Annotated in this window: 55 protein-coding genes (2 of these 55 cut by a window edge); 38 read left to right on the top strand and 17 right to left on the bottom strand. The window is 41.2% G+C overall.

Annotated elements, in window-relative coordinates; genetic code table 11:
- The 3 genes in view from MED121_RS01370 to MED121_RS23505 are tightly spaced (at most 22 nt apart) and all read left to right on the top strand, a layout consistent with a single transcriptional unit that may run on beyond the window.
- Nucleotides 1-645 carry the 3' portion of a nitrate reductase gene (locus tag MED121_RS01370; protein ID WP_009831787.1) on the top strand. It extends 2061 nt beyond the left edge of the window, so only the last 645 of its 2706 coding nucleotides appear in the window; its start codon lies off the left edge, out of view; the stop codon is at nucleotides 643-645.
- Between the two features lie 22 nt (nucleotides 646-667).
- Nucleotides 668-1675, top strand: a complete 1008-nt coding sequence (locus MED121_RS01365) for a glycosyl transferase family protein (protein WP_036178476.1) — start codon at nucleotides 668-670, stop codon at nucleotides 1673-1675.
- Nucleotides 1676-1692: 17 nt separating this feature from the next.
- The gene (locus MED121_RS23505; protein WP_009831785.1) at nucleotides 1693-2268 is read left to right on the top strand and encodes a molybdenum cofactor guanylyltransferase; all 576 of its coding nucleotides are present in this window, start codon (nucleotides 1693-1695) and stop codon (nucleotides 2266-2268) included.
- Nucleotides 2269-2324: 56 nt separating this feature from the next.
- Here MED121_RS23505 and MED121_RS01355 read toward each other — a convergent pair whose 3' ends face one another.
- Genes MED121_RS01355 through purM form a run of 3 tightly spaced genes read right to left on the bottom strand, consistent with a single transcriptional unit; the run spans nucleotide 2325 to nucleotide 4773 of the window.
- The gene (locus MED121_RS01355) at nucleotides 2325-3044 is read right to left on the bottom strand and encodes a DUF3108 domain-containing protein (RefSeq protein ID WP_009831784.1); all 720 of its coding nucleotides are present in this window, start codon (nucleotides 3042-3044) and stop codon (nucleotides 2325-2327) included.
- A gap of 29 nt (nucleotides 3045-3073) precedes the next feature.
- Entirely contained in the window at nucleotides 3074-3721 is a 648-nt protein-coding gene (purN, locus tag MED121_RS01350; RefSeq protein ID WP_036178474.1) for a phosphoribosylglycinamide formyltransferase, read from the bottom strand.
- A complete protein-coding gene (gene purM, locus MED121_RS01345) occupies nucleotides 3721-4773 on the bottom strand; it encodes a phosphoribosylformylglycinamidine cyclo-ligase (RefSeq protein ID WP_009831782.1) in 1053 nt (350 codons plus the stop codon). Before purM ends, purN begins: the two co-directional genes overlap by 1 nt.
- A 122-nt stretch (nucleotides 4774-4895) precedes the next feature.
- On the opposite strand from purM, the gene MED121_RS01340 reads away from it, so the two are divergent.
- Nucleotides 4896-5981, top strand: coding sequence for a DUF2066 domain-containing protein (locus tag MED121_RS01340; protein ID WP_009831781.1), 1086 nt, complete (start codon nucleotides 4896-4898; stop codon nucleotides 5979-5981).
- On the top strand, nucleotides 5978-6202 hold the full coding sequence (locus MED121_RS01335; RefSeq protein ID WP_009831780.1) for a hypothetical protein: 225 nt from the start codon (nucleotides 5978-5980) through the stop codon (nucleotides 6200-6202). Before MED121_RS01340 ends, MED121_RS01335 begins: the two co-directional genes overlap by 4 nt.
- Nucleotides 6203-6281: 79 nt before the next feature.
- Here MED121_RS01335 and gltA read toward each other — a convergent pair whose 3' ends face one another.
- Entirely contained in the window at nucleotides 6282-7562 is a 1281-nt protein-coding gene (gene gltA, locus MED121_RS01330; RefSeq protein WP_009831779.1) for a citrate synthase, read from the bottom strand.
- 510 nt (nucleotides 7563-8072) lie between these two features.
- Between gltA and sdhC the strand changes: the two genes are divergently transcribed.
- The 11 genes from sdhC to MED121_RS01275 all read left to right on the top strand — a co-directional run bounded on the left by sdhC (nucleotide 8073) and on the right by MED121_RS01275 (nucleotide 22809).
- Complete coding sequence (gene sdhC, locus MED121_RS01325) at nucleotides 8073-8489, top strand: succinate dehydrogenase, cytochrome b556 subunit (RefSeq protein ID WP_009831778.1); 417 nt, start codon at nucleotides 8073-8075, stop codon at nucleotides 8487-8489.
- Complete coding sequence (gene sdhD, locus MED121_RS01320) at nucleotides 8483-8830, top strand: succinate dehydrogenase, hydrophobic membrane anchor protein (RefSeq protein ID WP_009831777.1); 348 nt, start codon at nucleotides 8483-8485, stop codon at nucleotides 8828-8830. Before sdhC ends, sdhD begins: the two co-directional genes overlap by 7 nt.
- A 4-nt stretch (nucleotides 8831-8834) precedes the next feature.
- On the top strand, nucleotides 8835-10607 hold the full coding sequence (sdhA, locus tag MED121_RS01315) for a succinate dehydrogenase flavoprotein subunit (protein WP_009831776.1): 1773 nt from the start codon (nucleotides 8835-8837) through the stop codon (nucleotides 10605-10607).
- A gap of 13 nt (nucleotides 10608-10620) precedes the next feature.
- Complete coding sequence (locus MED121_RS01310; RefSeq protein WP_009831775.1) at nucleotides 10621-11325, top strand: succinate dehydrogenase iron-sulfur subunit; 705 nt, start codon at nucleotides 10621-10623, stop codon at nucleotides 11323-11325.
- Between the two features lie 372 nt (nucleotides 11326-11697).
- Entirely contained in the window at nucleotides 11698-14535 is a 2838-nt protein-coding gene (locus MED121_RS01305) for a 2-oxoglutarate dehydrogenase E1 component (protein ID WP_009831773.1), read from the top strand.
- Between the two features lie 33 nt (nucleotides 14536-14568).
- On the top strand, nucleotides 14569-16083 hold the full coding sequence (odhB, locus tag MED121_RS01300) for a 2-oxoglutarate dehydrogenase complex dihydrolipoyllysine-residue succinyltransferase (protein ID WP_009831772.1): 1515 nt from the start codon (nucleotides 14569-14571) through the stop codon (nucleotides 16081-16083).
- A 117-nt stretch (nucleotides 16084-16200) separates the two neighbouring features.
- A complete protein-coding gene (gene lpdA / locus MED121_RS01295) occupies nucleotides 16201-17643 on the top strand; it encodes a dihydrolipoyl dehydrogenase (protein ID WP_036178470.1) in 1443 nt (480 codons plus the stop codon).
- Nucleotides 17644-17756: 113 nt separating this feature from the next.
- Nucleotides 17757-18923 carry an ADP-forming succinate--CoA ligase subunit beta gene (gene sucC, locus MED121_RS01290; protein ID WP_009831770.1) on the top strand — a complete coding sequence of 389 codons (1167 nt, stop codon included), beginning with the start codon at nucleotides 17757-17759 and terminating at the stop codon, nucleotides 18921-18923.
- Nucleotides 18923-19795 carry a succinate--CoA ligase subunit alpha gene (gene sucD, locus MED121_RS01285; protein WP_009831769.1) on the top strand — a complete coding sequence of 291 codons (873 nt, stop codon included), beginning with the start codon at nucleotides 18923-18925 and terminating at the stop codon, nucleotides 19793-19795. The genes sucC and sucD overlap by 1 nt, the downstream gene beginning before the upstream one ends.
- A 1168-nt stretch (nucleotides 19796-20963) precedes the next feature.
- Complete coding sequence (locus MED121_RS01280; RefSeq protein WP_036178467.1) at nucleotides 20964-21491, top strand: type VI secretion system tube protein Hcp; 528 nt, start codon at nucleotides 20964-20966, stop codon at nucleotides 21489-21491.
- A 571-nt stretch (nucleotides 21492-22062) separates the two neighbouring features.
- A complete protein-coding gene (locus MED121_RS01275; protein WP_207382781.1) occupies nucleotides 22063-22809 on the top strand; it encodes an SDR family oxidoreductase in 747 nt (248 codons plus the stop codon).
- Nucleotides 22810-22822: 13 nt separating this feature from the next.
- Here MED121_RS01275 and MED121_RS01270 read toward each other — a convergent pair whose 3' ends face one another.
- Together MED121_RS01270 and MED121_RS01265 are read right to left on the bottom strand one after the other, a co-directional pair.
- Nucleotides 22823-23956 carry a glycerate kinase gene (locus tag MED121_RS01270; protein ID WP_009831766.1) on the bottom strand — a complete coding sequence of 378 codons (1134 nt, stop codon included), beginning with the start codon at nucleotides 23954-23956 and terminating at the stop codon, nucleotides 22823-22825.
- A 77-nt stretch (nucleotides 23957-24033) separates the two neighbouring features.
- Nucleotides 24034-24936 (bottom strand): LysR substrate-binding domain-containing protein, encoded by a 903-nt coding sequence (locus MED121_RS01265; RefSeq protein WP_009831765.1) that lies wholly within the window; start codon nucleotides 24934-24936, stop codon nucleotides 24034-24036.
- Nucleotides 24937-25044: 108 nt separating this feature from the next.
- Here MED121_RS01265 and MED121_RS01260 point away from each other — a divergent pair, with 108 nt between their 5' ends.
- From MED121_RS01260 to MED121_RS01245, 4 genes are all read left to right on the top strand, one after another.
- Nucleotides 25045-25488, top strand: a complete 444-nt coding sequence (locus MED121_RS01260; RefSeq protein WP_009831764.1) for a DoxX family protein — start codon at nucleotides 25045-25047, stop codon at nucleotides 25486-25488.
- A gap of 29 nt (nucleotides 25489-25517) precedes the next feature.
- Nucleotides 25518-26264, top strand: coding sequence for a pirin-like bicupin family protein (locus MED121_RS01255; protein ID WP_009831763.1), 747 nt, complete (start codon nucleotides 25518-25520; stop codon nucleotides 26262-26264).
- A gap of 64 nt (nucleotides 26265-26328) precedes the next feature.
- Nucleotides 26329-26919 carry a malonic semialdehyde reductase gene (locus MED121_RS01250; protein WP_009831762.1) on the top strand — a complete coding sequence of 197 codons (591 nt, stop codon included), beginning with the start codon at nucleotides 26329-26331 and terminating at the stop codon, nucleotides 26917-26919.
- Nucleotides 26920-26975: 56 nt separating this feature from the next.
- Nucleotides 26976-27959 carry a glutathione S-transferase family protein gene (locus MED121_RS01245; RefSeq protein WP_009831761.1) on the top strand — a complete coding sequence of 328 codons (984 nt, stop codon included), beginning with the start codon at nucleotides 26976-26978 and terminating at the stop codon, nucleotides 27957-27959.
- Here MED121_RS01245 and MED121_RS01240 read toward each other — a convergent pair.
- Nucleotides 27956-28900 carry a helix-turn-helix domain-containing protein gene (locus MED121_RS01240; protein WP_009831760.1) on the bottom strand — a complete coding sequence of 315 codons (945 nt, stop codon included), beginning with the start codon at nucleotides 28898-28900 and terminating at the stop codon, nucleotides 27956-27958. The genes MED121_RS01245 and MED121_RS01240 overlap by 4 nt on opposite strands.
- 143 nt (nucleotides 28901-29043) lie before the next feature.
- Here MED121_RS01240 and MED121_RS01235 point away from each other — a divergent pair, with 143 nt between their 5' ends.
- The 6 genes from MED121_RS01235 (at nucleotide 29044) to MED121_RS01210 (ending at nucleotide 33458) form a co-directional block, all read left to right on the top strand.
- Complete coding sequence (locus MED121_RS01235) at nucleotides 29044-29352, top strand: NIPSNAP family protein (RefSeq protein WP_009831759.1); 309 nt, start codon at nucleotides 29044-29046, stop codon at nucleotides 29350-29352.
- Nucleotides 29353-29519: 167 nt separating this feature from the next.
- Nucleotides 29520-29837, top strand: a complete 318-nt coding sequence (locus tag MED121_RS01230) for a YciI family protein (protein ID WP_009831758.1) — start codon at nucleotides 29520-29522, stop codon at nucleotides 29835-29837.
- Nucleotides 29838-30306: 469 nt separating this feature from the next.
- Nucleotides 30307-30732, top strand: coding sequence for a GNAT family N-acetyltransferase (locus MED121_RS01225; RefSeq protein WP_009831757.1), 426 nt, complete (start codon nucleotides 30307-30309; stop codon nucleotides 30730-30732).
- Between the two features lie 192 nt (nucleotides 30733-30924).
- The gene (locus MED121_RS01220) at nucleotides 30925-31284 is read left to right on the top strand and encodes an STAS/SEC14 domain-containing protein (RefSeq protein ID WP_009831756.1); all 360 of its coding nucleotides are present in this window, start codon (nucleotides 30925-30927) and stop codon (nucleotides 31282-31284) included.
- Between the two features lie 247 nt (nucleotides 31285-31531).
- Complete coding sequence (locus tag MED121_RS01215) at nucleotides 31532-32134, top strand: TetR/AcrR family transcriptional regulator (RefSeq protein WP_009831755.1); 603 nt, start codon at nucleotides 31532-31534, stop codon at nucleotides 32132-32134.
- A 70-nt stretch (nucleotides 32135-32204) separates the two neighbouring features.
- Nucleotides 32205-33458: an NADH:flavin oxidoreductase/NADH oxidase family protein gene (locus MED121_RS01210; RefSeq protein WP_009831754.1), complete on the top strand. Its 1254-nt coding sequence runs from the start codon at nucleotides 32205-32207 to the stop codon at nucleotides 33456-33458.
- Between the two features lie 159 nt (nucleotides 33459-33617).
- Here the strand turns inward: MED121_RS01210 and MED121_RS01205 are convergent, their stop codons facing one another.
- The gene (locus MED121_RS01205; protein ID WP_009831753.1) at nucleotides 33618-34532 is read right to left on the bottom strand and encodes a transporter substrate-binding domain-containing protein; all 915 of its coding nucleotides are present in this window, start codon (nucleotides 34530-34532) and stop codon (nucleotides 33618-33620) included.
- Nucleotides 34533-34937: 405 nt separating this feature from the next.
- On the opposite strand from MED121_RS01205, the gene MED121_RS01200 reads away from it, so the two are divergent.
- From MED121_RS01200 to MED121_RS01190, 3 genes are all read left to right on the top strand, one after another.
- Nucleotides 34938-35825: a cation diffusion facilitator family transporter gene (locus tag MED121_RS01200; protein WP_009831752.1), complete on the top strand. Its 888-nt coding sequence runs from the start codon at nucleotides 34938-34940 to the stop codon at nucleotides 35823-35825.
- 340 nt (nucleotides 35826-36165) lie between these two features.
- Nucleotides 36166-36942, top strand: a complete 777-nt coding sequence (locus MED121_RS01195; protein ID WP_009831751.1) for a CmcJ/NvfI family oxidoreductase — start codon at nucleotides 36166-36168, stop codon at nucleotides 36940-36942.
- 76 nt (nucleotides 36943-37018) lie between these two features.
- A complete protein-coding gene (locus tag MED121_RS01190) occupies nucleotides 37019-37264 on the top strand; it encodes a YdcH family protein (RefSeq protein ID WP_009831750.1) in 246 nt (81 codons plus the stop codon).
- A gap of 115 nt (nucleotides 37265-37379) precedes the next feature.
- On the opposite strand, the gene MED121_RS01185 is transcribed toward MED121_RS01190, so the two are convergent.
- The 5 genes from MED121_RS01185 to MED121_RS01165 form a co-directional block, all read right to left on the bottom strand.
- Nucleotides 37380-37778, bottom strand: a complete 399-nt coding sequence (locus MED121_RS01185; RefSeq protein ID WP_036178462.1) for a nuclear transport factor 2 family protein — start codon at nucleotides 37776-37778, stop codon at nucleotides 37380-37382.
- A 64-nt stretch (nucleotides 37779-37842) separates the two neighbouring features.
- Nucleotides 37843-38703, bottom strand: coding sequence for a crotonase/enoyl-CoA hydratase family protein (locus MED121_RS01180; RefSeq protein WP_009831748.1), 861 nt, complete (start codon nucleotides 38701-38703; stop codon nucleotides 37843-37845).
- A 349-nt stretch (nucleotides 38704-39052) separates the two neighbouring features.
- Nucleotides 39053-40651 (bottom strand): GMC family oxidoreductase, encoded by a 1599-nt coding sequence (locus tag MED121_RS01175; RefSeq protein ID WP_009831747.1) that lies wholly within the window; start codon nucleotides 40649-40651, stop codon nucleotides 39053-39055.
- Nucleotides 40652-40675: 24 nt separating this feature from the next.
- Complete coding sequence (locus tag MED121_RS01170; RefSeq protein ID WP_009831746.1) at nucleotides 40676-41236, bottom strand: hypothetical protein; 561 nt, start codon at nucleotides 41234-41236, stop codon at nucleotides 40676-40678.
- 72 nt (nucleotides 41237-41308) lie between these two features.
- Complete coding sequence (locus tag MED121_RS01165; protein ID WP_009831745.1) at nucleotides 41309-42760, bottom strand: coniferyl aldehyde dehydrogenase; 1452 nt, start codon at nucleotides 42758-42760, stop codon at nucleotides 41309-41311.
- Between the two features lie 234 nt (nucleotides 42761-42994).
- Here MED121_RS01165 and MED121_RS01160 point away from each other — a divergent pair, with 234 nt between their 5' ends.
- The gene (locus MED121_RS01160) at nucleotides 42995-43657 is read left to right on the top strand and encodes a TetR/AcrR family transcriptional regulator (RefSeq protein WP_036179054.1); all 663 of its coding nucleotides are present in this window, start codon (nucleotides 42995-42997) and stop codon (nucleotides 43655-43657) included.
- Nucleotides 43658-43766: 109 nt separating this feature from the next.
- Here the strand turns inward: MED121_RS01160 and MED121_RS01155 are convergent, their stop codons facing one another.
- The 4 genes from MED121_RS01155 to MED121_RS01140 form a co-directional block, all read right to left on the bottom strand.
- On the bottom strand, nucleotides 43767-44999 hold the full coding sequence (locus tag MED121_RS01155; protein ID WP_036178460.1) for a HAMP domain-containing sensor histidine kinase: 1233 nt from the start codon (nucleotides 44997-44999) through the stop codon (nucleotides 43767-43769).
- Nucleotides 44980-45693: a response regulator transcription factor gene (locus MED121_RS01150; RefSeq protein WP_009831742.1), complete on the bottom strand. Its 714-nt coding sequence runs from the start codon at nucleotides 45691-45693 to the stop codon at nucleotides 44980-44982. Before MED121_RS01150 ends, MED121_RS01155 begins: the two co-directional genes overlap by 20 nt.
- 575 nt (nucleotides 45694-46268) lie before the next feature.
- Nucleotides 46269-46823, bottom strand: coding sequence for a methylated-DNA--[protein]-cysteine S-methyltransferase (locus MED121_RS01145; RefSeq protein WP_009831741.1), 555 nt, complete (start codon nucleotides 46821-46823; stop codon nucleotides 46269-46271).
- A gap of 495 nt (nucleotides 46824-47318) precedes the next feature.
- The gene (locus MED121_RS01140; protein WP_009831740.1) at nucleotides 47319-48569 is read right to left on the bottom strand and encodes a hypothetical protein; all 1251 of its coding nucleotides are present in this window, start codon (nucleotides 48567-48569) and stop codon (nucleotides 47319-47321) included.
- 422 nt (nucleotides 48570-48991) lie between these two features.
- Between MED121_RS01140 and MED121_RS01135 the strand changes: the two genes are divergently transcribed.
- The 8 genes from MED121_RS01135 to MED121_RS01100 form a co-directional block, all read left to right on the top strand.
- A complete protein-coding gene (locus tag MED121_RS01135) occupies nucleotides 48992-49369 on the top strand; it encodes a nucleotide pyrophosphohydrolase (protein ID WP_009831739.1) in 378 nt (125 codons plus the stop codon).
- Complete coding sequence (locus MED121_RS01130) at nucleotides 49369-51564, top strand: DNA/RNA helicase domain-containing protein (RefSeq protein ID WP_009831738.1); 2196 nt, start codon at nucleotides 49369-49371, stop codon at nucleotides 51562-51564. Before MED121_RS01135 ends, MED121_RS01130 begins: the two co-directional genes overlap by 1 nt.
- Nucleotides 51565-51591: 27 nt before the next feature.
- Nucleotides 51592-53289: an AAA family ATPase gene (locus MED121_RS01125; protein WP_009831737.1), complete on the top strand. Its 1698-nt coding sequence runs from the start codon at nucleotides 51592-51594 to the stop codon at nucleotides 53287-53289.
- A complete protein-coding gene (locus MED121_RS01120) occupies nucleotides 53279-54220 on the top strand; it encodes a hypothetical protein (RefSeq protein ID WP_009831736.1) in 942 nt (313 codons plus the stop codon). Before MED121_RS01125 ends, MED121_RS01120 begins: the two co-directional genes overlap by 11 nt.
- A 586-nt stretch (nucleotides 54221-54806) precedes the next feature.
- Nucleotides 54807-55784 (top strand): transposase, encoded by a 978-nt coding sequence (locus tag MED121_RS01115; protein WP_009831735.1) that lies wholly within the window; start codon nucleotides 54807-54809, stop codon nucleotides 55782-55784.
- A gap of 105 nt (nucleotides 55785-55889) precedes the next feature.
- Nucleotides 55890-56867: a transposase gene (locus MED121_RS01110; RefSeq protein ID WP_009831734.1), complete on the top strand. Its 978-nt coding sequence runs from the start codon at nucleotides 55890-55892 to the stop codon at nucleotides 56865-56867.
- A gap of 210 nt (nucleotides 56868-57077) precedes the next feature.
- A complete protein-coding gene (locus MED121_RS01105; protein ID WP_083789344.1) occupies nucleotides 57078-57635 on the top strand; it encodes an AAA family ATPase in 558 nt (185 codons plus the stop codon).
- 2 nt (nucleotides 57636-57637) lie between these two features.
- Nucleotides 57638-57671, top strand: partial view of a hypothetical protein gene (locus MED121_RS01100; RefSeq protein WP_009831732.1) — the 5' portion only. 476 nt of this gene lie beyond the right edge of the window; 34 of the gene's 510 nt are visible here — the first part of the coding sequence; it begins with the start codon at nucleotides 57638-57640; its stop codon lies beyond the right edge, outside the window.

Here is a 57671-nt window from a genome sequence, read left to right as displayed (position 1 = left end):
CCCTTATCTGGTCAACCTGAGTCAAAAATAGGACGGGTTAACATTGAGTCGAAAACAGATTTGACCTATGGCTTTGTCATTCTTAATCAAGATTTGAAAAGTGCTGTATTTGATGAAAAAGCGATGGAATATTGGTGTCAGATACCTCTTAAGCAAGGTATACGCTATGAGCTCGCTTTTTCTGGACAGCATAATCTTGCTGCTATGGCGAGGGAGTTACTGACTAAAACAGCAATTGACGCTCATCAAGGGCAATGGCTTGAATATGAAAACCCGATTAATCAGAGCAAGCGTTATGCTTATTTAATTGATGATGTCGTGCAAGCCGTGTTCTATTTTTCACCTAATTGTGAATTAGTTGATACCGCTTGGTTGGTAGATCTTGTAGAATCCGCATCTAAAGTTACAGCGCAAGAAAGATCGGCTATTTTGGTTGGTCGTCTTGCCAATATTGAAGATAAGGGCAGCTTGATTTGCTCTTGTTTTGATGTGGGTGAAAAACAAATACGCCTTGCAATTAAAGCGGGTGATACTGACCTTGTTAGTTTAGGAAAACGTTTGAAGTGCGGCACCAATTGTGGCTCATGCGTACCAGAAATTAATGCATGTTTAATCGCAGATTCTCTAGCGGTTACTAGTGAATAAAGAAAATAGGAAAACACCTTTAATGAGTGCTGAGTTTGTCGAATTTATCAAAATTCTTGGAAAAGGACGCCATGGTTCTAGAAGTTTAACTGAGCAGGAAGCTGAAAAGGCAATGGATTTAATCCTGCAAGATGTGGTCAAACCAGAACAAATGGGTGCTTTTTGGATGTTGATTCGTATTCGAGAAGAAACGGTTGCCGAAGCTGCGGGTTTTACGCGATCGATTCGTAAAAAATTGGCACCTCAAGTCGACATAAAGCCTGATTTAGATTGGCCTGTGTATGCCGGTAAACGTAATGAGCTGCCATGGTTTTTGCTGGTGGCGATTGCTTTGTCTCAATCTGGCGTGAAGGTCTTTATGCATGGCCATAGCTTTCCAGAAGAATCACGTATTTATGTCGATAAAGTGCTTAATTTCTTAGGGCTTGAACAGGCTCAAAATTTCGCACAAGCGCAAACACAAATAGAAAGCCAAAATTTTGCTTATCTTTCCCTAGATAAAATCTCAACTCAGCTCACTGACCTGATGGAGCTAAAGCGCTTGTTAGGTTTACGTTCCCCTGTGAATACCTTGGTTCGATTGATGAATCCGCTAGCGGCTGAACACAGTGTGCATGGTGTATTTCACAAAGGGTACGATGAGACTCATATCGAAGCCGCTAAAGTGCTAGAAGATAAGTCAGTGTTGGTTTTTCGAGGCGGTAATGGTGAAGCCGAAGTAAACCCTGAAAGAGATGTAAGCTTGGCTTTTCTAAAAGAGAAGCAGGTTAGCTGGAGTCAGTGGCCTAAATCGAGTCAGCAACATGTTAGGCAAAAAGATAATCTAGATTTAACTCGTATGCTAGACCATTGGTCGGGTGACACAGTCGATAGCTTTGGTGAGCAGGCAATTATGCAAACCATGGCATCTGTATTGGCATTGATGAGTGGTGAGTTAGATCAAGAAAAGAACGTAGTTAAAGCTAAGATTATTTGGCAGCAGAGAAACAAGTTAGCATTTAGCGCCTTATTAGCCGCTAGCTCTAACTAAGAGGGTATTTAAGCAAGATGAGCATTTCTGTCTTAGGCGTTATATTGGCGGGTGGTCAAGCTAGCCGCATGAAGTATGTGGCTAAAGGTTTAACTCGTTATAAAGATAGGCCGCTCATTGAATATGCTTTAAAGAGTTTTGAAACGCTTGCGGATCATACTCTGATAAATGCGAATAAAGATATTAAGGCTTATCAAAATTTTGGTGTTAAGGTTTTTACTGACCAAGCTGATTACCTTGATAAGGGGCCATTAAGCGGTGTGCTTGCTAGCTTGCTACAAGCCCAAGCCTTAAGTGTTAGCCATGTATTAATAAGCCCTTGTGATACACCGCTTGTTACCCAAGCAGTTTTCGAGCGTCTAAAACTAGCAGCAGAGCAAGAGCCTGAAAGCGTTTTTTATATTGAAAGTGACTCGGGCATTCAGCCTTTACATGCTATATTACCTGTCGCTGGTGTGGCTGATAAGTTAAAGCAGTATTTGAAGAGTGAAGCGAGAGTGATGTTTTTTTATCGTCAACTAGGTGCAAAAGCGGTTTATTGGCAAGATGAAAGTGCTTTTCTCAATATTAACTATTTAGAGCAACTCGATTAAGCTGGTTGTTTAGCTTCTGTTTAGGTCTCACCTTAATTTCATTTTAGTTTAAGTCGTTATTTAATTGATTCTAATTCGAGCTTGTAAGACTCTTTCTTTTCTTGATGGAGTAATTTGACTAGCAGGAAATCATATTTTGGCGCAAACCAAAATGTCGTGGTTTTGGCTCTCTTGCCTGTGCCTTCGCGTTTTACCTTAATTGTGTTGATGCTGCCTAGCTTGGTATCAATTTGTTCTTCACCTAATAGATCAAAGTGCCAAGCCTTTAATTTGCCACCGTCTGCAATCAAGTAATCCAATTTCTCTTTGTGGTTTTTTAAGTCTTGTCTAATTTGTAATTGGATACTGAGTTTATCTAATACACCTGCTTGAATGTCCATGTTCCAAGGCTTGTTTTTAATATCATTTCTCACTCGATTTTTCTGCCAATCAAAGGTTAAGACGGCATCGCGCTTTTTACCAAATGCACTGGTGTGATATTCATAAACAAGGGGAGAAATTTGCCCTTTCTCAACATTGAATTTAACGCTTTCATTAAGGGACGCAAAAAAAGTATCCGCTTCAAATGAAAAATGCCACTGTTTGTCTGGGGTTTGAGAGAGAGTTTGCGTGCCTTCTACTTTTAGGCTGATGCCTTTTTTCCATGTGGTGCTGTAGGTGGCTCTATAAGGCTTGATAAAGCTATCAGACGTGATTTCGTTTGGTGCCGCTTTGACGAGAATAGGCCACCACATCATCAAGCAGATAAGATAGAAGCTTGTTTTTTGTGGTGACATATTAATACCTAATCTTGAATGGGTTTACTCTAATTATAAGCAAAACCCGTTTCAGCTAAAGGGGTTTCATCAAGAATCGCTTTATTATTTACTTCTTTTAGTCTGTTTTGGCTAAACCATTTAACTGCAAGCGGATAAATAATATGTTCAAGTTTATGGACTTTTTGTGCCAAAGAATCAGCGGTTTCTTCAGTATCAATGTCAGTTTTCGCTTGTACTATGACAGCACCAGCATCTAATTCTGCACTGACAAAATGTACTGATACACCATGAAACTTGTCACCTGCATCTATCGCCCTTTGGTGGGTGTTTAGCCCTTTGTATTTAGGTAAAAGTGATGGGTGAATGTTTAGCATGCGACCTTGATAGTGACGGGTAAAACCTTCACTAAGAATACGCATAAAGCCAGCCAGAACAACCAACTTTGGTTGGTGTTGATCAATGCAGCTTTGTAATGCTGCATCAAAGGCTTCGCGAGACTCAAACTCTTTATGATTTAGGTGATGGGTTGGTATGCCTGCGTCTTTGGCTCTGGTTAGGCCATAGGCGTCAGCTTTGTTGCTGATAACAGCTTTGATCTCAATCTCAAGATCCCCTGACAAGCTCTGATCAATCAGAGCTTGTAGGTTGCTGCCACTACCGGATATAAGGACAACAATAGGAAAACTCACCGTGATTAACCCTCTAGATCAGAGATTAATACTTCTACGTCATCCTGTTTGTCGCGAATCTCACCGATTAACCAAGCGTCTTCGCCAGCATCTTGAAGAATTTTCAAGGCGTCATCCGCTTTGTCTGCATCTAAGCAAAGAACCATACCAACACCACAGTTAAGTACGCGGTACATTTCTTCTTGCTCTACATTGCCTTGCTCTTGTAACCAATCAAAAATAGCAGGGCGAGTCCAGCTTGATGCATCTATGTAAGCAGAAGCTGATTCAGGTAATACGCGTGGGATGTTCTCTAGAAGACCACCACCTGTAATGTGAGCCAAAGCGTTTACCTTGATGCTTTCCATTAGCTTTAAAATGGACTTCACATAAATTTTTGTTGGTGCCATTAGGGCATCTTTTAATGCGACGCCATCAATCTCTAGATTAAGGTCAGCTTGGCTAACTTCTAAGATTTTACGGATCAAAGAATAGCCATTAGAGTGAGGGCCTGAAGAACCCAGTGCAATCAGCTTGTCACCGGCTTTTACATTGGTGCCATCAATGATGTCTGCTTCTTCAACAACACCAACACAAAAACCTGCAAGGTCATAGTCGCCGTCATGGTACATGCCAGGCATTTCTGCTGTTTCACCGCCAACAAGGGCCGCGCCAGATTGTAAGCAACCTTCGCCAATACCCGTGACAACATTGGCAGCAACATCAATGTCTAGTTTGCCTGTTGCATAATAATCAAGGAAAAGTAGCGGTTCAGCACCGGCTACAACCAAATCATTAACACACATGGCAACTAAGTCGATGCCAATCGTGTCATGTTGGTTTAAATCCATTGCCAAGCGAAGTTTGGTGCCTACGCCATCTGTGCCTGACACAAGAATTGGATTTTTGTATTTAGTGGGTAATCGCGTTAATGCGCCAAAACCGCCGAGGCCGCCCATAACCTCTGGACGACGTGTTTTTTTGCTTACGCCCTTGATTCTTTCAACAAGTTGATTGCCTGCGTTGATGTCTACGCCAGCGTCTTTATAACTAATCGATTTCTTATCCGATTTGGTCATTGCCTATGCCCTGTCATGATAATAGTGGTGTGGGAGGCGGCATTTTAGCATAGTGACACATTAGGGCTATGGTTCTTTGTGAATATCACAGTAGAATATGTGCATTAATTTTAAGGAAGCGTATGAAAATTAGATTTTTGATGGTGATTTTCCTAGTTTTGCTAGCCCAAACTAGTTTTGCCGTAACTGTTCCTAACTTATATCGGGCTGAAATTATTCTGCCATTGGTCGATTCTGAAAAAAAGTTGATCAATAAAGCCTTCAAACAAGCTGTCGAAGAGGTTTTAATTAAGGTTTCGGGTAATTTGGATGGGGTGATGACGGTTTTACCGCAAGGGCAAAAGTCAGCAGCGTCTTGGGTTGCTCAGCACTCCATCACTGATGAAAATGACTTAATTGAGCTTGACGGTGAATTCTTTCCTGTAAAAAAAGTCGTGGTGGATTTCTATGCACAATCTATCAATGATTTTTTGTTCTCTAATCAGTTAGCTGTTTGGGGAGCAAATCGACCCTCTTTACTGCTTTGGATTGTAGAGCAGGGAGACTTTGTTAGGCAGGTGAGTGGGGCGCTGGCGCCATCTGATTTATTGAATTTAGTGGCAGCAGATGCGGCCCTAAAAGGGTTGCCGATTTATGCCCCTTTACAAGATGATCTAGATAAGCAAGCCGTCACTGTGTCTGACCTATGGGGCATGTTTGAAGGGCCTGTGATTACAGCCAGTCGTCGATATCAAACGGATGTGGCGGGTGTGTTAAAGGTTAATAATATCTTAGGTGAGTATGAGGCCAATCTTATGGTTCTTATGCCAGACGAGGAGCCGATTAAGCTGTTTGTTCAGGGGTTGGATAAAGAAGACATTGCTGAGCAGGTGAATGCTGCTTTGGCAAAACTTTTTTCAGCACGATATGCCGCAGTAAGAGGGCAGGGATCGGCCAATATAACCTTACGAGTGGATGAGGTTAAGGATTTTCAGACCTTGGATCAGATTCAAACCTATTTAGCCAATATCGCTGTGGTACGTGATGTATATTTGAATTCAATCAAAGCAGATCAAGTGCGTTTTTCTTTGGTTTTAGATGGTGATGTCAGTAAATTAGCAAATGCAATTGCCCTGGACTCTATCATTGAACAAGTGACGCTGGATGCTTTGGATCCAGACCTTAATTTAGTACAGGCTTACCGCTATAGTGGAGTAAATAACGAGTGAATGATGAATTAAATGAAAAGAGAGTTGAGCGCGACTTTTCTCGAAGAAGTGCAGAAGAGCAGCAAGACTTTCTCTCTCAAACCTGGTGTAACACTTGTATGGAAGTGGATCTGGGGATGAAGAACCCAAAAGAATATGAGAGTGAATCTCGTGTTTGGATTGAAGGTGAGTGTGTGAAATGTGGGCAAATCACAATCACTGAGATCGTTGAAGAAGATTAAAGCCCCATAAACGATAAATTAAAAACAAAAAAACCGCGCCTCTTAATAGAGTGACGCGGTTTTTTTATAGGCTTAGAGTTTACTTCTTAGGGTAATCTCTTTGTGTTTCACCTGTGTACAACTGACGCGGGCGACCAATTTTGTATGGTGCGCTGCTCATTTCGTTCCAGTGTGAAATCCAGCCAACAGTACGTGATACGGCAAAAATTACAGTAAACATGCTGGTTGGGATGCCAATTGCTTTTAGAATGATGCCTGAATAGAAGTCGACATTTGGATAAAGCTTACGCTCAACAAAGTAAGGGTCTTCTAGGGCAATCTGCTCAAGACGTTTGGCGATTTTCAAAAGAGGGTCATTAGACAGACCGAGTTCTGCAAGTACTTCGTCACAGGTTTCACGCATTACTTTAGCGCGTGGGTCGAAGTTCTTATAAACACGGTGACCAAAGCCCATTAAGCGGAATGGATCGTCTTTATCTTTCGCCTTAGCAATGAACTCGTCTATCTTAGATTCATCACCAATCTCTTCAAGCATGGTAAGAACAGCTTCGTTAGCACCACCATGAGCAGGCCCCCAAAGTGTTGCGATACCAGCGGCAATACAAGCAAATGGGTTAGCGCCAGATGAACCTGCTAAACGCACTGTTGATGTTGATGCATTTTGTTCATGATCAGCGTGTAGGATAAAGATTTTATCCATGGCTTTAGCAAATACTGGGTTTACAACATAATCTTCACAAGGTGTGCCGAACATCATGTAGAGGAAGTTCTCTGCATAAGATAGGTCGTTACGTGGATACATAACAGGTTGATCTTTAGAGTACTTAAAGCATATTGCCGCCAGTGTTGGCATTTTGGAGATCAATCTGAACGCTGCAATTTCGCGGTGTTCTGGGTTGTTGATGTCCATGTGATCTTGGTAGAAAGCGGATAATGCCCCTACTAAACCACACATGATTGCCATAGGGTGAGCATCGTTGCGGAATCCTTCAAGGAATTTGCGCATGGATTGGTTCACCATAGTGTGGTTGTGAACCGTTTTATCAAACTCTGCTTTTTGCTCTTCTGTTGGAAGTTCACCATTTAAAAGAAGGTAGCAGGTTTCCAGGTAGTCAGAATGCTCTGCAAGTTGTGCTATCGGATAGCCACGATGTAAAAGGATACCCGCTTCACCATCTATGTAAGTGATTGCTGATTCACAAGAACCAGTAGACATGAAACCTGGGTCATAGGTGAATACACCTTTAGAGCCAAGACCACGAACATCTATTACATCGGTACCAAGAGTACCGGAAAGTATTGGGAGTTCGATGACTTCATCTATCCCATCTACGGTAAGTCGAGCTTTTCTATCTGCCATTTTTAGTCTCCTTCAAGTTCTGAATCGGGACGGTGTCGAGTGGATAACTGACTGTATGACCCAGAAGGTGCGCAAAAAATACTGTTTCTGAAAGGTTAAATCAATCTTACAAAAAAAGTGTAATCAGTATTTTTATAAAAAAAAGATGTAATAAATATACATAACTTCTACACTACTTTTATGTCGTCTTTATGTTTTTGTATGTTAACTTGTTGAGATTTAAGGGTTTTTTGTTTTAAAAAAGATGAAAATGGCTTGTAATTTTATACCATTATTGTTCTTGTGTATGGGGTTATTCATTTTGTGAATGACGATCATTGTAAAGCCCTTGTCTTGTCTATTTGTCTTAGTAAATTTGGCTGGTCTATAATTGCGTTCCCAGAAATATGATTGATTTAGCGGGGAAAACTATAAAGCTGTGTCGCTTTTATAGAATTAACCCATAAATTATGACGTTTCTGTTAGAGGCCTAATGAGGTAGTTGAATGCTGCTTCATGGAGAGATAGGTCGTGATTGACCATTCAATCGATAAAAATGGTGTAAGAGTCGTGAATAAAAAAAGACCAGTCAATCTTGATATAGCTACTATATCAATGCCCGTTACCGCAATAGTGTCCATCCTTCACCGTGTAACAGGTGTCATCCTTTTCGTAGGTTTGGCATTTTTGTTTTATGCGTTTGATCTTTCGTTAGATTCGCAAGAAGGTTTTGATCAAGTTGTAAATGCTTTGCAAACAAGTTTCATTGCGAAATTCATCATTTGGGGTGTCGTTTCCGCTTTGATGTATCACTTTGTTGCAGGGATTAAACACTTGTTTATGGATATCGGTTACTTTGAAGAGTTAGAGAGTGGCCAGCTTGCTGCTAAAGCTAACCTAGTAATCGCTGCAATCCTAATTTTGGTTGTAGGAGTTTGGATATGGTAACTCAAATAACAAGCTTTGGCCGTTCAGGCTTATATGATTGGATGGTGCAGCGTGTATCTGCCATCGTACTTTCTTTGTATACGGTATTCATTATCGGATACCTAGTGATGAACCCTGAGCTGACATACGATCAATGGAGTGCTTTGTTTGAAGCCACATGGATGCGTATTTTTACTTTAATGACTTTGCTTTCAATTGGTGTTCACTCTTGGATTGGCCTATGGTCAATTTCTACTGACTACCTTAAAGCAACGGGTGTTCGTTTCTTTTTTCAATCTCTATGTGGTTTAGCAATGTTTGTTTATATCACTTGGGGTGTTCAGGTTCTTTGGGGGCTATAGACTAATGGCTAATATACGTACAATTTCTTTTGATGCCATTGTTATTGGTGGCGGTGGTGCTGGTATGCGCGCTGCTTTACAACTGACAGAGTCTGGCTTGAATACCGCTTGTGTAACTAAAGTATTTCCAACTCGATCTCACACTGTATCTGCTCAAGGTGGTATTACCTGCGCGATTGCAAGTGATGATCCAAATGATGATTGGCGCTGGCACATGTACGACACTGTAAAAGGGTCGGACTATATTGGTGACCAAGATGCCATTGAGTACATGTGTTCAGTAGGGCCGCAAGCCGTATTTGAATTGGAGCACATGGGGCTTCCTTTCTCACGTACAGAAAGTGGCCGTATTTACCAACGTCCTTTTGGTGGTCAATCAAAGGATTTTGGTAAGGGCGGACAAGCTGCGCGTACTTGTGCTGCTGCTGACCGTACAGGTCACGCACTTTTGCACACCCTTTATCAAGCTAACTTGAAAGGGGGCACTACCTTCTTTAACGAATGGTATGCTGTTGATCTAGTTAAAAATAAAGAAGATGCTGTTGTCGGTGTTATCGCAATTTGCATTGAAACAGGTGAAACCGTTTACCTAAAAGCAAAAGCGACTGTCTTGGCGACAGGTGGTGCGGGACGTATTTACCAATCTACGACAAACGCACACATCAACACGGGTGATGGTGTTGGTATGGCACTGCGTGCTGGTTACCCTATGCAAGACATGGAGATGTGGCAGTTCCACCCAACCGGTATTTACGGAGCGGGTACACTTGTTACTGAAGGTTGTCGTGGTGAAGGTGGTTATTTAATTAACAAAGATGGCGAACGCTTCATGGAACGCTATGCACCAAACGCGAAAGACCTTGCAGGTCGTGACGTTGTGGCGCGTTCTATGATTCTAGAAATTCTAGAAGGTCGCGGCTGTGGTCCAGATGGTGACCATGTATTGCTTAAACTAGATCACCTAGGTGAAGAAACTCTGAATAAGCGTCTGCCTGGTATTCTTGAGCTGTCACGTACTTTTGCTCACGTAGATCCAGTTAAAGAGCCAATTCCAGTTATCCCGACTTGTCACTATATGATGGGTGGTACACCAACCAATATCGGTGGTCAGGCATTGACAGTTGACGGTGAAGGTAACGATGTCATTGTTGATGGTCTTTATGCATGTGGTGAAGCGGCAAGTGTTTCTGTACACGGTGCTAACCGCTTAGGTGGTAACTCATTACTTGATCTTGTTGTATTTGGTCGTGCTGCTGGCATCCAAGTTAAGAAGGCCTTAGATGAAGGTTTTGATTCTCTTGATGCAAGTGAAACGGATATCGAGCGTGCGATGGCTCGTTTGAATCGCCTAAATAGCTCAACATCAGGTGAGAGTGTGGCAGCGGTTCGTGCTGATCTACAAAAAACTATGCAACTTTACTTTGGTGTATTCCGTGACGGTGAAGCGATGCAGACGGGTCTTAAGCAATTGGCTGAAATTCGTAAGCGTGTTGAAAACTTACATCTTGAAGATAAGAGTATGGCGTTTAACACGGCTCGTATTGAAGCACTTGAGCTAGAAAACTTGTTAGAGGTAGCTGAAGCGACTGCTATTCCAGCTGAGTTCCGTAAAGAAAGTCGTGGTGCTCATGCCCGTAATGACTACACTGAGCGTGATGATGAAAATTGGTTGAAGCACTCATTATTCCACCCAGCGAATAAGGCTGTTACTAAGCGTGATGTCAATATGTCACCTAAGACAGTTGAAGCTTTCCCACCAAAAGCACGTACATACTAAGGGGTAGTAGCAAATGTTAGTTAGTATTTATCGTTACAATCCAGAAGTTGATGACGCTCCTTACATGCAAGATGTCCAAGTAGATCTGCCTGAAGGTAAAGATCTGATGGTATTGGATGTATTGAACCTTATGAAAGATAAGGATCCTTCTGTATCATATCGCCGTTCATGCCGTGAAGGTGTATGTGGTTCTGATGGTATGAATATGAACGGCAAAAATGGCTTGGCGTGTATTACGCCTATGTCAGCTGTTGTGAAAAATGACAAGTTGGTATTGCGTCCTTTACCTGGTTTACCTGTTGTTCGTGACCTTGTTGTTGATATGGGTCAGTTCTACAAGCAATACGAGAAGATTCGTCCTTACTTGATTAACGACACACCAGCACCAGCAATTGAGCGTTTACAGAGTCCAGAAGAGCGTGAAAAGCTTGACGGTCTTTATGAATGTATCTTGTGTGCTTGTTGTTCGACTGCGTGTCCATCATTCTGGTGGAACCCAGATAAATTTGTTGGACCATCAGGCTTGTTGCAGGCTTATCGTTTCTTAATTGATTCACGTGATAACGCAACACAAGAGCGACTATCTGAACTTGATGATCCATTCAGTGTATTCCGCTGTCACGGTATCATGAACTGTGTAAATGTTTGTCCTAAAGGGCTGAATCCAACGAAAGCAATTGGTAACATTCGCACCATGTTATTGCAGCGCGCGACTTAAGCGAGTTGTGCCTTCAAATGGAAGGCAAATAAATAGGCGACATGATGAATTTCATGTCGCCCATTTACGTTAATAAGGTCAAACATAGAGACCAAACGTAAATAAACCCAGAATTTAAGTTTCTTTATTGTGGGAACAAGGATGAGTAAATAAAGTTTAATCACTTGGCACAGTTGGAAGGTAGTGCAGGTACTTAGTTTGACTCTTCAGATTGGTGCCGAATGATTAACAATTTTACTGACACAGTAGAGAGAGTATGAAGTAGTAAAATTGGCAGGCTTAACAGGCCACACGAGCCTTAATAGTCAACACACTATAAGATTGATACTTGTCGTAATGCGGCAGACGGCTCGAACATAAGGGTGATCGAGAATGCACGAAAGTTTAATGGAGTTGCTATGGAGCACCTCTCATTTCTCAGGTGGCAACCTAGAGTACATTGAGGGGCTATTTGAAAGCTACCTCGTCGATCCGAACTCAGTGTCGGAAGAATGGCGTAAATGCTTTGACCAATTGCCAAGGGTGAGTGAAGGGCAGTCTACAGATGTTCCTCATTCCGTTGTACAGGAGCAATTCTTACAACTGGCTAAAAATAAATACCGTTTCCAGCCAGCCGCAGTTTCTGCAGCTGTAAGCTCTGGCCACGAACAGAAACAAATTAAAGTACTGCAGTTGATTAGCGCGTATCAAATGCGTGGTCATCAGCATGCAAATCTAGATCCATTAGGTTTGCAAGGCCGTAACCAAGTACCAGATTTGGATCTAGCTTTTCACCAGTTGACTGGTGCTGACCTAGATGAAGAGTTTAGTACAGGCCCTCTATTCTTTAGCAAAGATGTCATGAAGCTGAAAGACATCATTGCCGGACTAGAAAAGACTTACTGCTCATCGATTGGTTACGAGTTTATGTACCTAGTCGACACCCAAGAAAAACGCTGGATCCAACAGCGTGTCGAATCTTCTCTATCTGACCCGCAATATTCCAATGAAACACGTAAAAGCCTTCTAGAGCGCCTAACTGCAGCTGAAGGCTTAGAAAAATACTTAGGTAGTCGCTACCCTGGTGCTAAACGTTTCGGTCTAGAGGGTGCAGAATCTTTAATCCCAATGATGAATGAGCTAATTCAACGTTCTGGCGCACTAGGTGCTAAAGAAGTTGTTATTGGTATGGCTCACCGTGGTCGATTAAATGTATTGGTAAATACATTAGGTAAGAACCCTAAAGATTTATTTGACGAGTTCGAAGGTAAGAAACTCGTTAATACATCTGGTGACGTTAAGTATCACCAAGGTTTCTCTTCCAATGTGGTGACAGATGGTGGTGAAGTTCATATAGCTTTGTCATTTAACCCATCTCACTTAGAGATTGTATCACCTGTTGTTGAAGGATCTGTGCGTGCTCGCCAAGATCGTCGTAATGACACAACGGGTAAGACGGTAGTACCGATTTCCATTCACGGTGACTCTGCGTTTGCGGGTCAAGGTGTGGTAATGGAAACCTTCCAAATGTCACAAACCCGTGGCTATAAAACAGGGGGTACAGTTCATATTGTTGTGAATAACCAAGTTGGTTTCACAACTAACCGTCAAGAAGATGTACGTTCTACGCAATACAGTACTGATGTTGCAAAAATGATTCAGGCGCCTATCTTCCATGTAAATGGTGATGATCCAGAAGCTGTTTTGTTTGTGACTCAACTCGCGTTAGATTACCGTTACGAGTTTGGTCGTGACGTTGTGATTGATTTAGTTTGTTATCGTCGTCGTGGTCATAACGAGACTGATGAGCCTTCTGGTACTCAGCCGCTTATGTATCAAGTGATTAACAAGCTAAAAACAACTCGTACCCAATATGCTGATAAGCTGGTTGGTCTTGGGGTTGTTAGCAAGGCAGAAGAGAAACAGTTGGTTGATGAAAACCGTGAAGACTTAGACAATGGTCGTCATGTTTCTAAGAGCTTGGTGCTAGAATCACAAACAGGGTCTTTTGTCGATTGGACACCTTATATCGGTGCTGATTGGACTGATGAGGGTGACACAACTTACCCGCTTGCTAAGCTTCAAGAATTGGCTAAAAAGCTAACTCAAATACCAGATGGTATTGTGGTTCAGCGTCAGGTACAAAAAATCTATCAAGACAGAGATAAGATGACGGCCGGTGCTTTGCCGATTAACTGGGGCTATGCCGAAACTTTGGCTTTCGCTACCTTGTTAGAGCAAGACTTCCCGTTACGTATTACAGGTCAAGATTCTGGCCGTGGTACTTTCTCTCACCGTCATGCTGTTATTCATAGCCAAAAAGACGGTAGTAGTTATATTCCTTTAAAACACTTGTCTGAAGGTCAACCTCCGTTAGATTTGTATGATTCATACTTATCTGAAGAAGCGGTATTGGCATTCGAATATGGTTACGCGACTACGTCTCCAAAAGGCATGGTTATCTGGGAAGCACAATTTGGTGACTTTGCCAATGGTGCGCAAGTTGTAATTGACCAATTTATTACCAGTGGTGAGCACAAGTGGGGTCGTTTATGCGGTCTAACTATGTTACTTCCACACGGTTATGAAGGTCAGGGGCCAGAGCATTCATCTGCTCGTCTTGAGCGTTATATGCAGCTTTGTGCTGAATTTAACATTCAGGTTTGTGTACCAACAACACCTGCTCAGATTTATCATATCTTACGTCGTCAAGCGATTCGCCCAATGCGTCGTCCTTTGATTATCTTGTCACCGAAGAGCCTTTTGCGTCATAAGCAAGCTATCTCTTCTTTGGAAGATTTATCTGAAGGCAGCTTTAAAACCGTACTACCTGATTCTTCATCTAAAGCTGATCCTGCTGATGTGAAGCGTTTGGTTATTTGTAGCGGTAAGATTTACTACGATTTGATTAATCGTCGTGAAGAATTGGCGAAAGATGATGTGGCTGTTATTCGTTTAGAGCAGTTATATCCATTCCCGTACAAAGATTTTGAAACGGTTTTAGCACCTTACAAAAATGTAGAGTCGCTTGTTTGGTGTCAAGAAGAGCCTAAGAACCAGGGTGCTTGGCATGCAAATCGCCACCGTATGAATCGTGTGCTGGAAGCCTTGTATCCGCAGTTGAAGATCCGCTTTGCAGGTCGTATTTCTTCTGCAGCGCCAGCAGCAGGTTACATGTCTATCCATATTGAAGAACAAGAAGCGTTAGTAAACGATGCCATTCAAGGCTAATACAACGTCAGTCAAAGAAATTAAGGGTTTAAAATGAGTATCGAAATAAAAGCACCTACATTTCCAGAGTCCGTAGCCGACGGTACGGTTGCAACTTGGCACAAACAGCCAGGTGAAGCATGTTCTCGTGATGAGCACATTGTTGATATCGAAACAGATAAAGTAGTTCTTGAAGTTGTAGCGCCTGCTGATGGTGTCCTTCAAGCAATTCATAAAGCTGAAGGTGATGTTGTACTTAGCGCTGAAGTGCTAGCAACATTCGTCGCTGGTGATGCCGCTGCTGCGCCAGAAGCGCCTGCTGCTGCACCAGCAGCTGCTTCTGAGTCAACTGAAAGTGTTGAAATTAAGGCGCCTGTTTTCCCCGAGTCTGTTGCTGACGGTACTGTTGCAGCTTGGCACAAACAACCAGGTGAACTATGTGAACGTGATGAGCACATTGTTGACATTGAAACAGATAAAGTTGTACTTGAAGTTGTTGCACCAGCAGCTGGTGTGATTGGTAATGTATTAGCTGGCGAAGGCGATACCGTATTAAGTGCTCAAGCATTAGCGACTTTCCTTGTGGGTGCAACTGGCGGTGCTGCGGCTCCTGCTGCGACAGCGCCTGTTGCTGTTGAAGGTGATGATGACGCGGTTGCAGGTCCAGCTGCACGTAAAGCCTTGGCTGAAGCCGGCCTAACTGTTGCTCAAGTTAAGGGTACAGGTAAAGGTGGTCGTATCACTAAAGAAGATGTTGAAGCCGCTCAAAAACAAGCGCCTGCTCAAACACCCGTTGCGCCAGCCGCGGCTCCTGTTGTAGCGCCAGCGACACCTGCTCCTGCTGCGCCGCTAGCGAATACTGATGGTCGTGTTGAGAAGCGTGTTCCTATGACTCGCCTTCGTGCAACTATTGCAAAGCGTTTGGTTGAAGCACAGCAAACAGCTGCCATGCTAACGACTTATAACGAAGTGAATATGGGTCCAGTAATGGAGCTTCGTAAGAAGTATAAGGATCTATTCCTTAAAACCCATAACGGTACTAAGTTAGGCTTTATGTCTTTCTTTGTTAAAGCTGTGACTGAAGCGCTTAAAGCCTTCCCAGCAGTTAACGCATCCATCGATGGTAATGACATGGTTTACCATGGTTACCAAGATATTGGTGTAGCCGTATCTACTAACCGTGGCCTTATGGTTCCTGTACTGCGTAATACAGACTCTATGGGTCTTGCTGATATCGAAAGTGGTATCATGGATTTTGCTGTACGTGGTCGTGATGGCAAACTAGGTCTTGACGACATGCAAGGTGGTACTTTCACTATTACCAATGGTGGTACTTTCGGCTCTCTAATGTCGACACCAATTTTGAATCCACCACAAACAGCTATCTTGGGTATGCATAAGATCCAAGAGCGTCCTATGGCTGTCAATGGTCAGGTTGTTATCCAGCCTATGATGTACTTAGCATTGTCATACGATCACCGTATGATTGATGGTAAGGAAGCGGTTCAATTCCTTGTAAAAGTAAAAGATTTGTTGGAAGATCCAGCACGTTTGTTGCTTGAAGTGTAACTGAGCAAATTATAAGCTCGGCCCTTATCCTGGGTCGGGTAAATTACAACATGAGGCACGACTCTTCTATAAGCTAGATGTGGTTGTGCCCGTATTGACCGAGAAATGGAAACCCTTATGTCTGAAAAATTTGATGTTATTGTAATTGGTGGCGGCCCTGGTGGTTACGTTGCTGCTATCCGTGCTGCTCAAATGGGCCTTAAAACAGCTTGTATTGAAAAGTGGCTAGATAAAGACAATAAGCCAAGACTTGGTGGTACTTGTCTGAACGTAGGCTGTATCCCTTCTAAAGCCTTGTTAGACTCTTCTCATAAGTACCATGATGCAAAAGAAGCATACGGTGTTCATGGTATTGCGGTTGGCGATGTAAGCATGGATGTCAATGCCATGGTTGATCGTAAAGATAAAATTGTTGACCAACTAACAAGTGGTATTACCGGTCTTTTCAAAGCAAACGGTGTAACAAGCTTTGAAGGTATGGGTAAAGTACTTGCTGGTAAGAAAGTTGAATTCACTGCCCATGACGGCACTGTCACTGTTCTTGATGCTGAAAACGTTATCTTGGCAACGGGTTCTGTACCTGTAAACATCCCACCAGCGCCTCGTACTGGTGACATTATCGTTGATAATGAAGGTGCATTGGACTTCCGTGAAATACCAAAACGTCTAGGTGTTATCGGTGCTGGCGTTATCGGTCTAGAGCTTGGTTCTGTTTGGGCTCGCCTAGGTTCTGACGTCGTTGTTCTAGAAGCTCAAGATCAATTCCTAAGCGTTTGTGATAAAGATATTGCAAAAGAAGCTGGCAAGATCTTCAAGAAACAACACCTAGATATTCGTGTTGGTGCACGTGTAACTGGAAGTGAAGTTAAGGGTGAAGAAGTTGAAGTAACTTACCTTAACGCTAAAGGTGATGAAGAGAAGCAAACTTTCGACAAACTAATTGTTGCTGTTGGTCGTAAGCCATTTACTGATGGATGTCTAGCTGCTGATTCTGGCGTTAAGCTAGATGAGCGTGGTTTCGTATTTGTTGACGATCAGTGCCGTACATCTGTACCAGGTGTATTCGCAATTGGTGATATCGTACGTGGTCCTATGTTGGCGCACAAAGCATCTGAAGAAGGTGTGATGGTTGCTGACATCATTGCTGGTCATAAAGCGCAAATGAACTATGACTGCATTCCTTCAGTAATTTATACTCACCCAGAACTAGCTTGGGTTGGTAAAAACGAACAAGAACTTAAAGCCGCTGGTGTTAGCTATAAAGTGGGTAAATTCCCATTTGCAGCATCTGGTCGTGCTATGGCAGCAAATGATACTGACGGTTTCGTTAAGATCATTGCCGATGAAGAAACTGATCGTATCCTAGGTTGCCATATCATTGGTGGCCATGCGGCAGACTTGATCGCTCAAGCTGTTATTGCAATGGAATTTGGTTCAACTGCAGAAGATATTGCTCTAACTGTATTTGCTCACCCAACCGTGAGTGAAGCAGTACATGAAGCGGCGCTTGCTGTTGATGGCCATGCTATCCATATTGCAAACCGTAAAAAGCGTAAATAATCGCTTAAATAAATTCGATTTGTCAGCCCTGTGATTGATGAGCACAGGAGCTGACAATTTCTGTCAATTTGGCAGAGCTTATATCAATCATTACAAGATGAGCGGAAAAACAAATGAACCTACACGAATATCAGGCAAAGCAGCTTTTTGCTGAATACGGCCTGCCAGTATCTACAGGGTATGCATGTGACACGCCAGAAGAGGCGGTAGAAGCAGCTAAGAAAATCGGCGGCGACATGTGGGTTGTAAAAGCTCAAGTACATGCAGGCGGACGTGGTAAAGCAGGCGGTGTTAAGCTTGTTAAGACTCACGAAGAAATTGCTGAATTCACTAACCAGTGGATTGGTAAAAACTTAGTGACTTACCAAACAGATGAAAATGGTCAGCCAGTTTCTAAAATCCTAGTTGAGTCTTGCACAGATATTGCTAACGAATTGTACCTAGGTGCAGTTGTTGACCGTGCTACTCGCCGCGTTGTGTTCATGGCATCTACTGAAGGTGGTGTGGATATCGAGACTGTTGCTGAAGAAACGCCTGAGTTGATTCACAAAGCAATTATCGATCCTCTAGTTGGCGCTCAACCTTACCAAGCGCGTGAACTTGCATTTAAATTGGGCCTAAACCCAACTCAAATCAAGCAATTCACTAAAGTTTTCCTAGGTTTGTCTCAGATGTTCCATGACTTTGATTTCGCACTGCTAGAAATCAACCCATTGGTAATCACTGAAGAAGGCAACATTCACTGCCTAGACGGAAAAATCAACATTGATAGCAATGCTGTTTACCGTCAAAAGAAAATGCAAGAGTTCCACGATCCATCTCAAGAAGATGCACGTGAAGCACATGCAGCCTCTTTCGAACTTAACTATGTAGCACTAGACGGTAACGTTGGTTGCATGGTTAACGGTGCAGGCCTAGCGATGGGTACTATGGACATCGTAAACCTTCACGGTGGCAAGCCAGCTAACTTCCTAGACGTTGGTGGCGGCGCGACTAAAGAGCGTGTATCTGAAGCATTCAAAATCATCCTTTCTGATGACAATGTAAAAGCTGTATTGGTTAACATCTTCGGTGGTATCGTACGTTGCGATATGATTGCTGAAGGTATTATCGGTGCTGTTAAAGAAGTTGGTGTTCAGGTGCCTGTTGTTGTACGTCTTGAAGGTACAAATGCTGAGCTAGGCCGTGAAGTGCTAGCGAAATCTGATCTTGATATTATTGCGGCTTCAAGTCTAAAAGACGCGGCTGTTCAAGTTGTTAAAGCTGCGGAGGGCAAATAATGTCTGTTCTAATTAACAAAGATACTAAAGTAATTTGCCAAGGTTTTACTGGCGGTCAAGGTACTTTTCACTCTGAGCAAGCAATTGCTTACGGTACAAAAATGGTTGGTGGTGTAACACCTGGTAAAGGTGGTCAAACTCACCTAGGCCTACCTGTTTTTAACACTGTACGTGAAGCAGTAGAAGAAACTGGTGCTGAAGCATCTGTTATCTATGTACCAGCGCCTTTCTGTAAAGATTCTATCCTTGAAGCAGCTAACAGTGGCATCAAACTAATAGTTTGTATCACTGAAGGTATCCCAACACTAGACATGCTTGACTGTAAAGTTGCTTGTGACGAGCTAGGTGTACGCCTAATCGGACCTAACTGCCCAGGTGTTATCACACCAGGCGAATGTAAGATCGGCATCATGCCTGGTCACATTCACTTGCCAGGTAAAGTAGGTATCGTATCTCGTTCTGGTACTTTGACTTATGAAGCCGTTAAGCAAACGACTGATGCTGGTTTTGGTCAGTCTACTTGTGTCGGTATTGGTGGTGACCCAATCCCAGGTACTAACTTCATCGACGTTCTAGAGTTGTTCCAAAACGACCCTAAAACTGAAGCGATCGTAATGATTGGTGAAATCGGTGGTACTGCAGAAGAAGAAGCGGCTGCTTACATTAAAGCTAATGTCACTAAGCCTGTTGTTTCTTACATTGCAGGTGTTACTGCGCCAGCTGGTAAGCGTATGGGTCATGCCGGCGCTATCATCTCTGGTGGTAAAGGTACTGCTGATGAGAAATTCGCAGCACTAGAAGACGCAGGTGTTAAAACTGTACGTTCTCTAGCTGACATCGGTGATGCTCTAAAAGAATTGACTGGCTGGTAAGCTAAGAAATCTTTAAGCGTTACAACAAAATCCCCGCTCTAGCGGGGATTTTTTTTGCTTTTAATAAATGATGTTAGCTGTTGTTGAGAATGACGCTGTCGTTCTTGTTTAGTTAGAGATTAGAAGATGTTAGAAGAGGTAGAGGAGATCAGAGTAAGAAATATATGGTTGAGGGCGTGGTTAGCTTGTGTGAGTGCTTTTCAGGTATTGATTACATTAGTCCATTATTTATTGGCATCAAATGCTTAGAGCGCTTCTAAGGAGCTGCGATTAAGTCACCTCTTCTCAATCTAGCCTTTTTATCGTTATGGGAAAAGTGCCAAACAAGGCGTCGCTTTGCATGTGACTAATAGAAAATTAGTGTTGCTACCTTTTGAGAAGAGGCAGCACTGTGTGTCTCTTTATTTGCAACTTGTTCTGCAAGCCTCGTAGGGCGTGGTCTAATAGCCCATCTTTAAGTTGAGGCCCTTATCAAGCGCAGCAATTAAGTTGCGTCTTTCGCCATAAATCTAGTAGTTGTATTCACACGCGGAGGCGGGAGTGCCTATTCGTCGGTTAACTAGCGCCTTAGATCTCCTTAGTTATTTAGTTCAAAATTGAAAATGAGACTTGAGATCAATGTTGCAGTTGATGATTTAAAACGTTTGTCTTGTCCATATACAGGTGCTTTGGCTTTATCAATATTAAATGTCTAGTATTTTTATGAGTATTTTCTGAATTTTGTTTTAAATTTTATTATCTTTGCTTAGGTTCAATTTAAATAAGCAGTTTCCTACACTTTTATGTGTTTTTTTAGGCCGAATGTGGATAAAAAATGCAGGTGACGATTTTGGTTTTTATTTTATTAAATTATTTAATATCAATGGCTTATGGTTTTCTTCGTGTTTTGGGATGCTACTTTGTGTAATCGAGTATTAGCAGAATATGAAGAAGTCATGGATGTTAAATTAATATTATTTACTATGCTTGGCATGCGTCGTAATATTTTTACCAACAAGACGAGTTAATTTTAAAAACCTCTTGGGTAGGTTTGAAATAATTACTTCTTATTTAAATGATTTAATTTTAATAAGAAGTTTATTAAAAAATAGAATTTGATTTTTCTTGGAATTGACTTTTAGGTTTTTAAAATTTATTGATATTTAATTGAATAATGAGGAATTAAATTATGGCTACTATATATATGCGTATTGATGGTGTAGATGCAATCAACGGTGCAGCAACAATTGGTGAAGTAGGTGGTAAAAAAGGCTTCTTCGCAATCGACTCTCTTTCTTGGGGTGCGGTTCGTGGTGTAACAGTTGATGTCGGTAACGCAAATAATGCTGACCAAGGTATGGTGGGTTTAGGTGAACTAAGTGTGTCACGCGGATCAGACGGTGCAAGTCCTTTACTAACGACTTTCTTGTTCTCTCCAGGCGCTGAAGGTAAAACTTGTGAAATCATGATTACTAAGCCGTCTCGTGAAGGTAACGGTGCTGATCCTTACCTAGTGATTACTATTGAGAAATCTCGTGTCGCTAGTTACAACTTAGGTTGTGGTGACGGTTCTCTACCAAGCGAGTCTTTCTCTCTTGCTTATGCAACAATGAGTCTAGTTTACTACTACGAAGATGATGCAGGTAAAATCCAAAAAGGTGACACCATCAAGTATGATGTACCTACTGCAACTTTGGCTTCTAAAGCTGCACTTTAAGTATCTTAGTGTAACTCGATACTTCATTGAAAAAGGCCTGATTTTATCAGGTCTTTTTTATGTTTATCGATTAAGGAACCTGCGAATAAGTCACCTCTTCTCAGTCTTTAAAGAAAAAGTGTCAAACAAGGCGTCACTTTGCGTTTATTAATAGAAAGTCATTGTAGGTACCTTTCAAGAAGGGGCAACGTAGAGTGATATTTTTTCTGAAATGCCGAGTAGGTATTATTTAAAGACCCGAAGGGCGTGGTCTAAAAGCCCTATCTTTAGGTTGAGGACCTTATCAATAGAATAACTATTAAGTTGCGCCCCTCGCCATAAATCTAGTTGCTTTTATCCACACGCTGAGGCGGGAGGACTTATTCGCCGGCTCTTTAAATTACCCCTCTTGTTTAAATACAAATATGTTTTTAAATCTATTTCCTTGTTAATCCTATTTATTAAATCTTATTTATTTAGCTAGCGTTTTTTTTCTCTTTAAATAAAATAATCATATATTCTCATCGAGAGTCAGGCTGACTTGAGTTATTAGTTTTTTTATAAGGTGTTGATTTACAAGATGATTGTGCAAATTTCAAAAGTCGTCGTAATTACAGGGTCTGGTCGTGGTATAGGGGCAACCACAGCGCAATTATTTGCGGATCATGGTTATGCCATCTGTTTAAATTATAAATCCCAAGCCGCTCCTGCAAATGAATTAGCCCAAAGGCTTCGCTCGCAAGGTGCGAAATGCATCGTGGTTCAAGCGGATGTCTCTCTAGAGGAGGACGTAGTGCGTCTGTTTGAGTTAGTTGATCAAGAGCTAGGTCCAGTCTCTGTCTTAGTGAACAATGCGGGCATTTTAAAGCAGCAAATGCGTCTTGAAGATATGACAGCGGAGCGTATTAATAGCATCTTAATTAATAATGTGACCAGCGCTTTTTTATGTGCCAGAGAAGCAGTGAAACGCATGGCATATAAATATGATGGCAAAGGTGGCTGTATCATTAATGTATCCTCAGGTGCGGCAAAAACCGGCTCGCCTAACGAATATGTCGACTATGCTGCCTCAAAAGCTGCTATGGATGCCATGACAAAAGGTTTGTCTCTTGAAGTTGCAACTCAAGGTATTAGGGTGAATGGGGTGCGGCCCGGTCTTATTTATACGGATATGCATGCCGATGGTGGCGAGCCTGGAAGAGTAGATCGTCTAAAAGACAAGATTCCCATGCAAAGGGGAGGCGAGCCTATTGAAATTGCCGAAGCAATCTATTGGCTAGCATCTGATAAAGCCTCCTTCGCAACAGGCACTAACATCGATCTAATGGGTGGTCTATAGCACCAAGCTGTTGCTAATCTAGGCTCAACTTTAATGTCGCAGCGATATTAGCAGCAAGATTAACCAGGTTTTTCTCTGCCTCAACTAATACTTGCTCCAATGGCATAGATGCTCGGGTTGAGTCAAAAATAGCATCGAAATACTCTTCTAAACCGCTTGTATCTGCACCCAAAGAGCCAGATATCCCGATGACTTTGATGCCTTTTTCTTTGGCCGCTTTAGCGACACCATAGGGCGCTTTTCCGTGAAGGGTTTGATAATCCATCTGGCCTTCACCTGTGATGACAAGATCAGTGCCTTTAAGGTGTTGTTTAAAGTTAGCCGTTTTCAAAACGATATCTATGCCAGCTTCAAGTTTTGGGGCTGTAAACAATGAGAGCCCCAGTGCTGCACCGCCAGCAGCACCATAACCTTTTGTCGTGGAGTGATCTTTTTGTGTCTGGCCTGCCACTTGTTTAGCAAAATGACCCAGAGCCATATCCAATATTTTTACGTCTTCTGAAGAGGCGCCTTTTTGAGGTCCAAAAACGGCGCTAGCACCCCTAGGGCCACATAATGGATTGTCCACATCACAAGCAAGAAGCCATTCAACCTGGTTCGCTCTTGGGTGTAAGTTATCCGTATTTATCTTGGCGAGTCGAGAGAGTGCCGTGCCGCCTTTTGCTAGCTCGATGTTATTTTTATCTAGTAATTGAATGCCCAGCGCTTGTGCAATGCCTGCCCCAGCGTCATTGGTTGCGCTACCGCCAAGGCAGAGGATGATTTGTTTTACCCCAAAATCTAACGCTTGTTTGATGATTTGTCCTGTCCCATAGCTAGATGCGGCTAAAACTTGTCGCTTTTCTGGTGAAATGAGCGCTAAGCCAGAAGCCTCTGCAATCTCAACGATTGCCACCTGGCCTTGATTAATTACCCCCCAGTTCGCCTTTGTTAATTCTCCTAAAGGGCCTTCTACTAGGCTAGTTTTCATTTCGCCCTGATTGCTGCTTATGAGTGCATCGAGTGTGCCTTCTCCGCCATCAGCAATAGGGATTTGTTGGTACTCTGCATCAACAAAGTGCATTCTAAAGCCTTGCTCAATTGCATTAGCAACTTGTTTAGCACTTAGGGATTCTTTAAATGAGTCTGGGGCAATTAGTATTTTCATCTGTTTTCATCCATTTAAATTGAAGTTGCTTTAAGCTGTGAGCAAGGTAAAGGTTAGGGCTAGGCAATAACAAGTCATTAGAAAAAACGGCCTGCCGGCATCTGTTTTAGCCTCTTAACAAACCAAGCGAGTGCTTTACCTTGATTATCTTTACGCCAAGCTATGCAAAGTTCGTGCTGACGTGTGTCGGCTTTTGCTAATTTTGGACTAATGAGTTCGCCATTCTGTAAATAATCTTGAATCCGATGCAAAGGCAAGTAGCCAACACCTAAACCATAGCGTTGAGCGTCAATTTTCTTTTGCAAATCAGGTACTGTGATACGTGCTTGACCGTCTAATAAGCCTGCTGATCTTGGAGGTAAGTATCTTGAGCTATCCATGGCAACAATGGAAGGATATTGCTTGATCTTGTCAGGGCTAATGGGTTCAGGCTCTCGGCTTAATGGGTGATCCTTCGCGATAGCAAAAATAAACTCGGCTAAGCCTAATGGGTGAGTATCAAAATCATTGGAGTAAGGCTCGTCTGAAGCGCCAATGATAAGGTCTGTTTCACCTGCGCTTAAAGCGTCCCATGTACCGCCAAAGTTTTCTTGGGTGAGGCGAATATCTATCCAAGGATAGCTTTGTTGAAATAGGTTAATCAGGTCATAGATAGCTTGATAATGCAGAATGCTGTCCATGCATATTCTAAGTTCCAGCTCCCAGCCACTCGCTGCTTGTTTTGCCATATGAGTTAACTCATCACTGGCTTTTAAAATCGCACGGCCTTGTTGCAAGATGAGCTGACCTACTTGGGTAAACTCAGCCTTGCGTTTTGAACGATCAAATAAGGCGACGCCTAAGTCTTCCTCTAGTTTATTAATGGTATAGGAAATCGCAGAGGGAACCCGGTAGAGCTCATCGGCAGCTGCGGCAAAACTTTGCTTTCTATCTATTGCATCAAGTACACGTAACGCATCTAACGTCAGCAAATTTTGCATTACTTCAATCCTTTTGAACTAAAGGTTCAATATATATCGTTATTTTTTAATTAGTGTAGGAAATATAATCTCTCCATCGATCAAAAACAATGAAGTTTGGAGAATGTTATGTCTTATTTAGAAATGATTACCCGCTCAAATAATAGCTTTGCCGCTTTCGCTTTACGTCTACCTATTGGTTTAACCTTCATGGCTCATGGTGCCCAAAAACTGTTTGCTTGGTTTGGTGGTTACGGCCTAGAAGGGACAGGTCAGTGGATGGCATCAATTGGATTAGAGCCTGGTTACTTGATGGCCTTAATGGCAGGTAGCACAGAGTTTTTCGGTGGCTTGGCATTGGTGTTTGGGCTTTTGGTAAGACCCGCTGCCGCTATGTTAGCGGTGACCATGCTAGTAGCTATTTTTAGCGTTCATTTCGTTAATGGCCTCTTTATGAGTAACAACGGCTATGAGTTTGCTCTTGCCTTATTAGCGGTCACTGTGTCTTTAGTGGTAAGTGGTGCAGGTAACTTGTCCTTGGATAACATCATTGCAAAAAAGCAAAGCAACTAGGTAAACCTAAGCCTGGTAAGGAGAGCAAGATGAACAGAATAGAAAAGCGCGAAGCCTCAAAGCTACATTATCTGCCAAGTAGTCCTATGCATCCGGCAAATACGTATTTTCATTTCTCTTTTGCCAATTATTACGACCCAAATCGCATGGGTTATGGGGTATTAAGAGTCTTTAATGATGATGATATTCAACCAAATAATGGTTTTGGCCGTCATCCCCATAAAGATATGCAAATTATTAGTTATGTTGTACGTGGTCAATTAACCCATTGGGACAGTGTTACAAATCAGCAAGAAACCATTGGTCGAGGCCATGTACAAGCCATTTCAGCGGGCACAGGGCTTTGGCATTCAGAAATGAATATTCATGATGAGTGGTGCCGCTTTTTACAGATATGGATTTTACCAGATCAAGTGGGAGGGCCTGTGCGTTATGAGCACCAAGACTTCACTCCTGAAGAAAGAGCAAACAAGATTGTTCACTTAGTTGGTAATCCTAACAATCGATCCAAGATGCCTCTTCATGTAAATGCTGATGTCAATTTATATGCTTCAGAAGTTGTCGATAGTGAGGCTCAGCTTAACTTTGATATTGCCAAGGGCCGGCAAGTTTATATTAATTGCATTGAAGGCAATCTGACCTTAACGGCGCAAAACGGTGAACGTATTGAACTGGCTGAAAAAGATACCTTGACGCTTAACAATGAGCACAGTTTGGTATTTTCATCTGATCAAGGTTATGGGCATTTCATCATTATTGAGATGAAAGCGGAATAGCATCAATGTCGGATTTGATCTGCGAGGTTTAATCCGACAACTACTAAGATTAAAGAGAAGGTTAATGAAAGCATTATCACAAGCAGCATTAGAGCAAGTATTTTTATCAGCCAGAAGCGTAAATACCTTTCAAGATAAAGAGGTGAGTGACACTGTTATTAAACAGCTTTATGAGCTGTTTAAATGGGGGCCAACTTCAATGAACTGTCAATCGAGCCATCTTCTTTTTATTAAAGGTGATGCAGCAAAGCAAAGGCTGCAGCCAGCCTTACTGGATGGTAACAAGGCGAAAAGTTTGGCTGCGCCGGTAACGGTTGTTGTGGCGAGTGATCTTGAGTTTTATCAGCATATGCCAATTCAGTTTCCTGCTGTGCCAGGGGCTAAGCAAATGTTTGAAAACAATACAGCGCTACGTGATAGCACAGCGTTTCGTAATAGTTCATTACAAGGCGCCTACCTCATCATGGCAGCCCGTATGTTGGGGCTAGACTGTGGTCCAATGAGTGGGTTTGATCATGCTGCATTAGATGCAGAGTTCTTTCCAGAAGGGCGTTATCAATCTAACTTTCTGATTAACCTAGGTTATGCCGATGAAGAGAGTGCCTATCCAAGAGGGCCAAGATTAGACTTTGAGGCAATCGCCAACATTATTTAATTATATTGATTAGAGAAGAAGGGCAATCCGACTTCTCTAATGAGCAGGAGACGAAGATGAAAGAGTTAACATCGAACTGGAAAAGTAGCATTAAGTCTGGGGAATATAAGCGTAAAGATTCGCAATTTAGGCACTGGGTTACAGCAGATGGCAGTACTGGACCAAGTGGTGATGCAGGCTTTAAAGCCGAAGCAGATAGATATCATCTTTTTGTTTCTTTAGCTTGTCCTTGGGCCCATAGAACCTTGATATTTCGTCAATTAAAGGGCTTGGCGTCTTTAATTAGTGTCAGTGTTGTTCATCCAGATATGCATGCTAAAGGATGGAGTTTTGACCATGATGAAACAACGCAGGCCCTTTATGGCACCACGGGGGACACCTTAGGTCAGAGTGAATTTTTGGCTGAGAAGTACTTCGCCAATGACACTGGGTATCAGGGTAATATCACAGTACCGGTTTTATGGGATAAAAAAACGGGCAGCATAGTTAATAATGAATCTTCCGAAATTATTCGCATGTTAAATCAAGCCTTTAATTCGCTAACGGGCAATACCCTAGATTATTACCCACAAGCGTTAAGAAACGAGATAGATGAGATTAACGAATTGGTTTATCACAAGATTAATAATGGCGTTTATAAATCAGGCTTTGCAACTAGCCAAGGAGCTTATGAGCGAAATGTCAGCGCCCTGTTTGATGCGCTAGACATCGTGGAACAGCGATTGTCGCAACAGCGTTACCTTGTGGGAGAGACGATTACCGAAGCGGATTGGCGCTTATGGACCACCTTGATTCGTTTTGATGCGGTTTATCACACTCACTTTAAATGCAATCTAAAGCAGTTGAATGAATTTCCAAATATTTACCAATATATGCTCGAACTCTATCAAATGCAGGGAATTGCCGAGACAGTTAATATGGCGCATATCAAACGTCATTATTACGCGAGTCATTTAGCGATTAACCCTTATGGCATAGTGCCTGTTGGGCATGAGCAAGATTGGAGCATCCCTCACTCTCGTGATGCTCAATTTAACTAGTACGTTTCTTTCAAGGCAAATTGACGACGATATTGGCTAGGAGAAATAGTCAGATATTGACGAAAACAATGACGTAATGTCATAGGATTATTAAAGCCAGATTGGATGGCGACTTGCTCCATATTAAGTTTGTTTTCCTCTAGCAGACGTTTAGCAAGGTCTAAACGCTGTTGAGTAAGCCAAGTTTTAGCACTCACCCCCATACTTGCTCTAAAATGTCGATCAAAGCTACGCCGTGACATTGCCGCTTGTTGAGCCAAAGAGTCCACATTAATCTGTGTATCGAGATGAGCTTTCGCCCAGTCTAGTGTTTTCGCGAATAATACCTGATGAGAAAGTATAGGGGTTTCCACAAACTGAGCCTGTCCACCATCCCTATGGGGAGAGACGACCAAGCGTCTCGCGACTTGGTTAGCGATAGTATGACCAAAATCATCTCGTATAACGGCAAGGCTAAAGTCTATGGCCGCAGCACTACCCGCTGAACAACCAATATTGTCTTTATAAACATACAAAACATCCTCAACAAAATTGACATCAGGATAGCGTGTTTTAAAGGTATGAGCGTAGGCCCAATGGGTTGTTGCTTCACGGCCCGTTAAAAGCCCACATTCAGCCACAAAAAAAGCGCCCGTACAAAAAGATAAGATGCGGCCACCCTTGTGATAAAAAGACTGCACCCTGTCTATCACATCCTTATCGAGAGTTTGTTCTGGATACCAACTTGGGATAACGAGCGTATCAAACTCATCTAAAGATCGAATCAGCCTGATATCCATACTGACTCCCGCCACAGTGTTCACTTTTTGATGCTCAAAGCTGATCACTTCACCCTGATACCAGTTTGGAATCTCAGGCCTTGCTAACGCAAAGAACTCAGTGGCACAACCAAGCTCAAATAAAGACGCGTTTTGTTTACAGAGAATAGCAACCTTGTTCATGGGTTTCCTTCTATGAGTAGTAGGCCAAAGGCTTATAAAAATATTTGGCTTATTTTTAACGATAAATGACTTATAAGCCAATTTTTAATTTGGCTTTCATTACTTAAGATGGCTTTTAAATAAACAAACTAAGGAGAAATATCATGGTGACATGTGTCATACATTATCGGGTCGATGCGGATAAATTGGCTGAATTTGAGCAGTATGCAAAATTATGGATCAGCCTAGTAAACAAGTTTGGCGGCCAACACCAAGGTTACTTTTTACCCTCAGAAGGGGATAACAATCTTGCGATTGCTATGTTTACCTTTGCGAGTTTGGCTAAATACGAAGAGTATAGAAACGCTTCTTTTGCAGATGAAGACTGCCAAGCGGCATTTGAGTACGCTAAACAAACCAAATGCATTCAGTCTTACCGGCGATCTTTTATGCGGCCTGTCTTTGGCGAGTAACTTGTTTTGGTTATGGTGTTTAGCTAGGAGTTTGTATCTTTCAGGAAAAATAGAATTTTTATATTAGAGTTAGGTTAAGTTCACATGCTCCCTTTTAAGGCAAATGCTTAATATCACAGCAAAGAGAAGGGGAAGCGGGTCATATCTAATAGCCTAAGGAGATAGCCATGACTCAATACCTAATAACCTATCTTGGCAATCCAAGAGAGATGGGAAAAGAAGAAGGTCGAAAGCACATGCAAAAATATCGGAACTGGTTAGATGGATTAGGCGATACGCTTGTGTCTGCTGCTAATCCTGTGCGAAATGCAAAAGGGATTGATAGTGATGGTAGTGTGACCGATGGTGGTTATACCAAGATGTCTGGTTACAGTATTATTCAAGCCGAAACCGAAGAAGAGGCCATCGCCATTGTCAAAGCATGTCCCTATTTAGACGTGGGTGGTCAGTTAGAAATGGCAGAGCTGGTTCAAATGTCGAGTTAGCTTTTTAATAAAGACAGCTCCTTCAATAAAAGCCCTTAATAAGGGGCTTTTACACAGGATTCTTATCTAAAACTTTAGTTTTTGCTATTTGGCTCACTATATTTTCTATTCTTATCATATATTCTGCTAGGGAACCTGCGATTAAGTCACCTCTTCTCAGTCTTTACAGAAAAAGTGTCACACAAGGCGTTACTTTGAAGTAATGTAGGTACCTTTCGAGAAGTAACAACACAGGGTGTTACTTTTTCTGAAAGACCCGAAGGGCGTGGTCTAAAAGCCCTATCTTTACGTTGAGGACCTTATCAATAGAATAACTATTAAGTTGCGCTCCTCGCCATAAATCTAGCGGCTTTTATCCACACGCTGAGGCGGGAGGACTTATTCGCAGGTTCCCTAGCTACCTCATTCCAATTTTATACTTTAGGCTTCTAAACTAGTGAGTAAATGCTCTCACATTAGCGGGATTTTTATGGAAATAAAGGAATACCAAGCCCACCAAGAAGTTGAGCTAGCCAAGCTTTATGTTAGTGCCAGGGTCGATGCTTTTTTCTGGGTGGATGCTCAAAACTTTAAAGCATCCGATTTTAGCAAGGACACCCAAGGGGAGAGACTTTGGGTAGCACAAGATCAAGGTGAAATACTGGGCTTTATTGGGGTTTGGCAAGCAGATCATTTTATCCATCATCTATATGTAGACCAAAAACATTATCGAAAAGGCGTCGGCAAGGCTCTCATTAATAAAGTAAAAAGCCATTATCAAGCCCCTTTGCGGCTCAAATGCTTGGTCAAGAATGATAGGGCCATTCGTTTCTATCTGGATCATGGTTTTCAAGTATTAAGTGAAGGTCTGGATGGGTTCGGTGCTTATTTTTTAATGCAGTCAAATTGTGATTAGTGGCTGATTTTAAGTCCTAAATATGGAGGTTTCGTGAAGTTAACTTTTCAGCCTATCAATAAAAATCTGTAACAGATAGATTAGTAACAGGCTAAAGAATAATTTTAATTTCAGGGGCTGATTTATCCTTATTTGTTAAGCTCTTTGATAGACAAATTACAGTTAAGTTAATGAATTATACAAGGATGTGTTATGTTTTTAGACGATCTACCCTTTGGACTTTTTATGGAAATTGAGCCCAATATTATGGAAGTTATTATCAATGAAGGGGTGCAAATAAGTCGACAGCAAATAGAGCAAATGGAGCAGGGGTTGCTTCAGAAGTATCAAGACCATCCTTACTCTCTTCTTATCAATCGTAAAAATGCCTATTCCCATGAACACGACGCCCTCAGTCGAGTCGCCGAACTTAAAAATGTTGAAGCTATGGCAATTATTGCCTATACAGATGCCACAGCCATTGCCGCTAAAATGCACTTACTTTATTCGAATAACATTCAAATTTTTACGGATAAAGCATCTGCTTTAAATTGGCTAAAACAAAATCAATAAGCTTGATAATAAGGCTGGCGATACCGTGTTACAAAAACTTGCCATGATACTTACCAAAAATACCCGATTCAATTATTTGATGAACACTTTAGTTAGGATAACGGTTCAGATGAAGCCTTGCATATCAGTGCCAGTTTTGGTGTGGCGACAAGAGAAAGTGAAGTAGAAAACGGGGAGAATGTGTACAAAAAGAGAAAAAAGCTATTGTCTCTTTAATTAAAAGACGATCGGTCATATACTCTCTTTTATGGCAAGACCAAGACGCAGTGAATCAACCAGAGAAGCATTAATCGTTGCGGGGATTAATCATCTATCCGCCAATGGCTATCATGGTACCGGAATTAAGCAGATCCTTGATGAGGTGAAAGTACCTAAGGGGTCTTTTTATAATTTTTTTGCTAGTAAAGAAGCCTTTGTCGCAGAATTAATTAAGGCTTATAGCCAAGATCTGATTAGACAGTTCAATCAATTTGTTGAGCAAGACGGGGCTCATATGGATGCCCTGACTAAGCTCAAAACCATCGTTAATTTAAGCCTAGTCAGGTATGAAAGTGTTGAATTTAAGCATAGTTGTTTAATCGCAACCTTATCGGCAGACCTAGATGAGGACAATATACTGTGTAAACAAGCATTAAATTTTTCAGTAGAGGAATGTTTAAGCATTTTTACCAAGTTGTTGGAGACTGCTCAAGCAGAGGGCTGTGTGCGTAAAGACATTTGTGCAGCAAAAATGGCCAATCTTTATTGGTCAACTTGGCAAGGGGTGTTACTCAGAATGCGAGTGTCTAGAGATAAGCAAAACGCCCAAGACAATATGTTTCTATTATTAGAGACATTACTCATCAAATAAATATCAAGCCTGCGGGGCTTTTTATTTACTTAGTTAAAAGACGACCGGTCTAATTTTATTGGAGTAATACATGCAAAACATACAAACAAAAGAGCAAGGGCTAAACGGACTTGGCGACAGCTTTATCTTGGCGGGTGGTCAGACAATCAAAAATCGTTTTTTTAAGTCAGCAATGAGCGAACAATTAGGCGATAAAGCCCATAACCCAACTGAGGGGTTAGCTAGGCTATATCGTCGTTGGGCAAAAGGTGGCATAGGTCTTTCTATGACAGGAAATGTGATGGTAGATCGAAGTGCCTTAGGTGAACCAAAGAATGTTGTTTTAGATGAAAAGTCTGATCTGGTTCAGTTTAAAGCTTGGGCTAAAGCGGGCCGAGAAAACAGCTCACATCTTTGGATGCAGCTTAATCATCCTGGCAAACAAATCCCAAAATTTATTTGTGAAGAGCCTGTCGCACCTTCTGCCATTGCTTTAGAAGGCGGTTTAGAAAAAGGGTTTAATAAGCCCCGCGAACTGAGTGAAATCGAAATTGAGGGCATTATTAAAAAGTTTGCCACCAGTGCGGAATTAGCCAAACAAGCAGGCTTTAGCGGTGTACAGATTCACGGCGCCCATGGTTATCTAGTCAGTCAGTTTTTATCTCCTAGGCATAACCAAAGACAAGACCAATGGGGTGGCAGTATTGAAAATCGCATGCGTTTCGTATTAGGCATTTACCATGCCATGAGGCGCAAGGTAGGTAATAACTTCCCCATCGGTATCAAGCTAAACTCTGCCGACTTTATGAAGGGAGGATTTACCGAAGAAGATTCAATGCAGGTTGTGAAAACCTTGTCGGAAGCCGGCGTGGACCTAATTGAAGTATCAGGTGGCACCTATGAGAGCCCCTCCATGATGGGACACAAAGCCAAAGAATCGACGCTAAAGCGTGAAGCTTACTTCTTAGACTATATTGAAAAAGTACGTGAATTGGTAGCGACTCCGTTAGTACTAACAGGTGGCTTTCGATCTGCACAAGGCATGCAAGAGGCGCTGAATACAGGTGCTACAGACTTTATTGGTATTGCTCGAACCACAGCGGTTGATCCTGATTTTCCCAATAAGTTAATAGCAGATGTTAATCATAAACAACCTCTTAAGCGACTTACAACGGGCATGAGATCGCTGGATAAAATGGCTATGTTAGATATTACTTGGTATGAGCAGCAGTTAGCTCGAATGGCAAAAGGTAAAGCACCCAATCCAAATTTGAGTGAAATTAATACCTTCTTCAAAGTATTTATGGGGGCAGGGATTTACGCTTTTAAGAAGCGAAGAGCTTAATTTGTATCGCAGAGCACAAGAGTTTCAAGCCTTTTGAACATAGTAGGCTTAGGGCGTCTTTTGATAAAGGCGCTTTTTTTTGCCTAGGGAATCGGTGAATACATCCTCCCGCCTCAGCGTGTGGATAAAAGTAACTAGATTTATGGCGAGGGGTGCAACTTAATCGTTATTATATAAAGTATGCATTTTCAGGCTAAAAAGGCTGACTTTTATGCCGTGCTTTTGTTCCAATTCAATGATGAGCCCTGACCTGTGCCAATCTATCACCATTTCCTTTAATACTTCTTTAAACGCCTCTTCATCATGGTGTATCGCTATGCTCCAAGGCGTATTTTTGATCGAGTTGAGAGGCATTTCAAAATGTTTTTGCCAGCGTTGGTCAAATAAGGTGTGGCTAATGAATGAATCATCATAAACGAAGGCTAAGCACTGGCCTTGACGCAGGGCGAGTAGGGCTTGGTCAGTGGTTTCAAAGCTGATGAGTTTTGCGCCAAAATCCATTTTGATAGCGTGATTATAAAAAGCCCCTTTAAGACCACATACCTTTTTTTTATGCAGCTGTTCCCAGTAGTTTAATTTCGCTGACTTCCAAGCTAGTAGGTTAGTGCCTGAGGCATAATAGGCAGGCTCAACCATATTAACGACCTTACGTCTTTCTTTTCGGTCACTTAATGTGGCGATTAAAATATCCACTTCTTTGGCCACAATAAACTGCATGCGATTGCTGCTTTTTACGCTAACTAAACGCAGTTTTACACCTAGTCTATCGGCAATATTTTGGGCTAGATCTATTTCTAGCCCTACGTGAGTTTGCGCTTGAGTAGCACGCCCCTTGTCTGTTTTTAAGTTATCAATAGTGAGTAGATGCGCATAGGGAGGGTAGTCCGTTTTAACACCAATAATGATTTCCCCTCTTTGCTTGATATTATCGAGGGCTTGCGCCTCTAGCTGTGAGCATAAAACGAATATAGCGCAAATGAAGACGAGGGAGATCAGCCTGATATTAACGCCTGATGAGAGAGTCTTAATACTCAGATTGGGGTTATGAGAAGAGGTTAGTTTTGAAATTTCCATCTGCTTGTCACCTTTATATAGGATAAAGCTATTTGAACCTTGACATTAATAAGTCATTTGCAGGTGATTGCTATTTTACTGACACCTTACTGACACAAAAAGAAAAGCACTATTAAAATCAATCACTTTAATTAAATCTAGTAAGCTCAGGCTGTTTGTCAAATTTGGTCAAAATGTATACGCAAGTTGACTTGAGGTTTAAATGCGTCTGAAGCACAAAAATAATGTATCTCAAGCTGAAAATTGAATATTTATGTTTCTATTTTTACGTATCGTGAACTTTGTGTGGAGATGCTCCTGATTTGCCCTCTAAAATTGGCTTTATATTTGTTCGCTGCTTTATCATTAGATATCACTTATGTGGCAAGTTAAGCCATTTTCATTTTGAATCGATAGGTAAGATTAATGGGTCATGAGCATAATCACGAACAGGACACAAATACACAGTTGATATTTGCTGTGGGAGTGAATGTGCTCTTAACGATTGCTCAAATTGTCGGTGGTATATTATCGGGTAGCCTGTCTTTGATTGCTGATGCATTACACAACCTAAGTGATGCCGGGGCGATTCTAGTTGCACTCATCGCGAGGAACATAGGTAATCGTTCAGCCACATCAAGCATGACTTATGGCTTTAAGCGAGCCGAAATTGTGGGTGTCTTGATAAATAGCACCATGCTGATTTTGGTTGGCATTTATTTGATTTTTGAAGCCATTGATAAGTACTTTAATCCGACTCCCATAGATGGTTGGATCGTTTTTTGGGTAGCAGGTATCGCTTTATTCATTGATATCGTCACCGCACTGCTTACCTATAGTGCAGGGGCAAAAGACAATATGAATATTAAAGCCGCTTTTATTCATAATGTTTCAGATGCGCTCGCATCAGTGGCGGTTATTATTGCAGCCATACTGATTATCAATTATGAGTTATATATCTTTGATGTGCTGGCCACAGTGGGCATTTCGGCTTATGTGATTTTCCACGGTATTCAGTTATTGAAAAAAAGTACCCTTATTATTATGCAAGCGGTACCAGATAACGTGGACCTTTCTGAACTCAAACTCACCGTGAACACTATAGAGGGTGTTGCTGATATCGAGCATGTACATGTATGGCAACTCGATGATAAAAAGATTTTCCTAGAAGGTCACCTTGTACTCGATGAAGGCAATGCTGAGCAGATTAAACAGCGAGTGCGTAATGTGCTAGAAAACCAGTTTTCTATTAATCACACAACGTTAGAAACCAGTTATGACATCAAGCGTGTCATGTTGGATGACCCTATTTAGCCTTTTTATACTGATGCTTACTTCTCTCATCTACGTATAGCGCTTTCATTTACTTTTACTGACCTCATTTAATCAAGCAAAGCGGCTGTTAACTGGTCGCTATTGGCTAGTTTGCGCTTTCATCTCATCACACTTCTTTCACGCTAATCTATAACGTCTGTCTTTTCATTGTTTGTGCTTTTCTTTATTTTGATTATCAAAAAAATATGAATTATGTTTCTTTAATATGCCTAATTATCATCAAATTATAAATAATTATAATGCTTGTTATTGAAGTAACAGATTTCTACAGCCTATGTCTAACAGAAACGCTCTAGCGGACAAGGTCTAGGAGGATAAGATGCAAGCAAGAGCCATGGTTAACTACCATGTAACCCGTGATGAACAACAGGCTTTTCACATAGATGCCAATGGGGAAAAAGGCAAAATAGTGTCTCCAGAGCTCGCACCAACTCAAGTTACAGTGAGTGATATTCGAGACGCAAACATTCAGCTTAATTTCTGGGAAGACAGCCTGCTTTATGTACAAGGTCCTTCAAAGGTAAAAGAATTCAATCAATCTAATGACTGGTGTGACCTTTATAACCATGAGCTTAGCACCCTATTGGCCGAGCAAATTGGGGCTAAAGAGGTCATTATTTTCGATCACACAGTGCGTATCGATGATCCAAACTCAGATCGAAAACCGGCTCGTAATGTTCACAGTGATTATAGTGCATCGGGTGCACAGCAAAGGTTAAACGATATTCTTGGCCCTGAAAAAGCGAAACACTGGCAAGGGCAACATTTTGCTTTTGTGAATCTATGGCGTCCTATTAAAGCGGTAATCGAAAGTGCGCCACTGGGGTTTATTCTGCCAAAAAGTGTCAGTGAAAAAGATTGGTTAATGTTAAATCTAATCTATCCAGATCGTATCGGGCAGATTATGGGGTTAACGGCCAATTCCGCCCATGAATGGATTTATTTATCGAATATGACACCCGATGACATAGCGATATTTAACATTTATGACAGTCATGCATTGGCGTCTATTGGTCATAGTGCCTTGGATGTCATTGGACAAAATAGTCAGGCTTTTCGACAAAGTATCGAAAGCCGGGCCTTGGTACTTTATTAAAGCGAGTTGGATAAAATCCACTATGATAAGAGTTTAGGCAGTCATTTTATATTAAAAAAAGAGCGGGAGTTTTTTTATGTTAGGCGAAAACCATTTACTGACGACAGATTTTCCAGAATTCAAAGAGATGATCCAAACCTTGTGTGAACAGGATAACCAATTTAAACAAGAGAACAGCCGCTATAGTTTACTCGATAAAGAAATACGTGAGCTTGAGCTAAGTAACACCCCGATTAGCGATGACGAAATGCACAAGTTAAAGCATGATAGAAGTGTTCTTAAAGATGCGCTCTATGCACGCCTTAAACAGATGCCTGCTTAATCAATGCCTGTTTAATCAATGTATGTGAATCAATGTCTGTTTAAATCAGAGCATGTATAAAAGCGTAAAAACAAAAAGAAGAGCCTAGCTCTTCTTTTTTGATTAAGCTCAGCCATTAGGATTTAGGCAAAAAACCTGCCGCTTGTAAATGCGCTGTCATTTTATCAAACATAAGCTGTAGGCCGTTCATTGGGCGCAGCATCACTTCAAAATGAACAATTTGTCCTTGTTCATTCCAACGAATTAAATCTATGCCTTTAATCTTCTTATCATCAACGCGAGCACTGAATTCAAGTGCAAGGTTGTTCTCATCAACCCATTGTCTTTGATATTCAAAGTCCTCAAAGATATCCAATACCATCTTTAAAATGTATTGCGTAATATCTCTGCCTTTTTTAGGGGCCCAAAGGGTTGGAGAGTGGAACTCAACGTCTTCAGCTAACAATTCTCTTAGCAGTGACATGTCTTTGTTATGTACAACCTGATGCCACTTTTCTAGGTTTTCCTGGCTCATCATTTATCCTTGTTATTATTTTATTTGTATCAAACTTATACTTAACCCTGATATTACTTCGCGCTTAAGCAAGCGGCTCTGTAACTGGGCATAATTCGGCAAAATTAGTGTCGCGTTTTTGGGTTTTCGCCATAAAAGATTCCATCATGTCGGTTTCAGGTTGAAACATACCCGCTTGCCAAAGTGCCATTTGTTTCAGGCTTTCATCCACACTGTGATCACGGCTGTAATTGATCATCTCTTTGCAGCCAGTCACAGCAAGCGGAGAGCGTTGGGCTATCTCAGCAGCGAGTTCTAATACCCCAGCGACCATGCTTTCTTGATCATCAAACACACGATTAACCAGCCCTGCGTCTCTGGCTTCTTCACCATACATACGTCGACCTGTGTAAGCTAATTCACGCACTAATCCCAGTGGCATCAAACTAGGTAAGCGCTGTAAGCTGCCCACATCGGCTGTCATACCTAGCTTGGTTTCTTCAATGCTAAAAAACGCATCCTTGGTGCAATATCGACAATCTGCTGCTGCCGCCAAATCTAATGCGCCACCAATACAGCCACCTTGTACTGCCACTAACACTGGCATACGAATATCTTCTAGAACGCTCAAGCAAGCTTGCAGCTGCATGACGGTACGGCGTAGGTTTTCATGCTTACGACCAAGCTCCATTTTTTTGCGTTTAGCGCCAGTGAAAACCGATAAATCCATTCCCGCACTAAAGTGTTTACCGCTTGAAGAGATCACCACAACACGGGCTAACACATCATCATTAATTCTATTCATCAGTTCTGGTAGCTCACGCCAAAAATCAGCATTCATGGTGTTTAGCTCATCAGGTCTGGTAAATTGCACATGAGCAACTTGGTTCTGAATTTCAACCTTCATTGTTTTATAAATAAGGGTGTTATCGTCTTGATCACTCATGGTAAATCCTTAATCAGAGGGCGCGAGCCAGAAAAATAAGTCATAAAAAAGCCAGAGTTGAGGCTTGTTTCTCTTTTGTGTGTTTTAAACTATAGATGTATTTTGACACTGTCAAGATTCAATTTTTAGATAATGATTTAACGCTCCATAAACAGTGCTGATTTCTTAAAGGCTGTTTGAATGGATTCTATGAGATAAGAAAGTCGTGAAATCCTACGAACTAAATAGACAGCTAAATGAACGGCAAAAGGGTGGTTTCACTGACGGCTAAGCTTAGGGTTAAGCTTAAATAGGGCTTTATCTGTTTAGATTTAGCCCGTTAGCCTGTGCAAGGCTTGATAAGTGCAAATTACTCAGTCAGAGTACTCGCCAAATGACTGGCATTTTTGCAGACCATGCCATAAATCGATAGCTGTGGATTCGCGCCAATGCTGGTGGGAAACACAGAGCCATCAAATACATAAAGGTTATCTAAATAATGGTATTTCCCTAAGCTATTGACCAAACATTTATCCAGGTCTTCACCCATGGAAAGCCCACCCATCACATGGGCGCTACCCACAAGCGGACGACAATCAATATAGTCAAACCTCTTAATTGCCTGCTCACATTCGGACCAAGAGGTATACCAATCACTGTCAATGTGCGCGAGTTTTACCGCCTTAGCGCCTGCTGCAAACTGAAGCTTAGCCATGTTGAAATGAGCCTCTTTGATGCCCTGCCAAAGGTAATCATTGATAGGGTAATCAATAATCGGGCTGCCATCTTCAGCAAGTTCAATCGAACCGCCGACACTCTCTTGATTAAAACCATCTCGCATTAAGGCAATCATGGCATGAAGGTGTGGTAGAGATTGCATATCTTGCACATGTTCAGCCCCATGGCCGAGCAAAAGAGCCGAGGTTAAACTGGGGTGAAGGGGAGGGACTTCTAACTTGTAGCCGACTTTTCCTGTCACATCTTGCCATTGGTAATGGTCAGAATAAACCGATTGCGGCGCCCCATAATAAGGGGCAATTGCCTGATCAAATTTAGCAAACGAAAAGGCCACAGGATGCAAAAAAGTACGCTTACCAATCAGGTTTTCTGGGTCTGGCGCATCAGATCTCAACATCAACGCTGGGCTATTAATGCCACCTGCTGCCATCACAAAAGTGTCAGCCTTTATTTCAAGTTCGCCTACTTTTGTTTTGATTTTAACGCCAATCACTTTTTGCTTTTTATCATCAAAAATGAGCTGCTTGGCAGGGGCGTTATAAATGAGTTGTGTCTCTTTTTCTAACGCCGCAGGAATCGTCGTCACTAACATGGATTGCTTGGCATTCGTAGGACAGCCCGTGCCGCAATAGCCAAGATTCCAACAGCCTAAGACATTACGCGGAATCACCTTCCAAGGGATGCCAAGGGCATCTGCCCCTTTGCTTAGCACCGCATTATTTTCATTGGGAGGCACAGGCCAAGGGTTGATGTTTAACCGTTTCTCCATTTTTTCAAACCAAGGGGCCATTTCACTTTCAGAGCAGTTTTCCAACTGGAACTCATCCTGCCAATGTTTGAGTGTTTGTGACGGGGTACGAAAGCTTGAGGTCCAATTGATCACAGTCGAACCACCCACACAACGCCCTTGTAAAATGGATACACTGCCGTCCTTATTCATTCTGCCAGCATGCTCTTGATAGAGGTTTTTATAAGCCTTACCTTCGTCCATATCAAAATCATTGCTGGTTTTAAGGGGGCCTGCTTCCAGTAAAATGATCGACAAACCTGTTTGGCTAAGCACCTCGGCACTGGTGCCACCACCGGCACCTGAGCCTATGATGACAATATCGGCTTTGAGTGTTTGCGTCTGACTTATTTGGCTTGCATCCAAGGTGCGCCAACCTTGGTTAATCCCTTCTAAAACAGGGTCACTGATACCGCGAATTTCTGCAAAGTTACGTTCTGACATAGTGCTAACCTAATCTAAAAAGGGCTATAAAGAATGGGTAATCGGTGTTGGAATTTTAACTGGTGGCCCTGGGTAACCTACCTCTGCAAAGGTGGCTTTATTGGCATACCAGCTCAAGTTGATCAGCTTACAGATTGAGAGGTAACCCATGCGCTTTAAGGCTAAACGACTGTCACGCCAGCCAATCAAAAAGTGTTCAATCTCCTGCGCACTCGCCTCAGACCAATTCGCCCAAGGTGCACCTGCAATAAAACGTGTTGGCGCAAATCCCATCAAATCAAAAAGCTGTTTTAGCTGTTTTTGATTAAAAGCATTAAAGTGATCAATCACCTCATCTAAGGCGATTAATAAGGTCTCTTGGCTGTCTCTATCTAAGTCTTTTTTGTTAAGCACAAGGGGAAAAAGGGCCGCTAGAAAGTTGGCAGAATCCGCATCCAAAAAGCGAAAGTTTAAATGGGCAAAATCTTCAGGACTTTTGGCTTGAATATGAGGGCTCATGCCTATCAGGCTAGCGGTGAGAGTGAGGCCAATGGACGATGCCAAACCCAGTTTGAGAAAACCACGACGGTTGCTTGTGACAGGCATAAATTCACCTTTTATTATTGTGATCTAATGGCAAATATGACGAGGGCGAGCAATGGGTGTTAAAACCAAAAGCTAACGAATAAAAAAGCGATAAATCAGCTTATGCATTGGGCTTTTGTATGGCGCATAGGCAAATTTAGCGCTATTAAAGTGGCCCTTAATATGCACAGATTTGGCTTTTGAAAAGGTTAAAAACCCTTCATGACCATGATATTGGCCCATGCCAGAATCCCCCACACCACCAAATGGCATATCATCTTGAGCAAGGTGCACCAAGGTATCGTTAATACACACACCACCTGCGTGGCTTTGGGTTAACACTTTTTGTTGCTCGGCTTTATTGTGTCCAAAATAATACAGGGCCAATGGGCGAGGGCGCTGTTTAACATAGTCCAGCGCTTCATCTAAGGAGGTATAAGTGATAATAGGCAAGATGGGTCCAAAGATTTCATCTAAGACAATGGTCATATCTGACTCTGTCTTTTGTACTAATACCGGCGCCATTTTACGGCCTTGGCTTAAATCTTCTTCGGCTGGGTTAATTTCATGGCAAATAGCCCCCTTGTTTTTAGCCTCATCTAACCAACGGGCTAACCTTTGATATTGAGCCTGGTTGATAATGGCGCTGTAATCATCATTATCTTTCAAGCTGGGGTACATCTTGCCAAACACGGCTTTATAGGTATCAATAAATGCCTGCTCACGCTCTTTGGGTACCAAGATATAATCGGGCGCAACACAGGTTTGCCCCGCATTTAAAGACTTACCAAAACACAAGCGCTCACAGGCCTCTTGCATGGGGCTATCAGGGCTAATGATGGCGGGAGATTTACCTCCAAGCTCTAAGGTAACCGGGGTCAGATTTTTAGCCGCGGCCATCATCACATGGCGACCCACAGAGGTGGAGCCTGTAAAAAGTAGATGATCAAATGCTTGCTCAGTAAAGGCAATGGCAGTGGCGGCGTCCCCTTCAATCACAGCGACAGTATCTTGTTTGTAAATGCTATCTAATAACTCAATCAGTACTTTATTAAGGTGTGGGGTAAACTCCGACATCTTAATCATGGCGCGATTCCCAGCACTTAAGGCACCGATTAAAGGCCCCAACGCTAAAAATATAGGGTAGTTCCAAGGCACGATAATGCCGACCACACCCAAAGGTTGATAATGAAGCTGATTCTTAGCTGGCATAAAGAGGAGGCCAACCTTGCGTTTGCTAGGCTTCATCCATTTTTTAACATGCTTAATGGCATAGTTGATGGACTCTATGGTGGGCATCAACTCAGCCAGTAAGGTTTCATCGCGGGAGCGGCAGCTAAAATCTTGATTAATGGCTTGAATCAGAGGCTCTTGAAAGGTAAGTAAGGCACTTTTTAAGGCCTTGAGTTTATGGATGCGCTCTTGATAACTGGGCATTGGGTGTTTGGCATAAGCCAGTTTTTGGGCATCTAGCAGCTTGCGAATAGGCGTACCTGGTGCTGGATCAGTCAGGTGAGAAGAAGGCTCTTTCGCTTGAATATGCATGTTAGGCTCCAAAAAATGGCTTAAAAATAAACAATGAAATCCAGTTTAGAGTAAATACTCTAATTTGCAATACGTATGCTATGATAATCTGATATAACTAAAGTGTATGGTTTAATGGCTCATAGAGCTCATTTAATGTTTATCTTAAGTGCATTTAATGTTTGTCTTAAGCGCAATCAACACTAAATGCCTTTTATCCGCCTTTTAATTGAAAAGGGGAGTACCGAGTTAACAATGAAGACAAGAGATCGTATTTTAACTGCTGCGCTAGCCCTATTTAATGAGGAGGGTGAGCATAAGGTGAGCACCAATCATCTGGCGGCCCATATGGGGATGTCGACGGGGAACTTGTATTATCACTTTAAAAATAAACAGGACATCATCTACCAGCTTTTTTTACAGCATGAAGCCCAAATAGAAGCGGCTCTCACCCTTCCAAAAGGTGCGAATGTAGATGATAAAATGACCCTGGAAGATAAATATAGCGTCATGCTCGGGGTGTTTGAAAGCCTGTGGCAGTATCGTTTTATCCACCTCAATTTAAGCCAATTACTCACCACCAACCCCGCTTTACAAGTGCGTTATAAAGCCTTTTATCATACCTGTTTACAAAAACTCGATGCTGTTTATCTTGGCTTAAATGAGGCGGGCATTATTAAGATAACGCCAATGCAGCGACGAGGTTTAGTGACCAATACCTGGATCAATGTCACCGGCTGGTTTGCCTTCTTGCAATCTTGTGTTTTAGAAGAGGGGCAAAGCATTAGCAAACACATGGTAGAAGGGGGCATGCATCAGGTGCTCCAACTAGAAAGCCCCTATGTGTCACCTGAGTATCAACAAGAGATTCAAGCCCTGATGCAAAATTATCACATTGGTTTAATTGATGCTGAATGAGCAATTCCTTAACGGTTTCACTCACTCATTAATCGGTTGCTAGATCGCCTGATACATTGCCTGATAAGTTGTCTGATAGATTGCCTAATAAATTGCCTAATAAATAAACTCACCAATTGACCTGAACATCCATCTGCTGCTCGCTTTCATGGATTAATAACTGCCAATTTTGCTTTTGCGTTACCTTATTCACCAAATGCAAACCCAGCCCAAAACCTTGATTCTGAGAATGTGATGAGGCTTCTTTATAAATCGGATTGGAAATAGAAAACCCCGACTTGGTATGGTGCAAAATAATCTTCCCCCCCGAGCTATTTTCAAAAGCATTACGGATCAAGTTACTCACCACCACATCCACCAGAGCACGGGCTTCATCAATCAAGATATTGTCGCGTTTAAACACCACCTCAATGGCTTTATTAGTGATTAAATGCTCTAACTGCATAAGATGAAACTCTATCAACTCAGAGACATTAAACTCGCTGGTTTGCAGACTTTTCTCTTCTTTTGATAGCCATAAAAGCGCTTGGGTTAACTGGGTCATCTGCTGATAGCAGCGCTTAATTTGTAATAACTGACTTTCAAAACTAATGCCTTTGGTTTGACGCAAATTAATCACATGCAAGGCACTGCCTATGGTTGCCAAAGGGCTTCTTAACTCGTGGCTGGCATTTTGTAAAAAATGCTTCTCACGGTTTTGTTGTTGACGAATATTATGTAATGAATGATTTAACGCTCGTGCCACATCGCCAATCTCATCAATGCGATTAGCCAAGGTATCGGGAATGGCACTATTACCTACCTCGTTTTGCTTGGCAAATTCCGCTAAGGAGTTAAGGGGTTTAATCACATTTTTAGTCAGCAAATAAGCAATCAGTAACATCAAAAATAACGTCGCTAAAATGTATAAGAGCAAGCCTTCATTAATGCCTTGGGTTGCATCAGGCAGGTCTTTTTTATCCACTTCCAATAAATAGTAGAGAATACGATTTTGGCTATTACGATAGGGCAGCAGCGCACTTAAGGTATGCTCATCCAAATAGCTCATGCTAATTTCATTTTCATTGAGATTGGCTAGATCAAACTTCACCCTGGCGGTTTTTGGGGCTAACGACCAGTTTAAATACAAGCTCAAGCGGCCTAAATACGGGCTAGTTAATTGGCTATCGGCGCCGCTATCTTGTTTTTTTGCTAATGCTTTTAAGCTGATTTCAATCGCATTTTCAGTGGCGTTTTTTTGAATGGATTCATGGACAAAGGCCCCAAATGCTAAAATGATGGCAAATGAAATTACCAGATATACACTAAAGAGTGTTCTTAAACTATGCGCTGGCTTTAACATGACGTCTCCCTAGCACAACCCCTTGGCCTCGAATCGTATGCAATAAGGGGCAATCAAATGACTTATCAATCGCTTGTCGTAAACGATAAAGGTGCACCTTGGTGACATCGGTTTCTGGGGTACCATTATGCCGCCAAAGGTGCTGCTCTATTTGCTCCTTACTCACCAGACTGGGGCTTTTTCGCATTAAAAATACTAATAGCTCCCAACAAGTGGGGGATAAAAAGATAGGCTTACCCGCCCGAGATACCGTATGGGTTTTAAGGTCTACTTGAAGGTCCTCCACCACCAGACGAGAAGGGTTGATACGTTGCTTTTCCGATAAGGAGCGGATTCTGGCAACTAGCTCCAGCATTTCAAAGGGTTTCACCAAATAATCGTCAGCCCCCACACTAAAGCCTGTGACCTTATCTTCAATGTGACCTAAAGCCGTTAATAATAAGATGGGGGTGGTAACGTCTAACGCGCGCAATTTTCTACAAATAGTAATGCCATCCATAGCAGGCATTAAAATGTCAGAGATAATGACATCGAACTGATAAAGCTGAGCGAGGCTGAGTGCTTGAATACCATTTTTAGCGTAATCACACTCAATGTTAAATTCCTTTAAGCTCTCAATGATATTGGCAGCTAAAGCAGTGTTGTCTTCAACAATTAAGACGAGCAAAGGCGTTTGTTTAAATTGTTCTAACATTTATCATCATATCCATATCGAGTTACCTGCACTCTATCAATATGAAAGTAAATGCTAGGTAAACGTGGTTTTAAAATGAATTTAATTTATTGAATTTACAAAACTAAAAATCACTTTAAGATCAATAAGTAACCAGCGGGCATCTTGCTGGAAAACGTAAAAAATAAAAGCATAACGAATGCGAATAATACCTATTCATACATAAGTTTTTGCTCATATACTAAATTAAAAACACCTTGTAACTTAAAGTATTAAGTAAAACAAATGTTAGTAAAAACAATAAAGTAGCCACAATGCTAGAGGAAAATGAGGGGATATTCAGTTTTTAAAGGTTTTTTGTAAAAATGCTGATTATGAGGGGGCAAAAAGCCCTTTTTTTGGCTTGAAAACCTGTGTCATTAAAAATTAATTTTTAAAAGATAAAAAAATGAAAAAAGAGCCCTGTAAAATGAGCTCAAATGAAATGAAAGAATAAAAGGGAAAAGCGGTAAGAAAAGTGGCTATAAACTAAAAAACGCTAAATAAGACCAAATGCCATGAAAACGACTCTTTAAAGAAGAGCTTAAATACGTTCTTTAAAAAAGAGTCTCCTGTACAAATCTCGCTTGCTCTAAATCCAGCAAACGTTTTTTTAGGGGCAAGCCGCCAGCATAACCCACCAGCTCCCCCTTAGAACCAATAATACGATGACAAGGCACGATAATCGAAATGGCATTAGCCCCATTGGCACTGGCCACCGCACGAATCGCTTTTTCATTATTTAAGCGCTTAGATAATTCCAAATAGCTTGCCGTCTCACCATAGGGCACATCTAATAATGCGCGCCATACACCTTGCTGGAATTCGCTACCCACTAACAAGAGGGGTAAATCAAATGTTTTACGCTCACCTAAAAAGTAGGCTTCAAGTTGCACCTTGGTTTGTTCAAATACCGGCACCTGTGTCGAGGTATCTGCTATCTCAACATAATCCGCTTTGAGCAAACGCTGCAATCTTGCATCCACCGCATCGCGAGATTTACGGTAGCGGTAGTCCAACATACAAAGCTCACCCTCATAAGCCCCCAAGATAAACTCAGCATAATTGGTTTTGTAATATTGGATGAGGATAGGGGAGTTGGGCTGTGGCATTGAGTTTCCTTGAGTGCATTATCTAAAAATGAGAAATTGCGGTACGGCTAAAATAACAAATAAATTACTGTTTGAACATACAGTGTTTTTATCAGCTTCAGTGGCTTAGCCTCATCAATAAAAAATGCCATCCTGCAATTAAGGAACCTGCGATTAAGTCACCTCTTCTCAGTCTTATCAGAAAAAGTATCACGCAAGGCGTTACTTTGACGTAATGTAGGTACCTTTCGAGAAGTGACAACACAGGGTGTTACTTTTTCTGAAAGACCCGAAGGGCGTGGTCTAAAAGCGCTATCTTTACATTGAGGACCTTATCAATAGAATCACTATTAAGTTGCGCTCCTCGCCATAAATCTAGCGGCTTTTATCCACACGCTGAGGCGGGAGGACTTATTCGTAGGTTCCTTAAGCAGGATGGCACTTCTTTCATCAAGAGATAATAAGAGCTTATAAAAAGTTAATAAAGAGCGAATAAAACGCTTTTTAAACGCCCAACTAAAAGTCCCGATTGTTCACTTCAATCAACTCAAGGATCAATTGCTTCTTCTCGCCCACAAAATCCATGCCCACTACACCCGAGACTTGCGACATAATCTGATCCGCCACAGGCAAGGCTTTTTTCACCCCATAGGTTTGCTGGTACATGATCTGATACCAAGAATCCACCAAGGCATTGAGCTTTAACACAAAGGACTGATTAATCTCTTTCACCCCTTGGTGCTTTTCTATGTCTTTCACGCTTTTATAAAAGCCTAACCAGCGGCTTTTCTGGGGAACCCTCAGCATATTACTCACATGATGAATTTGCCCTCCGGGGCGAATCAAGCTCCCGGTCGCCACCACAATCAGCCCCTCAATCAATAACCCTGGGGCATTCATTAGGATATTCTTAGTGCCGGTTTGTACACAGGGGATATTCAAAGACATCACCTTGAGAATCTCCTCTTTTTCCGTAGGCGCTTGAGCAACCATCTTATTTAAGTGTTCATCATGTTTTTTCAAAGAATGCTTGTTAGAAAAGCCCCCAAGCTTGTGTTTGCCATAATCCCCAAAGGTATCCACCACATTGCCCCATTTTAACCTGTGTTTGTCCTTGGCCTTATGGAAGATACAAATCACCTTGCCCTGATTGATGCACTCACCAACCCCTTTATGCCAATAATCTTTGGTGGGCATCAGGTTTTTAGCAAAGCTATTCGCAATCTCCTTAACAATAGGGAAGGCGTTACCACTGTAAACAAACTTGACTATGATGGGCTCTTTGCGACAGCTTGAGAGAATAAAGAGCCTGCGGATCTCCTGTTTTGCATCAAACTGATTAAAAGTGATCTTGCCATGAAAGCCGTAAAGCTTGCCTTTTACCTCTTTAACCCGAATATCAAAGTAGCGAATCCCCGCCTTAAATTGATCCACCAAAGAGAGGCTTTGAGTGACAGTGCCGCCGCGTACAAAGGTGGCAATATTGCGGGTAAAAAAGCTGCCTTTATAAGCAAAGGTCATGGCATCGTGGGCGCCAGGTAAGGTGTAAGTCGCCAAAGGTCGATCTGCCAATACCCCACCACGGCTGGCCAAATGCTTAATCCAGTTCCCTAAATGGCCTGTGCTCACCGCTTGGGTACGGTTTAAAAAACGAGGCCCTTGAAAGCCAATATTCAAATTACTTCCCATGGGTAATTTAGGCTCAACCACCTTGCCTTGAGTGCTCGTTCCCAGTTGACTCAATACCTTCACTAAATCCTCTTTCATCTCTATTTACCTTTGTAAGCCATGTCAGTGTTATCTCATTTCAGTTCGTTCCAAAAAAAACGTTGTTGATGCTTTTAAACAAAAGGATGCAATGTCTGGCACTTGGGCTATAGGGGAAATCGATTGAAGGGAGGAGAGGGGTCTTGTTTGCGGGATTTAAGCGGGGGTTGTATTCGTTTTTAAAGAGTTTTTTAGATAGCTCTTTAGATAGCTTTTAGTGATCAAGCTAGAGTGAGGTTCATTTTTTGAAACCCTCAAATAAATCTTCTGGGACAGTCACTTAGTGTCATTGAAATGTGGAGGAGAGGGGCGTATAAAGGGGGTTATACCTAGTTAAAATGAAGCTCGCTTACTTTTATATCCTTTTTGATTCAAAGTAATTTGAAGAAAGTAACGATCAGGTTGAATCAAGGAAAGAGTGTATGGATAAGCTAGAAGCGCTTAAATCAAAACTGCAGGATTTTGCAGATGTGAGAGATTGGGATCAATTCCATTCTCCGAAAAACCTTTCTATGGCATTGAGTGTCGAAGCCTCAGAGCTGGTTGAGTGCTTTCAATGGCTTACCGAAGCACAATCTCAAAACCTTACCCCAGAGCAAAAACAAGCTGTTGTTGATGAAATTGCAGACGTTCAAGTTTATTTATTACGTCTAGCAACCAAACTCGATATCAACATCCTAGACGCTGTAGAGCAGAAAATGCTCAAGAATGAAGCCAAATATCCAGCTGATCTAGTGAAGGGCAGTGCTAAGAAATATACAGAGTATGATCAGACAGAACTGAAGAAGAGTGAGGATTAATGAGCGATTCTTCCTTTAAAATTGAGCGGTACAGCTTTTGTGATAATGGTGTAATGGATCTTCAAAATAACCATTTTGCTAAAAACCAGTGGCCAGTAGTTTATTTATTGAGTGGAGGTAAGAAAAAGAAAAAACTGGCTTACATTGGTGAAAGCACCAATGTTACCTCTCGGATGAAAGCTCACCTTAGCCATGTAGAAAAAAGTGAGCTAAATAGCTTACAACTAATTAGTAGTGATAAGTTTAATAAATCTGCTGCACTGGACATAGAATCGAAGCTTATTCGATACATTGCAGCAGATGGTCAATTCGATTTGATCAACAGCAACCTTGGTATTGCTAACCATAATTATTATCAAAAAAATGAAGTCTATAACAATATATTTGAAGGTATATGGGATGACCTTCGCGCTAAAGGTATAGTTATACATTCGCTACCCTCTTTGAATAACTCTGATATTTTTAAGTACTCTCCTTATAAATCTTTGTCGATAGAGCAAGAACAAGGTGTTATCAATATTCTTAGATGTTTACTTGATAATGACCATGATACTGTGATTGCTGAAGGTGGTGCAGGTACTGGTAAAACCATTCTCGCTATTTATTTGTTTAAGCTACTGCTATCAGAAGAACCTATATATGCAGATGAGGTAGAAGATTCTAGTACATCCATTCTTAAATCACTTGTAGGTGCATTTAAAAAGAAGTATCCAGATCCAAAGATTGCCTTAGTGATTCCCATGTCATCTTTTCGTAACACTTTGAAAAAAGCATTTCGAAATATTAAAGGGTTAAAAGCTGCAATGGTTATGTCACCATCTGAGGCAGTAAAGTCAGAGCTAGACTTAATTGTGGTAGATGAGTCACATCGCCTTAGAAGAAGAGTGAATTTAGGAACATACTTTGGTGGCTTTGATAAAACTTGTAAGCGTCTTGAACTAGATAAACATACCTGTAGTGAACTTGATTGGGTGCTTATGCAGTCAAAAAAGACAGTGTTGTTTTATGATGAAATGCAATCAATCAAACCATCAGATGTTTTACACGAAGATTTTTATAAACTTAAGCAAAACAAAAAAACAAAAACTACCGAATTGAAGTCCCAGTTTAGGTCTAGAGGCGGAAACCAGTATTCAGCATTTATTGATCAGTTATTTAAGTTGAAGCTAGATCACAATGCAGTCTTTAGTCATAAAGGCTATGAGCTGCTTATGTTTGAATCATTACCAGATATGATTTGTGCGGTAAAGGAGTGTGAAAAGCACTATGGTTTAGCTAGGTTGGTTGCAGGATTCGCATGGCCATGGAAATCAAATAATGATAAATCGGTTTATGACATTAATATTGGTGATGTAAGTCTGAAGTGGAATTCAACTAATTTAGATTGGATTAATAAAAAGGGTGCCATAGATGAGGTAGGCTGCATACATACTACTCAAGGTTATGATCTAAATTACACCGGAGTCATATTAGGCCCAGAGATTTCATTTGATCCAATCAAAAATGAAATTGTCATTATTGAAAAAAACTACTTTGATAAAAACGGTAAGCAATCAATAAAGGACCCCGCTCAACTTAAGAGCTATATAATTAATATTTATAAAACCATTCTGCTAAGAGCTATTCGTGGTACCTATTTATATGCATGCGATCCAGAGTTAAGAAAGTACTTATCGCGACATATAGCGGTAATTTCAGGTGAGAAAGCAATGAAAATTAGGAAACCTGAAGTAATGCCTATTCATAAAGTTAAACCATTCGTCAATGCCATTCCTTTGTACGATATTAAAGCAGCTGCAGGAGGTTTTAGTTCTCAGCAAAGTATAGGAGACCTTGATTGGATTGCCTTACCAGATAATATTCAACCATCAGAGGGATTATTTGCCTGTTATGTGGTGGGTGAATCAATGAGCAAAGTGGTGCCCGATGGATCTATTTGTCTGTTCAAAGCCAATCCCGGTGGCAGTCGTAATGGCAAGATTGTTCTTGTTCAACATCACAGTATTGAAGACCCAGATCATGGCGGCACCTATACGGTGAAAAGGTATGGGAGTGAGAAGGTTGTTGAAGATGGTGAGCTCGTAAACCAGAGAATTTTGCTAAAGCCAGAAACCAATGCTTATGGTTACTCGCCGATTGTGATTGAAGAAGGTGAGGAGTTGGTTGTAGTTGGTGAGTTTTTGATGGTTGTTTAGTTTTTTAATATTAGTGGTGATTGGTTTATGAAAATTTTCTACCATGGTCAGGGGGCGTGGAATAGTAGTGAACCTGCAGGTTTACCCTTTGAGCCAAATTTATTAGCGTTACAAGGAAATAACTGGGACGATTACGGAACGAAAACAACGCTAATTGCTAGCCTTTATTTTGAAGGGAAAAGGTTAGATTTTGACTTCCATATTAAGGTTTTAATTGAGGGGAGCAATTATACTGCAGACACTTTGAATCAGTTGAAGGCTTCAGGCAGCTGGGATGGCTTTTTTCCAATACCTAATTGTTATTATGTATCAATGCCATCTGATATTGAATTTTATTCAATTCTGGAGTCTAAACTAGGACTAGAGAATGCTAAAAAATTTCTATTGCAACTGAATGATGCAGGTTTACTAAAAAATATTATTAATGATGAATCTTTTTCAAAATTGCTTAATAGCCAAGAGTTTGCTAACTCCATTTTACGTGAAAGTGGAGCTACAAAATCATATGAGGATGGATGGCGTATTTTTGATGGAAGTACAGTTGAAATTCATAACTTTGAACTCAATTTACTTACAAGAGATAAACGAGTAAAAAAAGTTCCTTTTAAGTTTACATCTCCTCTGCTTCCTTATGAAATTAATGTTCTTATTGGTCCAAATGGAATTGGTAAGTCTTATAGTATCAAGTCTCTAGTTGAATACTGGTTGAAAACAGGTATTGGAGACCTAAAAACACTTGAAAAATTAGGTCATCAGCCTTTTGATAAAACTCCAAATTTTAGGAACTTGATCTTAGTTTCGTATAGCCCATTTGAAGAGTTTGAATTAGATTTAAATAAGTATAATTTACAAGATAAGCACGCTTATAAGTATTTTGGTTTTCGTCAAGAGAGACCCGATGGCTCAATTGGTATCAATAGAAACTTACCTGCCAAACATTCTGCTTTATCAGTCATTAAGGCAATATATGACGATACGAGACTTAATTTCATCACAAGGCGAGTTCAGAAACTGCCTACGATTAATGATGCTCTACGTCATGCTTTTGAATTTGAACATATGGCATTAGAGATAAAAGCCCCATTAAAACTTGGCATCCTATCGCATAATTTAACCATAATTAATGATAAAAAGTATTTGATTTTAGACTCAGGCATCCCCACGTTTGTTACTGAAGATATATTAATTGAAGCAAGTGAATTGGAGAAAGGGGTTGTTTTTCTTAAAGATAAAGCCCTATGCACATTAAGTTCAGGCCAAAGGCTCTTTATGTACATAGCGATTAATGTTGTTGGCGAATTGAAAGAAAATAGCTTAGTGGTTATTGATGAACCAGAGCTGTTTTTACACCCAACCTTAGAAGTTGAATTTGTTTCTTTATTAAAAACTGTTTTAGAGCCGTTTAAGTCAAAGGCTATTCTTGCAACACACTCCTTGGTTGTTGTGAGAGAAGTACCTTCAAAATGTATTCATATTTTTAGAGATGAAGGTTATGGATTAGATGTAGTGTCTCCTCCGTTTGAGACTTTTGGTGCAAGTGTTCAAAAAATTTCATCTTATGTATTCGGGGATAAGTCAGTTACAAAACCATTTGATGACTGGTTGAAAGGGTTGGTAGAGAAAGAGCCTGATGTGGAGAAGTTAATTGAATCTTTAGGTGAAGAAGTTAATGAACAATTAATTATGAAAATTTTACGATTAGGGAGGCAAAGGCATGGTAGCTAAGCTTTCATTACCAAATTATGATTCGATCGATATAGTGAATAATACTATTGCTGAGAGAGTGAAACATCGAGATTTTTTTTATGCTTTAAAAGATGACTGGATTGCTCATATTTTGAGCTATCGTGAGACTGGTGGGGATCCTTGCTTGATAAAGGAATTAACACTTGATACATACATTAGCCAACAAAGAATTGATGATGAAAAATATCAAGCTCCCAAATTTCGTGAAAGTGCAGTTCCATTAGATAGGTTGATTCAACGTAGAAAAAAATCACTCCAAGGACTATATAAGCCAGATGAAGGTAAGGATTTACATCGAATTCTAGGAAGCATGAGAGATAATCACAAACTCCCTTTTTGTCCTTGTTGTGGAGAACCTGGAAAACCGGGAACATTAGATCATTATCTACCTCAGTCTATATATCCAGAGTTCTCGATTGTATTGGAAAACTTGACACCTATGTGTACAGATTGTCAGGAATTGAAAGGCAATAAGGTTAAGGATATAAATGGAAATAAGAAATTCATTCATCCATATTACGACCCTATAGATGAAGTATTGATCGAATTGAATATAAGTCCACCATTTGAAAATCCATCAGCTTTTATCGCTGACGTCCCTCATTGCACTCCAGAGCCTTTAAAGCTACTTGTTAGTCGCCATATTAAAGAAATTGATTTTGTTAATCGTTTTGAAGAGTACTGCAGTAACGAATATTCAGATTTGTTGGCAACACTTGCTGAAGAGAAAGAAGATGAAACTAGAGAGCCTTTAATCAAAACTATAACTCGTTTTTTTAATAAGGCTAGAAAACAATCTGAAAATAGGTGGGAAGCAATTTTTTATCGTGGAGTGTTGAACAATATTGATTTGTTAAATTACTTTGAATATTCGGACTTATCTGAAAATATAAAGAATATTGAGCGATAAAATATCAACTTAATTACCATTGGAATTACCATTGGAATTACCATTGGAATTACCATTGAAATTACCATGGACACCCTTCGTAATTTGACCTGCTTACTTTATATTTCAGGTAAGTCGAACTAACTTTATTGGATTCACTCAAGGATGAGGAATCTAATATGCCTAAACCAAGAAAATCTCTAATAAGCCTTCAAGACACGTCTTACTACCATTGTGTTTCCCGATGCGTTCGACGTGCTTTTCTGAATTTTAACGGGACAGGCACGTCAATTTGCTAATTCCCATTAATTAATTTTTACTTCAACATCGTTAAGGCTAGAGCTCTAAATACAAAAAACATGGATTTTCCAATGTAAATTACCTATTTATGAGCGTTTTTTTCTTTCAGCTATAAAGTGAGTGCTGTTCAGGTGATGTTTTTTTCAATCTCTTTTAAAATGGTTTCTTGATTACTTGTAGGAAATATTAAATTGAGCAAATTTAGAAAAATTACCATGGACACCCTTCGTAATTTGACCAGCTTACTTTATATTTCAGGTAAGTCGAACTAACTTTATTGGATTCACTCAAGGATGAGGAATCTAATATGCCTAAACCAAGAAAATCTCTAATAAGCCTTCAAGACACGTCTTACTACCATTGTGTTTCCCGATGCGTTCGACGTGCTTTTCTATGCGGTGAAGATAAGTTCACAGGCCAAAGTTATGAACACAGAAGAGGTTGGATAGAAGATAAAATGCTCGCCCTAGCTAAGGTGTTTGCTATCGATGTTTGTGCTTATGCGGTGATGAGCAATCACACTCACTTAGTACTTCATGTTAATGAAGAAGAGGCATCAAACTGGGGAGTGAAACAAGTACTTGAGAGGTGGCATCAACTTCATAAAGGGACACAATTCACTGATAAATATCTCCGAGATGAAGCTATGGCTGAGTTTGAGCTAGCCTCTGTCTATGAGAGCTGTGAGAAGTACCGAAAACGTTTAATGGACATTAGTTGGTTTATGCGAGAGCTCAATGAATCTGTAGCTCGTATGGCTAACAATGAAGACAAATGTACAGGGCGATTCTGGGAAGGCAGATTTAAGTCCCAGGCATTGTTAGACGAGGCTGCGCTTTTGTCATGCATGGCATACGTCGATTTGAACCCGGTTCGCGCCAAAATGGAATTAACACCAGAAACGTCCAAACATGCCAGCATCAAAACACGCATTGAAGTGGCAAAAACAAATCAGACGCAACCCAAAAACTTATTTCCTTTTATTGGCTATGAACGGGAAGATCAGCTTCAAGGCTTACCTTTTAAACTTACTGATTACCTTGAATTAGTTGATTTAACGGGTCGGGTGATTCGATCTGATAAACGAGGCGCTTTGGATATCTCACTGGCCCCGATTCTTCAGCGCATAAACCTTACAACAGAGCAATGGTTAGAGGTTTCAACAGGCTTTGAAAAGCATTTTACCACAGCGATTGGGTCTGAGAGGCAATTGGCTAAGTACTGTGAACATACTCATATCAAAAGGCGACCTAATCTAGCTTCATGTAGAAGGCTTTTGTCTTAGTCACGAATTACCATGGACACCCTTCGTAATTTGACCGGCTTACTTTATATTTCAGGTAAGTCGAACTAACTTTATTGGATTCACTCAAGGATGAGGAATCTAATAATGCCAAAGCCACGCAAGTCCTTAATAAGTCTTCAAGATACACCTTACTATCATTGTGTTTCCCGATGCGTTCGTCGTGCTTTTCTCTGTGGAGAAGATAAGTTCACAGGCCAAAGTTATGAGCACAGAAGAGGGTGGGTAGAAGATAAAATGCTAGCCCTAGCTAAGGTGTTTGCTATCGATGTTTGTGCTTATGCGGTGATGAGCAATCACACTCACTTAGTACTTCATGTTAATGAAGATGAGGCAATAAATTGGGATGTGAAGCAAGTACTTGAGAGGTGGCATCAACTTCATAAAGGGACACAATTCACTGATAAATATCTCCGAGATGAAGCTTTGGCTGAGTTTGAGCTAGCCTCTGTCTATGAGAGCTGTGAGAAGTACCGAAAACGTTTAATGGACATTAGTTGGTTTATGCGAGAGCTCAATGAATCTGTAGCGCGTATGGCTAATAATGAAGACAAATGTACAGGGCGATTCTGGGAAGGCAGATTTAAGTCCCAGGCATTGTTAGACGAGGCTGCCCTTGTTGCTTGCATGGCATATGTCGACTTGAATCCAGTCAGAGCGAAAATGGAATTAACACCAGAAACGTCCAAGCACACCAGCATCAAAACCCGCATTGAAGTGGCGAAAACAAATCAGACGCAACCCAAAAATTTATTTCCTTTTATTGGCTATGAACGGGAAGATCAGCCTCAAGGCTTACCTTTTAAACTTACTGATTACCTTGAATTAGTTGATTTAACGGGTCGGGTGATTCGATCTGATAAACGAGGCGCTTTGGATATCTCACTGGCCCCGATTCTTCAGCGGATTAACCTTACAACAGAGCAATGGTTAGAAGTTTCAACAGGCTTTGAAAAGCATTTCACCACAGCGGTAGGGTCTGAGAGGAAATTGGCTAAGTACTGTGAACATACTCATATTAAAAGACGACCTAATCTAGCTGCATGTAGAAGGCTTTTGTCTTAGTTATACAGACTTCACTCACCTAATACTTTCAAATCGTTTACGCGAGATACCTGCTCGACCAAAATGCGAAAAGCTTCAATGAATACTTTAAAGTTAGCCTCCGATTTAAGAGTTCCTTTTTGTTTTCGATCATAAAATGATGAATAAGAATAAAGTGAACAGTGTTCAGGTGTGGTTGTGTTTAATCTCTTTTAGAATGGCTGTCTCGGTATTTTTGATGATGCAACGTATGCTGATTTAGTAGTAGCATTACAAAATCCAACACAAAGCGGTCGAAATTATAGGGCATTTTCAGATTCAAGAAAAAGCTTGGAAGATATGTTTCAGGGGCGTATAGAGTATGACCAAACAAATGCAAAATGGTTATACCGTAAAGGCAATGCAAAATTTTCAATACATAATACTGCCGAAGGTATTAAGAAAATTGCAATCCTTGATATTTTGCTAGGCAATCGTTTCTTAACTCCAGATTCTGTTATTTTCATCGATGAACCTGAATCAGCATTACACCCTACAGCTATAGTTCAGCTTCTTGATATTGTTCAAGCGCTAGCTGACAAAGGCATTCAATTTTTTATCGCTACACATTCTTACTATGTAATAAAAAAGTTAGCAATTATTGCCAATAAATCAGCAGACGTAAATTGTTTCAGTCCCGATAATGAGGGTGTATGGAGCGTTTCATCATTACGTAATGATGGTTTACCTGATAATGAGATTATTAATGAGTCAGTGCGTTTGTTTGAGCAAGAATTTCAGGGAGTTTAACCGTGATTCAAATAGAAGAGTCAGGCCTAAACTTTG

It is taken from the genome of Marinomonas sp. MED121 (assembly GCF_000153025.1).
Taxonomy (GTDB): domain Bacteria; phylum Pseudomonadota; class Gammaproteobacteria; order Pseudomonadales; family Marinomonadaceae; genus Marinomonas.
Note: the sequence above shows the minus strand (reverse complement) of the source record. Positions and strands in the feature narration are given on the sequence as shown.

Excerpts from the sequence above, each read along its gene's own strand:
- MED121_RS01365 (WP_036178476.1), top strand. The coding sequence starts at position 668 with ATGAGTGCTGAGTTTGTCGAATTTATCAAAATTCTTGGAAAAGGACGC.
- MED121_RS23505 (WP_009831785.1), top strand. The coding sequence starts at position 1,693 with ATGAGCATTTCTGTCTTAGGCGTTATATTGGCGGGTGGTCAAGCTAGC.
- MED121_RS01355 (WP_009831784.1), bottom strand. The coding sequence starts at position 3,044 with ATGTCACCACAAAAAACAAGCTTCTATCTTATCTGCTTGATGATGTGG.
- purM (WP_009831782.1), bottom strand. The coding sequence starts at position 4,773 with ATGACCAAATCGGATAAGAAATCGATTAGTTATAAAGACGCTGGCGTA.
- MED121_RS01340 (WP_009831781.1), top strand. The coding sequence starts at position 4,896 with ATGAAAATTAGATTTTTGATGGTGATTTTCCTAGTTTTGCTAGCCCAA.
- gltA (WP_009831779.1), bottom strand. The coding sequence starts at position 7,562 with ATGGCAGATAGAAAAGCTCGACTTACCGTAGATGGGATAGATGAAGTC.
- sdhD (WP_009831777.1), top strand. The coding sequence starts at position 8,483 with ATGGTAACTCAAATAACAAGCTTTGGCCGTTCAGGCTTATATGATTGG.
- sdhA (WP_009831776.1), top strand. The coding sequence starts at position 8,835 with ATGGCTAATATACGTACAATTTCTTTTGATGCCATTGTTATTGGTGGC.
- MED121_RS01310 (WP_009831775.1), top strand. The coding sequence starts at position 10,621 with ATGTTAGTTAGTATTTATCGTTACAATCCAGAAGTTGATGACGCTCCT.
- MED121_RS01305 (WP_009831773.1), top strand. The coding sequence starts at position 11,698 with ATGCACGAAAGTTTAATGGAGTTGCTATGGAGCACCTCTCATTTCTCA.
- odhB (WP_009831772.1), top strand. The coding sequence starts at position 14,569 with ATGAGTATCGAAATAAAAGCACCTACATTTCCAGAGTCCGTAGCCGAC.
- lpdA (WP_036178470.1), top strand. The coding sequence starts at position 16,201 with ATGTCTGAAAAATTTGATGTTATTGTAATTGGTGGCGGCCCTGGTGGT.
- sucC (WP_009831770.1), top strand. The coding sequence starts at position 17,757 with ATGAACCTACACGAATATCAGGCAAAGCAGCTTTTTGCTGAATACGGC.
- sucD (WP_009831769.1), top strand. The coding sequence starts at position 18,923 with ATGTCTGTTCTAATTAACAAAGATACTAAAGTAATTTGCCAAGGTTTT.
- MED121_RS01280 (WP_036178467.1), top strand. The coding sequence starts at position 20,964 with ATGGCTACTATATATATGCGTATTGATGGTGTAGATGCAATCAACGGT.
- MED121_RS01270 (WP_009831766.1), bottom strand. The coding sequence starts at position 23,956 with ATGAAAATACTAATTGCCCCAGACTCATTTAAAGAATCCCTAAGTGCT.
- MED121_RS01265 (WP_009831765.1), bottom strand. The coding sequence starts at position 24,936 with ATGCAAAATTTGCTGACGTTAGATGCGTTACGTGTACTTGATGCAATA.
- MED121_RS01260 (WP_009831764.1), top strand. The coding sequence starts at position 25,045 with ATGTCTTATTTAGAAATGATTACCCGCTCAAATAATAGCTTTGCCGCT.
- MED121_RS01255 (WP_009831763.1), top strand. The coding sequence starts at position 25,518 with ATGAACAGAATAGAAAAGCGCGAAGCCTCAAAGCTACATTATCTGCCA.
- MED121_RS01250 (WP_009831762.1), top strand. The coding sequence starts at position 26,329 with ATGAAAGCATTATCACAAGCAGCATTAGAGCAAGTATTTTTATCAGCC.
- MED121_RS01245 (WP_009831761.1), top strand. The coding sequence starts at position 26,976 with ATGAAAGAGTTAACATCGAACTGGAAAAGTAGCATTAAGTCTGGGGAA.
- MED121_RS01240 (WP_009831760.1), bottom strand. The coding sequence starts at position 28,900 with ATGAACAAGGTTGCTATTCTCTGTAAACAAAACGCGTCTTTATTTGAG.
- MED121_RS01235 (WP_009831759.1), top strand. The coding sequence starts at position 29,044 with ATGGTGACATGTGTCATACATTATCGGGTCGATGCGGATAAATTGGCT.
- MED121_RS01230 (WP_009831758.1), top strand. The coding sequence starts at position 29,520 with ATGACTCAATACCTAATAACCTATCTTGGCAATCCAAGAGAGATGGGA.
- MED121_RS01225 (WP_009831757.1), top strand. The coding sequence starts at position 30,307 with ATGGAAATAAAGGAATACCAAGCCCACCAAGAAGTTGAGCTAGCCAAG.
- MED121_RS01220 (WP_009831756.1), top strand. The coding sequence starts at position 30,925 with ATGTTTTTAGACGATCTACCCTTTGGACTTTTTATGGAAATTGAGCCC.
- MED121_RS01215 (WP_009831755.1), top strand. The coding sequence starts at position 31,532 with ATGGCAAGACCAAGACGCAGTGAATCAACCAGAGAAGCATTAATCGTT.
- MED121_RS01210 (WP_009831754.1), top strand. The coding sequence starts at position 32,205 with ATGCAAAACATACAAACAAAAGAGCAAGGGCTAAACGGACTTGGCGAC.
- MED121_RS01205 (WP_009831753.1), bottom strand. The coding sequence starts at position 34,532 with ATGGAAATTTCAAAACTAACCTCTTCTCATAACCCCAATCTGAGTATT.
- MED121_RS01200 (WP_009831752.1), top strand. The coding sequence starts at position 34,938 with ATGGGTCATGAGCATAATCACGAACAGGACACAAATACACAGTTGATA.
- MED121_RS01195 (WP_009831751.1), top strand. The coding sequence starts at position 36,166 with ATGCAAGCAAGAGCCATGGTTAACTACCATGTAACCCGTGATGAACAA.
- MED121_RS01190 (WP_009831750.1), top strand. The coding sequence starts at position 37,019 with ATGTTAGGCGAAAACCATTTACTGACGACAGATTTTCCAGAATTCAAA.
- MED121_RS01185 (WP_036178462.1), bottom strand. The coding sequence starts at position 37,778 with ATGAGCCAGGAAAACCTAGAAAAGTGGCATCAGGTTGTACATAACAAA.
- MED121_RS01180 (WP_009831748.1), bottom strand. The coding sequence starts at position 38,703 with ATGAGTGATCAAGACGATAACACCCTTATTTATAAAACAATGAAGGTT.
- MED121_RS01175 (WP_009831747.1), bottom strand. The coding sequence starts at position 40,651 with ATGTCAGAACGTAACTTTGCAGAAATTCGCGGTATCAGTGACCCTGTT.
- MED121_RS01170 (WP_009831746.1), bottom strand. The coding sequence starts at position 41,236 with ATGCCTGTCACAAGCAACCGTCGTGGTTTTCTCAAACTGGGTTTGGCA.
- MED121_RS01165 (WP_009831745.1), bottom strand. The coding sequence starts at position 42,760 with ATGCATATTCAAGCGAAAGAGCCTTCTTCTCACCTGACTGATCCAGCA.
- MED121_RS01160 (WP_036179054.1), top strand. The coding sequence starts at position 42,995 with ATGAAGACAAGAGATCGTATTTTAACTGCTGCGCTAGCCCTATTTAAT.
- MED121_RS01155 (WP_036178460.1), bottom strand. The coding sequence starts at position 44,999 with ATGTTAAAGCCAGCGCATAGTTTAAGAACACTCTTTAGTGTATATCTG.
- MED121_RS01150 (WP_009831742.1), bottom strand. The coding sequence starts at position 45,693 with ATGTTAGAACAATTTAAACAAACGCCTTTGCTCGTCTTAATTGTTGAA.
- MED121_RS01145 (WP_009831741.1), bottom strand. The coding sequence starts at position 46,823 with ATGCCACAGCCCAACTCCCCTATCCTCATCCAATATTACAAAACCAAT.
- MED121_RS01140 (WP_009831740.1), bottom strand. The coding sequence starts at position 48,569 with ATGAAAGAGGATTTAGTGAAGGTATTGAGTCAACTGGGAACGAGCACT.
- MED121_RS01135 (WP_009831739.1), top strand. The coding sequence starts at position 48,992 with ATGGATAAGCTAGAAGCGCTTAAATCAAAACTGCAGGATTTTGCAGAT.
- MED121_RS01130 (WP_009831738.1), top strand. The coding sequence starts at position 49,369 with ATGAGCGATTCTTCCTTTAAAATTGAGCGGTACAGCTTTTGTGATAAT.
- MED121_RS01125 (WP_009831737.1), top strand. The coding sequence starts at position 51,592 with ATGAAAATTTTCTACCATGGTCAGGGGGCGTGGAATAGTAGTGAACCT.
- MED121_RS01120 (WP_009831736.1), top strand. The coding sequence starts at position 53,279 with ATGGTAGCTAAGCTTTCATTACCAAATTATGATTCGATCGATATAGTG.
- MED121_RS01115 (WP_009831735.1), top strand. The coding sequence starts at position 54,807 with ATGCCTAAACCAAGAAAATCTCTAATAAGCCTTCAAGACACGTCTTAC.
- MED121_RS01110 (WP_009831734.1), top strand. The coding sequence starts at position 55,890 with ATGCCAAAGCCACGCAAGTCCTTAATAAGTCTTCAAGATACACCTTAC.